Annotated in this window: 53 protein-coding genes (1 of these 53 cut by a window edge); 26 read left to right on the plus strand and 27 right to left on the minus strand. The window is 63.2% G+C overall.

Going from position 1 to position 55399, the window contains the following annotated elements; all coding sequences use genetic code 11:
• Nucleotides 1-152 precede the first annotated feature (152 nt).
• On the minus strand, nucleotides 153-485 hold the full coding sequence (locus PG897_RS17805; protein ID WP_005306245.1) for a cupin domain-containing protein: 333 nt from the start codon (nucleotides 483-485) through the stop codon (nucleotides 153-155).
• A 226-nt stretch (nucleotides 486-711) separates the two neighbouring features.
• Here PG897_RS17805 and PG897_RS17810 point away from each other — a divergent pair, with 226 nt between their 5' ends.
• The 5 genes from PG897_RS17810 (at nucleotide 712) to PG897_RS17830 (ending at nucleotide 5973) form a co-directional block, all read left to right on the plus strand.
• Entirely contained in the window at nucleotides 712-2070 is a 1359-nt protein-coding gene (locus PG897_RS17810; RefSeq protein WP_017785501.1) for an NCS2 family permease, read from the plus strand.
• Nucleotides 2071-2309: 239 nt separating this feature from the next.
• Nucleotides 2310-3380, plus strand: coding sequence for a dihydroxyacetone kinase subunit DhaK (gene dhaK, locus PG897_RS17815; RefSeq protein WP_201882871.1), 1071 nt, complete (start codon nucleotides 2310-2312; stop codon nucleotides 3378-3380).
• 9 nt (nucleotides 3381-3389) lie between these two features.
• A complete protein-coding gene (gene dhaL / locus PG897_RS17820) occupies nucleotides 3390-4019 on the plus strand; it encodes a dihydroxyacetone kinase subunit DhaL (RefSeq protein WP_005306235.1) in 630 nt (209 codons plus the stop codon).
• A gap of 2 nt (nucleotides 4020-4021) precedes the next feature.
• The gene (gene dhaM, locus PG897_RS17825; protein ID WP_201882872.1) at nucleotides 4022-4738 is read left to right on the plus strand and encodes a dihydroxyacetone kinase phosphoryl donor subunit DhaM; all 717 of its coding nucleotides are present in this window, start codon (nucleotides 4022-4024) and stop codon (nucleotides 4736-4738) included.
• Between the two features lie 152 nt (nucleotides 4739-4890).
• Entirely contained in the window at nucleotides 4891-5973 is a 1083-nt protein-coding gene (locus PG897_RS17830) for a glycerol dehydrogenase (RefSeq protein WP_201882873.1), read from the plus strand.
• An 89-nt stretch (nucleotides 5974-6062) separates the two neighbouring features.
• Here PG897_RS17830 and dhaR read toward each other — a convergent pair whose 3' ends face one another.
• The 4 genes from dhaR to PG897_RS17850 all read right to left on the minus strand — a co-directional run bounded on the left by dhaR (nucleotide 6063) and on the right by PG897_RS17850 (nucleotide 11591).
• Nucleotides 6063-7973: a dihydroxyacetone kinase operon transcriptional regulator DhaR gene (dhaR, locus tag PG897_RS17835; protein ID WP_201883917.1), complete on the minus strand. Its 1911-nt coding sequence runs from the start codon at nucleotides 7971-7973 to the stop codon at nucleotides 6063-6065.
• Between the two features lie 242 nt (nucleotides 7974-8215).
• Nucleotides 8216-8920 carry an SDR family oxidoreductase gene (locus PG897_RS17840; protein ID WP_095591589.1) on the minus strand — a complete coding sequence of 235 codons (705 nt, stop codon included), beginning with the start codon at nucleotides 8918-8920 and terminating at the stop codon, nucleotides 8216-8218.
• 197 nt (nucleotides 8921-9117) lie between these two features.
• On the minus strand, nucleotides 9118-10215 hold the full coding sequence (ydiK, locus tag PG897_RS17845) for an AI-2E family transporter YdiK (protein WP_017785510.1): 1098 nt from the start codon (nucleotides 10213-10215) through the stop codon (nucleotides 9118-9120).
• Complete coding sequence (locus PG897_RS17850) at nucleotides 10212-11591, minus strand: bifunctional NUDIX hydrolase/phosphatase PAP2 family protein (RefSeq protein WP_201882895.1); 1380 nt, start codon at nucleotides 11589-11591, stop codon at nucleotides 10212-10214. Before PG897_RS17850 ends, ydiK begins: the two co-directional genes overlap by 4 nt.
• Nucleotides 11592-11787: 196 nt before the next feature.
• Between PG897_RS17850 and PG897_RS17855 the strand changes: the two genes are divergently transcribed.
• A complete protein-coding gene (locus PG897_RS17855; RefSeq protein ID WP_005306207.1) occupies nucleotides 11788-12168 on the plus strand; it encodes a hypothetical protein in 381 nt (126 codons plus the stop codon).
• Between the two features lie 54 nt (nucleotides 12169-12222).
• On the opposite strand, the gene PG897_RS17860 is transcribed toward PG897_RS17855, so the two are convergent.
• Nucleotides 12223-12996, minus strand: a complete 774-nt coding sequence (locus tag PG897_RS17860; protein ID WP_005306204.1) for a substrate-binding periplasmic protein — start codon at nucleotides 12994-12996, stop codon at nucleotides 12223-12225.
• Nucleotides 12997-13128: 132 nt separating this feature from the next.
• Nucleotides 13129-14289 (minus strand): hypothetical protein, encoded by a 1161-nt coding sequence (locus tag PG897_RS17865; RefSeq protein ID WP_201882875.1) that lies wholly within the window; start codon nucleotides 14287-14289, stop codon nucleotides 13129-13131.
• 214 nt (nucleotides 14290-14503) lie between these two features.
• Here PG897_RS17865 and PG897_RS17870 point away from each other — a divergent pair, with 214 nt between their 5' ends.
• The 3 genes from PG897_RS17870 to PG897_RS17880 all read left to right on the plus strand — a co-directional run bounded on the left by PG897_RS17870 (nucleotide 14504) and on the right by PG897_RS17880 (nucleotide 16575).
• Nucleotides 14504-14830, plus strand: a complete 327-nt coding sequence (locus PG897_RS17870) for a YnjH family protein (protein ID WP_201882877.1) — start codon at nucleotides 14504-14506, stop codon at nucleotides 14828-14830.
• A 405-nt stretch (nucleotides 14831-15235) separates the two neighbouring features.
• A complete protein-coding gene (locus PG897_RS17875) occupies nucleotides 15236-15721 on the plus strand; it encodes a GNAT family N-acetyltransferase (protein ID WP_005306188.1) in 486 nt (161 codons plus the stop codon).
• On the plus strand, nucleotides 15718-16575 hold the full coding sequence (locus PG897_RS17880; protein WP_201882879.1) for an AraC family transcriptional regulator: 858 nt from the start codon (nucleotides 15718-15720) through the stop codon (nucleotides 16573-16575). The genes PG897_RS17875 and PG897_RS17880 overlap by 4 nt, the downstream gene beginning before the upstream one ends.
• Nucleotides 16576-16646: 71 nt before the next feature.
• On the opposite strand, the gene PG897_RS17885 is transcribed toward PG897_RS17880, so the two are convergent.
• Nucleotides 16647-17546 (minus strand): DMT family transporter, encoded by a 900-nt coding sequence (locus tag PG897_RS17885; protein ID WP_201882881.1) that lies wholly within the window; start codon nucleotides 17544-17546, stop codon nucleotides 16647-16649.
• A gap of 148 nt (nucleotides 17547-17694) precedes the next feature.
• Complete coding sequence (locus tag PG897_RS17890; protein WP_005306181.1) at nucleotides 17695-18135, minus strand: DUF2214 family protein; 441 nt, start codon at nucleotides 18133-18135, stop codon at nucleotides 17695-17697.
• 109 nt (nucleotides 18136-18244) lie between these two features.
• On the opposite strand from PG897_RS17890, the gene PG897_RS17895 reads away from it, so the two are divergent.
• Nucleotides 18245-19855: a sensor domain-containing diguanylate cyclase gene (locus tag PG897_RS17895; RefSeq protein ID WP_201882884.1), complete on the plus strand. Its 1611-nt coding sequence runs from the start codon at nucleotides 18245-18247 to the stop codon at nucleotides 19853-19855.
• 15 nt (nucleotides 19856-19870) lie between these two features.
• Here PG897_RS17895 and PG897_RS17900 read toward each other — a convergent pair whose 3' ends face one another.
• From PG897_RS17900 to PG897_RS17925, 6 genes are read right to left on the minus strand one after another with little or no spacing between them, the layout of a single operon-like run.
• Nucleotides 19871-20530, minus strand: coding sequence for an HAD family hydrolase (locus tag PG897_RS17900; RefSeq protein ID WP_201882886.1), 660 nt, complete (start codon nucleotides 20528-20530; stop codon nucleotides 19871-19873).
• A 39-nt stretch (nucleotides 20531-20569) separates the two neighbouring features.
• Nucleotides 20570-21577, minus strand: a complete 1008-nt coding sequence (locus tag PG897_RS17905) for an ABC transporter ATP-binding protein (RefSeq protein WP_201882887.1) — start codon at nucleotides 21575-21577, stop codon at nucleotides 20570-20572.
• Nucleotides 21578-21583: 6 nt separating this feature from the next.
• Nucleotides 21584-22360: an ABC transporter permease gene (locus PG897_RS17910; protein ID WP_005306167.1), complete on the minus strand. Its 777-nt coding sequence runs from the start codon at nucleotides 22358-22360 to the stop codon at nucleotides 21584-21586.
• On the minus strand, nucleotides 22353-23252 hold the full coding sequence (locus PG897_RS17915; protein WP_005306164.1) for an ABC transporter permease: 900 nt from the start codon (nucleotides 23250-23252) through the stop codon (nucleotides 22353-22355). Before PG897_RS17915 ends, PG897_RS17910 begins: the two co-directional genes overlap by 8 nt.
• On the minus strand, nucleotides 23252-24085 hold the full coding sequence (locus PG897_RS17920; RefSeq protein ID WP_017787902.1) for an alkaline phosphatase family protein: 834 nt from the start codon (nucleotides 24083-24085) through the stop codon (nucleotides 23252-23254). The genes PG897_RS17915 and PG897_RS17920 overlap by 1 nt, the downstream gene beginning before the upstream one ends.
• 10 nt (nucleotides 24086-24095) lie before the next feature.
• On the minus strand, nucleotides 24096-25142 hold the full coding sequence (locus PG897_RS17925) for an ABC transporter substrate-binding protein (protein ID WP_005306158.1): 1047 nt from the start codon (nucleotides 25140-25142) through the stop codon (nucleotides 24096-24098).
• Nucleotides 25143-25339: 197 nt separating this feature from the next.
• On the opposite strand from PG897_RS17925, the gene PG897_RS17930 reads away from it, so the two are divergent.
• Nucleotides 25340-26158 carry a UTRA domain-containing protein gene (locus PG897_RS17930; protein WP_201882888.1) on the plus strand — a complete coding sequence of 273 codons (819 nt, stop codon included), beginning with the start codon at nucleotides 25340-25342 and terminating at the stop codon, nucleotides 26156-26158.
• A 70-nt stretch (nucleotides 26159-26228) separates the two neighbouring features.
• Here the strand turns inward: PG897_RS17930 and PG897_RS17935 are convergent, their stop codons facing one another.
• Together PG897_RS17935 and PG897_RS17940 are read right to left on the minus strand one after the other, a co-directional pair.
• Nucleotides 26229-26993 (minus strand): helix-turn-helix domain-containing protein, encoded by a 765-nt coding sequence (locus tag PG897_RS17935; RefSeq protein WP_005306152.1) that lies wholly within the window; start codon nucleotides 26991-26993, stop codon nucleotides 26229-26231.
• Nucleotides 26994-27438: 445 nt separating this feature from the next.
• Nucleotides 27439-28353, minus strand: a complete 915-nt coding sequence (locus PG897_RS17940) for a LysR family transcriptional regulator (protein WP_010635876.1) — start codon at nucleotides 28351-28353, stop codon at nucleotides 27439-27441.
• A 257-nt stretch (nucleotides 28354-28610) separates the two neighbouring features.
• Here PG897_RS17940 and PG897_RS17945 point away from each other — a divergent pair, with 257 nt between their 5' ends.
• The 7 genes from PG897_RS17945 (at nucleotide 28611) to PG897_RS17975 (ending at nucleotide 40157) form a co-directional block, all read left to right on the plus strand.
• The gene (locus PG897_RS17945; RefSeq protein WP_011707661.1) at nucleotides 28611-28943 is read left to right on the plus strand and encodes a hypothetical protein; all 333 of its coding nucleotides are present in this window, start codon (nucleotides 28611-28613) and stop codon (nucleotides 28941-28943) included.
• 30 nt (nucleotides 28944-28973) lie between these two features.
• Entirely contained in the window at nucleotides 28974-29660 is a 687-nt protein-coding gene (locus PG897_RS17950; protein WP_042006079.1) for a pirin family protein, read from the plus strand.
• A 40-nt stretch (nucleotides 29661-29700) separates the two neighbouring features.
• Complete coding sequence (locus PG897_RS17955) at nucleotides 29701-30093, plus strand: DoxX family protein (RefSeq protein WP_024941255.1); 393 nt, start codon at nucleotides 29701-29703, stop codon at nucleotides 30091-30093.
• A gap of 224 nt (nucleotides 30094-30317) precedes the next feature.
• Nucleotides 30318-33662 carry an exodeoxyribonuclease V subunit gamma gene (recC, locus tag PG897_RS17960; protein WP_254196763.1) on the plus strand — a complete coding sequence of 1115 codons (3345 nt, stop codon included), beginning with the start codon at nucleotides 30318-30320 and terminating at the stop codon, nucleotides 33660-33662.
• Nucleotides 33662-37279, plus strand: coding sequence for an exodeoxyribonuclease V subunit beta (gene recB, locus PG897_RS17965; protein WP_201885378.1), 3618 nt, complete (start codon nucleotides 33662-33664; stop codon nucleotides 37277-37279). Before recC ends, recB begins: the two co-directional genes overlap by 1 nt.
• Nucleotides 37276-39315, plus strand: coding sequence for an exodeoxyribonuclease V subunit alpha (gene recD, locus PG897_RS17970; protein ID WP_201885377.1), 2040 nt, complete (start codon nucleotides 37276-37278; stop codon nucleotides 39313-39315). The genes recB and recD overlap by 4 nt, the downstream gene beginning before the upstream one ends.
• An 89-nt stretch (nucleotides 39316-39404) precedes the next feature.
• Complete coding sequence (locus PG897_RS17975; protein WP_201885376.1) at nucleotides 39405-40157, plus strand: hypothetical protein; 753 nt, start codon at nucleotides 39405-39407, stop codon at nucleotides 40155-40157.
• Nucleotides 40158-40533: 376 nt separating this feature from the next.
• On the opposite strand, the gene PG897_RS17980 is transcribed toward PG897_RS17975, so the two are convergent.
• Complete coding sequence (locus PG897_RS17980; RefSeq protein WP_201885375.1) at nucleotides 40534-41478, minus strand: LysR substrate-binding domain-containing protein; 945 nt, start codon at nucleotides 41476-41478, stop codon at nucleotides 40534-40536.
• A gap of 71 nt (nucleotides 41479-41549) precedes the next feature.
• On the opposite strand from PG897_RS17980, the gene PG897_RS17985 reads away from it, so the two are divergent.
• Nucleotides 41550-41726 (plus strand): hypothetical protein, encoded by a 177-nt coding sequence (locus PG897_RS17985; protein WP_201882965.1) that lies wholly within the window; start codon nucleotides 41550-41552, stop codon nucleotides 41724-41726.
• A 420-nt stretch (nucleotides 41727-42146) separates the two neighbouring features.
• Here PG897_RS17985 and PG897_RS17990 read toward each other — a convergent pair whose 3' ends face one another.
• On the minus strand, nucleotides 42147-42545 hold the full coding sequence (locus PG897_RS17990) for a VOC family protein (protein ID WP_201882964.1): 399 nt from the start codon (nucleotides 42543-42545) through the stop codon (nucleotides 42147-42149).
• A gap of 75 nt (nucleotides 42546-42620) precedes the next feature.
• Here PG897_RS17990 and PG897_RS17995 point away from each other — a divergent pair, with 75 nt between their 5' ends.
• From PG897_RS17995 to PG897_RS18005, 3 genes are all read left to right on the plus strand, one after another.
• Entirely contained in the window at nucleotides 42621-43544 is a 924-nt protein-coding gene (locus PG897_RS17995) for a helix-turn-helix transcriptional regulator (protein WP_201885374.1), read from the plus strand.
• A 188-nt stretch (nucleotides 43545-43732) separates the two neighbouring features.
• Nucleotides 43733-44734 (plus strand): sensor domain-containing diguanylate cyclase, encoded by a 1002-nt coding sequence (locus PG897_RS18000; protein ID WP_117405796.1) that lies wholly within the window; start codon nucleotides 43733-43735, stop codon nucleotides 44732-44734.
• 140 nt (nucleotides 44735-44874) lie between these two features.
• Nucleotides 44875-45294, plus strand: coding sequence for a hypothetical protein (locus PG897_RS18005; RefSeq protein ID WP_005306108.1), 420 nt, complete (start codon nucleotides 44875-44877; stop codon nucleotides 45292-45294).
• Nucleotides 45295-45351: 57 nt separating this feature from the next.
• Here the strand turns inward: PG897_RS18005 and PG897_RS18010 are convergent, their stop codons facing one another.
• From PG897_RS18010 to PG897_RS18020, 3 genes are all read right to left on the minus strand, one after another.
• Nucleotides 45352-45702 (minus strand): hypothetical protein, encoded by a 351-nt coding sequence (locus PG897_RS18010; RefSeq protein ID WP_201885373.1) that lies wholly within the window; start codon nucleotides 45700-45702, stop codon nucleotides 45352-45354.
• Between the two features lie 220 nt (nucleotides 45703-45922).
• Nucleotides 45923-46249: a hypothetical protein gene (locus PG897_RS18015; RefSeq protein WP_005306102.1), complete on the minus strand. Its 327-nt coding sequence runs from the start codon at nucleotides 46247-46249 to the stop codon at nucleotides 45923-45925.
• Between the two features lie 70 nt (nucleotides 46250-46319).
• Entirely contained in the window at nucleotides 46320-46493 is a 174-nt protein-coding gene (locus tag PG897_RS18020) for a hypothetical protein (protein WP_005306098.1), read from the minus strand.
• Nucleotides 46494-46672: 179 nt separating this feature from the next.
• On the opposite strand from PG897_RS18020, the gene PG897_RS18025 reads away from it, so the two are divergent.
• The 3 genes from PG897_RS18025 (at nucleotide 46673) to PG897_RS18035 (ending at nucleotide 50381) form a co-directional block, all read left to right on the plus strand.
• Nucleotides 46673-47395, plus strand: a complete 723-nt coding sequence (locus tag PG897_RS18025; protein ID WP_005306095.1) for a response regulator — start codon at nucleotides 46673-46675, stop codon at nucleotides 47393-47395.
• 10 nt (nucleotides 47396-47405) lie between these two features.
• The gene (locus PG897_RS18030; RefSeq protein WP_005306091.1) at nucleotides 47406-48791 is read left to right on the plus strand and encodes an ATP-binding protein; all 1386 of its coding nucleotides are present in this window, start codon (nucleotides 47406-47408) and stop codon (nucleotides 48789-48791) included.
• A 102-nt stretch (nucleotides 48792-48893) separates the two neighbouring features.
• Complete coding sequence (locus PG897_RS18035; protein WP_201885372.1) at nucleotides 48894-50381, plus strand: transporter substrate-binding domain-containing diguanylate cyclase; 1488 nt, start codon at nucleotides 48894-48896, stop codon at nucleotides 50379-50381.
• 34 nt (nucleotides 50382-50415) lie between these two features.
• Here PG897_RS18035 and PG897_RS18040 read toward each other — a convergent pair whose 3' ends face one another.
• The 4 genes from PG897_RS18040 to PG897_RS18055 form a co-directional block, all read right to left on the minus strand.
• Nucleotides 50416-52362: a ligand-gated channel protein gene (locus PG897_RS18040; RefSeq protein WP_043171869.1), complete on the minus strand. Its 1947-nt coding sequence runs from the start codon at nucleotides 52360-52362 to the stop codon at nucleotides 50416-50418.
• A 370-nt stretch (nucleotides 52363-52732) separates the two neighbouring features.
• Nucleotides 52733-52942, minus strand: a complete 210-nt coding sequence (gene cspE / locus PG897_RS18045) for a transcription antiterminator/RNA stability regulator CspE (protein WP_005306081.1) — start codon at nucleotides 52940-52942, stop codon at nucleotides 52733-52735.
• Between the two features lie 488 nt (nucleotides 52943-53430).
• Nucleotides 53431-53715, minus strand: a complete 285-nt coding sequence (locus PG897_RS18050) for a DUF3811 domain-containing protein (protein ID WP_043171872.1) — start codon at nucleotides 53713-53715, stop codon at nucleotides 53431-53433.
• A 95-nt stretch (nucleotides 53716-53810) separates the two neighbouring features.
• Complete coding sequence (locus PG897_RS18055) at nucleotides 53811-54689, minus strand: cation diffusion facilitator family transporter (RefSeq protein ID WP_010635891.1); 879 nt, start codon at nucleotides 54687-54689, stop codon at nucleotides 53811-53813.
• A 451-nt stretch (nucleotides 54690-55140) separates the two neighbouring features.
• Here PG897_RS18055 and PG897_RS18060 point away from each other — a divergent pair, with 451 nt between their 5' ends.
• Nucleotides 55141-55263 (plus strand): hypothetical protein, encoded by a 123-nt coding sequence (locus PG897_RS18060; RefSeq protein ID WP_005306071.1) that lies wholly within the window; start codon nucleotides 55141-55143, stop codon nucleotides 55261-55263.
• Between the two features lie 83 nt (nucleotides 55264-55346).
• On the opposite strand, the gene PG897_RS18065 is transcribed toward PG897_RS18060, so the two are convergent.
• Nucleotides 55347-55399, minus strand: the final stretch of a protein-coding gene (locus PG897_RS18065; protein WP_005306064.1) for a substrate-binding periplasmic protein. It continues 706 nt past the right edge of the window; the window shows 53 of its 759 coding nt (coding positions 707-759); the start codon falls outside the window, past its right edge; its stop codon occupies nucleotides 55347-55349.

The following is a 55399-nucleotide window of genomic DNA, read 5'->3' on the forward strand; positions in this document are numbered from 1 at the left end:
CGGTAGTTCAGTCGGTTAGAATACCGGCCTGTCACGCCGGGGGTCGCGGGTTCGAGTCCCGTCCGCTCCGCCACTAACAAGAAGCCCAGTCGAAAGACTGGGCTTTTTTTCGTCTCACTTTCCCCGGATCCCCTCTTTTCTCCTTACTTACTTCAGTAAAACACGCAGAGCCAAACGGTGGTCATGTCGGGATGGGTCCACTCGACCCTGTGCTTCTGGCGGGCAGGGATATTGATGTGATCTCCCGGCCCCAGCTGGACCAGCTGCTGTTGTTGGGTTTGCGGATCGATGAACAGCAGGCTGGCTTCACCCTGCACCACCAGGATCCACTCATGTTCATCCTGATCGTACCATTCGCCGGGGGCCGTCTGATGGCCGTGGGAGAGAATGCGCTCGATCCTCAGGTGATTGGTGCTGACCAGATCCTGAAAGAGTTCGGTGGGGAGTGGCGAGGGGATATCGTTCAGCAGATTGCGGGTGTGCATGGGTATCTCCCGTCTGGCGGCGTGAAGGGTTACCTGCAGTATAGGTGGGTCGTTTACGCTCGCAGGGGAAGAGGGGCAGCCTGAACCCGTCATATCTGTGCCCGAACGAGAACGTTCCCTGTGATTTTGATGAAAAAATCAGGGAAATCGCTGCAATCCGGATAAATTCTTGCTATTTTGCGCGCCATTCACGCAAACGATTTCCTTCACACTTTCAGGATTAGTTATGGCAAAGCAAGATATGGCCGCCCAATCAGGGAATGGCGGCTTTCTGGACTCTTATTTTTCCATTTCTGCGCGCGGCAGCAGCGTGCGTCAGGAGCTGGTCGCAGGGCTGACCACCTTCCTGGCGATGGTCTACAGCATCATAGTGGTGCCGAACATGTTGGGTGCTGCTGGCTTTGAGCAGGGGCCGGTGTTTGTGGCGACCTGTTTGATCGCCGCTTTCGGCTCCCTGCTGATGGGGCTGTGGGCCAAGCTGCCGATGGCCATCGGTTGCGCCATCTCCCTCACCGCCTTTACCGCCTTCAGCCTGGTGCTGGGGCAGGGGCTGAGCATTCCGGTGGCGCTGGGCGCCATCTTCCTGATGGGGGTGCTGTTCACCCTGATCAGTGTCACCGGCGTGCGCCAGTGGATCCTGGACAACCTCCCCTCCGGCATCGCCCACGGCACCGGCATCGGTATCGGCCTGTTCCTGCTGCTGATCGCCACCAACGGCGTCGGCATGGTGATCAAGAACGAAGGAGCCGGTCTGCCGGTACAACTGGGTGAAGTCACCGCCTTCCCGGTCATCATGACGGTGCTGGGTCTGGCCGCCATCTTTGGTCTGGAACGTCGCAAGGTGCCGGGCGGCATCCTGATGGTGATCATCGCCATCTCCATCCTCGGCCTCATCTTCGACCCGAAAGTGACCTGGCAGGGCTTTTTCGCCATGCCGAGCCTGACTGGCGAGAAGGGCTCTCTGGTTGGCAGCATGGATCTGTTGGGTGCCCTCAATCCGGTGGTGATCCCCACTGTGTTGGCGCTGGTGATGACAGCGGTGTTTGACGCCACCGGCACCATCCGTGCTGTGGCTGGTCAGGCGGGCCTCATCAACGAGCGTGGCCATATCATCAGTGGCGGCAAGGCATTGACTGCCGACTCCGTCAGCAGCATGGTGGCAGGCGTCGTCGGTGGTGCACCGGCTGCCGTTTACATCGAATCCGCAGCAGGCACTGCCGCCGGTGGCAAGACGGGTCTGACCGCCACCCTGGTCGGCGTGCTGTTCCTGCTGATGATCTTCCTCTCGCCGCTGAGCTATCTGGTACCGGCTTACGCCACCGCGCCTGCGCTGATGTACGTGGGCCTGCTGATGCTGGGCAACGTCACCAAGCTGGACTTCAACGACTCGGTCGATGCGCTCTCCGGCATGCTGTGCGCCGTCTTCATCGTGCTCACCTGCAACATAGTCACCGGCATCATGCTGGGCTTCGTGGCGCTGGTGATCGGTCGCCTGTTTGCCGCCGAGTGGAAGAAGCTCAACATCGGTACCGTCATCATCGCCGTGGCGCTGGTTGTCTTCTATGCCGGTGGTTGGGCCATCTAACCCGTCAGCTTATTGCGGTTGTAGCGAAGGGCCCCTGCGGGGCCTTTTTTGTTGGCTGTGAGACGGCTAACAGTTTTCCTCTTATTTGCTCCGCACCGTTTCAGATTGAAACGCCAACCCCTCTTCTGCTGTTTCAAATCCGAACCAAACCGCCCGTCATTTTTATCCTCTTTTCTGCCGTTAGACTTGCTCCATCAACCATTTGCCCACCCGAGCGGTGGCAAGCCAAGGAGTGAGCCATGAAGAAACTGATCAATGCCGTCGATGCCGTGGTCCGTGAACAGCTGATGGGGATGGCCGCCGCCCACCCCGAGCTCAAGGTGCGTATCGAGCCCCACTTCATCACCCGTGCCGATGCTCCCGTGATGGGCAAGGTGGCGCTGGTCTCCGGCGGTGGCAGCGGCCACGAGCCGATGCACGGTGGCCTGGTGGGCAAGGGGATGCTGGATGGTGCCTGCCCCGGCGAGATCTTCACCTCGCCCACGCCGGATCAGATGTACGAGTGTGGTCAGGCCGTCGACGGCGGCGCCGGCGTGCTGTTTCTGGTGAAGAACTACACCGGCGACGTGCTCAACTTCGAGACTGCGGTCGAACTGCTGCACGGTGACGGGGTCAAGGTGGGGTTCACCCTCATCGATGACGACGTGGCGGTGAAAGACAGTCTCTATACCGCCGGTCGCCGTGGCGTCGCCACCACAGTGCTGTGTGAAAAACTGGTAGGTGCCGCCGCCGAAGCGGGCTATGACCTGGCGCGCTGCGAGGCGCTGGCCCGCCGCATCAACAATCAGAGCCGCACCATTGGGGTGGCCATGCATGCCTGCACAGTGCCGGCCGCCGGCAAGCCCTCCTTCACCCTGGCGGACAACGAGGTGGAGTTCGGCGTCGGCATCCACGGCGAGCCGGGCATCGAGCGCCGCCCCTTCACCGACCTCAATGCCCTGGTGGACGACATGTTCAAGGAGCTGGTCGACAACAGCCCCTATGGCCGCACCCTGCGTCACTGGGACAGAGCCTCCGGCAGCTGGCAGGAGGAGCACACCTTCATCGAGCCGTTCAACAAGGGCGACCGGGTCATCGCGCTGGTCAACAGCCTGGGCGGTACCCCCATCTCCGAGCTCTACGGCGTCTATGGCCATCTTGCCGCCCTGTGCGAAGAGGCAGGCATCCATCTGGTGCGCAACCTGATCGGCCCCTACTGCACCTCCCTCGACATGACCGGCATCTCCATCACCTTGCTCAAGGTGGATGACGAGCTGATGACCTTGTGGGATGCCCCCGTTCACACCCCCGCCCTGCGTCGCGGCTGCTGAGGAATATTCATGTTAAGCAAGCATCAAATCGTCAACTGGCTGCTCGACTGCGAGCACATCTTCACCGAGCAGCGTGACTACCTCACGGCGCTGGATACCGATATCGGCGACGGTGATCACGGCCTCAACATGCAGCGCGGCTTCGCCAAGGTGGCCGAGAAGCTGCCGGCGGTGGCAGACAAAGACATCGGCCAGGTGCTGAAAACCACCGGCATGACCCTGCTCTCCTCGGTCGGCGGCGCCAGTGGCCCGCTCTATGGCACCTTCTTCATCCGGGCAGCGGCCAGCAGCGACGCCTGCCAGAGCCTGACCCTCGGTCAGCTCGGCAAGATGCTGAGCGACGGAGTGGAGGGGATCGTCTCGCGCGGCCGCGCCGAGCCGGGTGACAAGACCATGTGCGACGCCTGGTGGCCGGCCCTGGCGGCCCTGCAGCAGGCGGAGCAACAAGGCTTGCCGCTGCCCGAGGCGCTGGACAAGGCGGTTGCGGCCGCAGCCGCTGGCACCGAGGCCACCATCCAGATGCAGGCCCGCAAGGGGCGCGCCAGCTATCTTGGCGAGCGCAGCATCGGCCATCAGGATGCCGGGGCTACCTCGACCCTGCTGCTGCTGACCGCCCTGCGTGACAGAGCGAGGTTGTAAACATGATCGGAATCGTAGTTGTCTCTCACAGCGCCATGCTGGCGGCCGGCTTGAAAGCGCTGGCCGATCAGCTGGGCAGCCCGGCGAAGCTGTTGCTGGCGGCCGGGGTCGATGACCCCGACCACCCCATCGGCACCGACGCCATCGCCGTGATGAGTGCGATTGAAGAAGCGGATGACGGCAGCGGCGTGTTGGTGCTGATGGATCTCGGCAGCGCCCTGCTGAGCGCCGAGACCGCCCTCGAGTTGCTGCCCCCCGAGCTGAGTGCCCGGGTGCGGCTCTGCCCGGCCCCGCTGGTCGAGGGCACCCTGGCCGCCGTGGTGGCGGCCGGTTCTGGCCTGATGCTGGATGAGGTAGCCGCCGAGGCACTCGGCGCCCTTGGCCCGAAACAGGCGATGCTGCCGGGCAAGGCAGAGCCGCAGGCCGTTGAAGCCGCTCCTGCGCCCGACGGCGACTGGCTGCGCTGCGAGGTGGTGGTAGACAATGCCCACGGCCTGCACGTGCGCCCCGCCGCCCGCCTGGTGGCCGCCCTCAAGCCCTTTGCCGCCGAACTCAAGCTGCAGAAGGGGGAGAAAGAGGCCAACCCCCGCAGTCTGACCCGGCTCACCATGCTCGATGTGCGCCAGGGGGACACGCTCACCCTGCTGGCGCGCGGGGAGGATGCCGAGGCCTCCTTGGCCTGCTTCCAGCAACTGGCAGCGGATCGCTTCGGCGACTGACCTGCCGGCTTCAAGGCGCTGTGCTCGCTCGCCGAGCCTGCACAGCGCCACTGTCATGCAAATGAAAGACGAAGGAGTCCCCGGCACTGCCGCCCCTTCGCCTCCTTTAGTTTCAAAAGAAGTCTTACGAAATAAAGAGAGAGGGATAAAATATGGACCGCATCATCATCAGCCCCAGCAAATACGTGCAAGGCAACGGGGCCCTCGCCAACATCGGCAACTACGTCAAGGCGCTCGGCGCCAAGCCGCTGATCCTGGCCGACGCCTTCGTCACCAAGCTGGTTGGCGATACCGTGGCCACCAGCTTCCACGGGGCAGGCATCCAGCCCGAGTTCGACTGCTTCAACGGCGAATGCTCCCGCCCCGAGATTGACCGCCTGCTGGCCCGCTGCAAGCAGACGCCGTTTGACGTCATCATTGGCATCGGCGGCGGCAAGACGCTGGATACCGCCAAGTCGGTCGCCTTCTACCAGCAGGTGCCGGTGGTCATAGTGCCGACCATCGCCTCCACCGATGCCCCCACCAGCGCGCTGGCGGTCATCTACACCCCGGAAGGGCAGTTCAGCGAATACCTGATGATCCCGACCAACCCCAACATGGTCATCATGGATACCGGCGTGGTCGCCCGCGCCCCGGTGCGGCTGTTGGTCTCCGGCATGGGGGATGCGCTCTCCACCTACTTCGAGGCGCGCGCCAACAAGGTGTCCGGTTGCCAGACCATGGCCGGTGGCGCCTCCACCCTGGCGGCCCAGGCCATCGCCGAGCTCTGCTACAAGACCCTGTTGGCCGATGGCTACAAGGCCAAGCTGGCGGTGGAGCAGGGGCTCTGCACCAAGGCGGTGGAGAACATCATCGAGGCCAACACCTATCTGAGCGGTATCGGCTTCGAGAGCAGCGGTCTGGCCGCCGCCCACGCGGTTCACAACGGCCTGACCCAGCTTGCCGAGTGTCACCACCTCTATCATGGTGAGAAGGTGGCGTTCGGTACCCTGGTGCAGCTGGTGCTGGAGAACGCGCCAATGGTGGAGATCGAGACGGTGCTGGGTTTCTGCCGCTCCATCGGCCTGCCGACCAATCTGCATATGATGGGGGTCAAGGAGCTGGACATGGCGCGCCTGATGGAGGTGGCCAAGGCGTCCACTGCGGAAGGGGAGACCATCCACAACATGCCGTTCAAGGTCACCGCCGAGGACGTGCTGGCGGCCATCGTCACCGCCCACCAGCTGGGGCTGTAACGACCAGCCAGCTTGCCATAGAAAAGGCCCCGTATTTGCGGGGCCTTTTTCATGTTCAGCGAACCGATATGTAGTGGCTCGGGCCGGCGTCAGCCGTGGTAGTCGGCAGGATCGATCTCGAGCAGCTTGAGCCGCCGCCAGAGGGTGGTGCGGCTGATGCCAAGATGCTGGGCCATCTGGCTCACCTGTCCCTTGCAGGCGTGGGCGCAGCGCAAAATGGCCTGGCGCTCCAGCTCGGCCAGGGTGAGCAGCGGCTGCCCCACCACCTCGTCCGCCACCCGCTGATAGCCGTGGCGAATGGCGGCGGGCAGCGCCTCGGGCGGGATCGGCCCCTGACCGGCGTGAAGCAGGGCATGCTCGATGGCGCTGCGCAGCTCCCCCAGATTGCCGGGCCAGGGATAGGCGAGCAGGCAATCGAGGGCCGCCGGGCTGAACTGGCGCACCGGCTCGCGCCCCTGCGCAGCCAGCTGCTGGCTGATGAGGCCGGGCAGATCGGCGCTGCGCTCGCGCAGGCCTGGCAGCCACAGCTCGCACGCCTGCAGCGCATAGAGCAGCTGGCGGCCGAAGTGCCCCTCCTGCACCTTCTGCTCCAGCGGGGCGCTGCTGGTGGCGATGATCCGCACCTTGAGCGGCAGGATACGGGCCGAGTCGAAGCGCTGCAGGCGACCGGTCTTGAGCAGTTGCAGCAGCGCCGCCTGCATGGGGGCAGAGAGGCACTCCACCTGCTCCAGCACTAGCGTGCCGCCGTGGGCCAGTTCGAACTTGCCGGCCCGCTCCTGTCCCGCTTCGTCAGAGCCCATCAGCTCCAGCGCCATCCGCTCGCTCGGCAGCGCCTGGCAGTTGAGGGTGATGAGCGGCCCGGCGGCCCGTTCGCTGCCGAAGTGGATCGCCTCCGCCAGCTGGGCCTTGCCCACTTCCTCCTCGCCGCGCAGCAGGATCGGGCCCTGGCTTTGGGCAGCCTGCCGGGCGTAACGCAGCAGCTTGCGCATGGCGCTCGATTCGCCCACCAGCGCCGACAGCTCGGGTACCGTCTGGCGCAGCTGACTGATGGCCCGCAGCCGATCGACCGGGTGCAGCAGGGCGATAAAACTGACCCCATCCGGCCCGGGCAGCGGCTTGAGGCTCACCAGCGCATTGATGAACTCCCCCTCCTGCGCGCCGAGCCGCTCCAGCGTCACCTCCACATGGCTGAGCGGGGTCTGCCCCCTGATGGCCAGCTGCAACCGCTGGGGCAGCAGCAGGTGCTGCTCCAGCGGCTGGCCGAGGCAGAGCGCCGGATCGAGCCGCAGCCGATTGGCCGCCAGCGCGTTGAGGTAGCGCAGCCGGCCCTGGGGATCCCAGGCCAGTACGCCGTCATCCATGCCGTCCAGCAGGGCGTAGAGCTCGCTCAGGTGGTGCTGGGACTCCTGCATCAGGGTCTCCATCTGCAGCAGGTGGGCCAGCTCGCGCCCGGCGCTGACGGTGAGCGCCAGATCGCCGGCGCTCGCCTCCTCCACCTTGCAGGTCAGCGCCATGATGGCGACCTGACGGCCGTTGCTGTTGTAGACCGGGCTGGCGCAGCAGTGCCAGGGGTGCAGGGTCTGATTGAAGTGTTGGGGGCCGCTGACGCAGAGCGGCACTCCCTCCAGTGCGGCCAGGTTGATGGCATTGGTGCCAATGCGCCCTTCGCTGAAGAAGGCTCCTGGGCCAAACCCCAGCGCCGCCAGCTCACGCAGGGTGTCGGGGTGACCGGTCTGGGCCAGCAGGCAGCCGCTCTCGTCGGTGAGCAGCAGGGCACAGGGGCGCCCCTCCATGAATTCGTAGAGATCCTCGAGTGCCATCTCGCCGGTGGTGAGCAGGTCGCGCTTGCGCTGGCGCAGGCTCTGCAAGGTCTGGCCCTTGGCACTGTGGGGCGGATGCCAGAGGGTGGCGCTGGTCTGGTGAGCGCAGCGCAGCCAGGAGGCCTGCAGATAGTCAGGCCAGTCCCGGGCTGGCGGCATGGAGGCGGACAGGATGGTCACGACAAGATCCGGCAAAGAGACGAACGCCTATTTAACCACCCTTGCCGGCCCGATTCAGTGACCTGCCTCAGAGGGATGGCAACCCCGCCATCCCTCCGATCGGATTCGCCCCCGAATTTGGCGACAAGGTCGCCGCCGGTGGCGGCGGCATTCACTGCATCACCCTGCACCAGCCAGCCTGATACTCCCTTGCCATGAACTGACGGGGCGCTTTGGCGCCCCTGTTTTCCTCTCAGCAGTCCTCAGATCCCTGTCATGCCGATCTCGTCCAGCTGCACATGGGCGGGTTGACGCAGTGTGTAGAGTACGGCCTCGGCCAGATCCCAGACCTGCAACCAACCGGGTTTGCGCTCATCCGCACAGGCCGGTGGTGGCACCTGGACCAGGCCGGGACAGAGGGTGTGAACCCGAATGCCCTGATGCTGGACTTCTTCCCGCAGCGCCTTGGCAAACCCCAAGACGGCAAATTTGGCGGCGCAGTAGACGCTGGCCCTCGCATAGCCGTTTTTGGCGGCCTGGGAGGCGATGTTGATGATGGTGCCGTGGCGTCGAGACAGCATGTCCGGCAGGCAAGCCTGGGTCAGCAGGAAGCTGCCCTTGGCGCAGGTGTCCATCACTCTGTCCCACTCCGATTCCGGCAGATCCTGCACCAGATAATCGCTGCCGACCCCGCTGTTGTTGACCAGCAGATCGATGGGGCCGAGCAGTGCGCTGGCCCGGGCATGCTGGGCTCGAACCTGGGGAGCATCGCAGACATCCAGCACCAGAGGCAGGACTCTTACCCCGTATTGCGTCGAGAGGCGGGTAGCCTCTTGCTCCAGCAGGGCGTGGCGACGGGAGGCCAGCACCAGCTCCACCCCTTCCCGAGCCAGCGCCTCGGCGATGGCCAGCCCAATGCCGCTTGCGCCGCCGCTGATCAGGGCGCGGGTTGCTCTCAGTTCGTTCATCTGTTGTTCCTCCTGAATGGTGGCGCCATTGTGGTGGGCGGCAGCGAGAGGGAACAGGGGGAGAAAGGGGTTGGCTCGAACCTTGGTTCGGATTTGGCGGAAAACGTTCGAACTTTGGTTCTGTGCCGGCACAAGGCCTTGCTCTTTGGCTCTTGTCTGTAAAACAACAACGCCGCCCTCTCGGGCGGCGTTTGACCTTATGACAGTGCCTTGTCATGAGGTAGGGCGTCTACCTTGTCACCGGTAGGGTGGTCACCCTCCTTGATCCAGGCATCCAGCAGGGTGTAGCCCACTGCCAGCACCACGGGGCCGATAAAGAGGCCGATGATCCCCATCGCCAGCAAGCCGCCGATAACCCCCACCAGAATGAGGATCAGCGGCAGGTCGGCGCCGCGCTTGATCAGGAAGGGACGCAGGAAGTTGTCCATGGTGCCCGCCAGCAGCGACCAGACCAGCAGGAAGGTGCCCCAGGTGGTGTCGCCGCTCCAGTAGAGGTAGCCGACGCAGGCCAGCAGCACCGGGAAGGGGCCAATCTGGGCGACGATCAGCAGGAACATCACCACCACCAGGATCATGGTGTAGGGGATGCCGGCAATCAGCAGACCGATACCGGCCACCGAGGATTGCACCAGGGCGGTCACCACGACCCCCATGGCCACGGCGCGGATCGCCTGTGAAGCGAGCACGGTGGCATTGTCGCCGCGCTCGCCGGCCAGCCGGTGGGCGAAGCGACGAATGCCGGTCGCCACCACTTCACCGGAGTGGTAGAGCAGGCCGCAGATGCCGACGGTCAGCAGGAAGTGGACGAACAGCAGCCCCAGATTGCCCGCCTGGGAGGCGAGCCAGCGGGCGGTCTGGCCGAAGTAGGGGGCCAGCTTGGCGAACAGCACCTGACCACCGCTCGCCAGGATCTGCTGCCAGAAGTCATAGAGCTTGCCGCCCACCAGCGGCACCTGCTGCAGCCAGAGCAGCTCGGGGGGCGGGGAGTGGCTGATGGTGGTGCCCAGCTCGATCAGCATGGGCGCCTTCTCCGCCACGTTGGCCAGCGCCATGAAGAGCGGAATGACGAACATCAGCAGCAGCACCAGGGTCATGAAGAGGGCCGCCAGGGCGCGCTTGCCCCACAGCAGGCGCTGCACCATCAACATCAGCGGCCAGGTGGCGATGGTGATCATGGTGGCCCACACCAGCGCGGGCAGGAAGGGGCGTAGCACCATGAAGCAGGAGACGATGAGGAGGCTGATAAACAGCACTCCCAGGGTTATCTTGGCTAAATCCACTTTTTTCATATTCATAGCAATCCCTTGTCAGGGCCTGGGCCCTTGGGTAGCGGGTCATTATTCACGAGAGAGAGTATCCACCAGAGACCGGCGCTCAACCAGAGCCCCAGGCAACAATAAAGCAGCCACTGACCGAGCAGAATGAGCCAGGAGCTGGTCAGCCAGAGCGGCAGCGCCCACCACAATGCCCCCAGCGGCAGGCCACCGAGCAAGGCCAGCAAGGGGAGGCGCCAGCCGGCCGGCGCCGTGCGCGGCAGCGGCAACATCATGCCGAGGGTCAACCCCAGGCTGAAGGTGGCCAGGCCCGCCAGTGCCGAAGATTGGCTCCACCAGGCGGCCAGCGCGCAGGCGAGGGTCAGCCCGGCCCAGCCCCAACGACTGGCAGCCAGGCCGGCGAGGCGGGGATACAGGGCCAGCAGCAAGGCGCCAAGCAGCAAACCGGCCGCCACGTCCGACAGGAAGTGTACCCCGAGCCAGACCCGGGCCAGTCCGGTCAGGGTGGCCAGCAGCAGGGCCAGGGTGGCACTGCGCCAGGGGTTGGCGGGCCAGCAGGCTCTGAGCAACACGCCCCAGAACAGCAGCGCAGAGGCGGCGTGGCCGCTCGGCATGCCGAAGCCCTGGGCGCTGCCCTGTGCCAGGGCGGGGTCGAGATGGAAGGGTCTGGGCCAGCCAATCCCCTCCTTGGCCAGCTGCACCAGCAGGGTGAGGGTCAGCATGGCCAGCAGCAGTTGGCGCACCCGGGGCCAGCCCAGCCAGGGCAGCAGCAAGGGTAGCAGGGCAAGCTGAAAGGCGGCTGAACCGAACAGGTTGCTGACCTCGAGCCAGCGCACCTGGACACCGAGCCAGGTCTGCAGCTGGTGGATCAGCGGGACTTCCATGCGGTGCAGTGCATTGCCTTCACCACGAAAATTGGGCAGCCACAGCACGGGGCTGTCGGGCATGGCGGCCAGTTGGGGGGCCAGCCAGCTGAGCTGGGCCGGGAAGCGGCGTTGCTCATCCGGCAACCGGGCCGGCGCGATCAGCCTGGCATTGAGGATCTCGCCGCCCAGATTGGGGGCCTGCAGCAGAGAAACAAAGCCAGAGCCGGTCTGTGCACGGATGGGCTCCAGGGTCTGACAGGCAAACAACAGGGCGCGCTGCCATGGCCCCAGCTCGGCGACGACCCTGCCCCGCAGGCCGGTCTCTTCATACAGCTCCCGCAGCGCCGCCTGTTGCGGCGTCTCTCCTGCATCTATGTAGCCACCGGTCAGGCTGTAGCGGGAGGAAACCCTGTCTTGCACCAGCAACAGCTGCTGCTGGTGCTTGACCACGCAGACGGCCGCCGTCGGGGCGGCAAGGAGGGGCGGTGACGACAGCAGGAGGCAGAGCAGCAAAAAACAGTGGCGCAAAATGAAGGCCTGACCGATAGGGGGTGATGGGCACAAGCGTCACAGAAATCAGATAGTTGGGCAATGGTTTGTGGCCGGACGCCGGGGCCGGGCCGGCGTGGCAAGCGGGCGACCCGGCGCGCAAGGATTGCCGTGGGGTAAGGCAGTCCCTAGTATTGGCAGCTATGTTATTTCCATGCAGCAAACCTTGGGACCTTCCATGAAACAGTTTGGTTTTTTTCTGGGCATCGCCATCGGTGTCATCCTGATCCTGTTCGGCAGCATCGTCATCTTCCAGGCCCTGCCTGCCGCGCTGGACGTGCTGGAGATGCCGAGCCGCATCCCCTTCGTGCGTGAGGTGTACACCTGGCTGATGACCAGTGCCAGCGGCCTGACCGGTCAGCTGGAGCAGAACTTCCTGGAGGCGTTCCAGACAGTGCTCAAGCTGATCCTGCTCATCACCTTCATGTGGGTCTGCGTCAAGCTGGTCAACATGGGGGTCCTGATCATCCGGGCCGGGGTCGACCTCATCCGCACCGCCATCGAGCACAGCGAGGGCGCCCAGAACAAGAAGTCCGAGCACGACCATCACTTCCAGTGAGCGGCTCGCACCATGAAACAGGCCACCTTCGGGTGGCCTGTTTGTATCTGGTACTTACTCTATTCGCGGTAGGTGATCGGCCGGAGGTGGCTGCACCACATCCTGGTAGCGGGCGATGAGCTGCTTGAAGGCCTCCCCCTGTCTGACCTTGTCGAGCGCCTGCTGCAGACGGGCGACCTGCTGTTTGTCCGCCGCCGGGTTGAAGGCGAAGCAGTTGTCCTGATCCGCCAGGGTGGCGACGGTGACGAAAGTCTCGGGGGCAAAGCCCAGCTGCCTGGCCTGATGAAACAGCATCACCTCGTTGCCGGCCACCAGATCGGTGCGGGCCATGATGAGCTGGCGTACCACCTGATCCATGCGCTCCACCGACATCAGGTTGGCGGGGCTGATGCCCCGGTTGAGCAGCAGCTGCTCCCCCACGTCCGCCTGCATCACCCCGATCTGCAGCCTGGTCAGATCGGCCTTGCCGGTCACCTTGGGGGCATCCCGCTTGCGGCCCACCAGCGACACCCGCGAGTGGCTGATGGGGCAGACCCAGAGGAAGTGGGGATCCCGCGCCCGGGTGTGGGCCGTGGTGAACAGCACGGCATCCGGCTGCTGGGTCAGCAGGTACCAGGCCTTGGCCCAGGGCATGAAGTGGATGGGCTGCTCCGGCTCCCCCATCTCTTGCCACATCAGTCTCAACAGCTCCACCGCCAGGCCGGTGCTGTTGCCCTTCTCATCCTGGCCGTTGAACGGCATGTTCTGCTCGGAGTAATAGGTGAACGCCGAGGCGGGCAGGGCGGCCCCCAGACAGCAGCAGACAAACAGACCGAGCAGACGCGACATGGCAGCACTCCTTGCGAAAAGTCGTCTTCATCCAGTTTAGGGAGTTATGCCGAGAAGTTCATGATTTCCGCTGCCAGGGAGCGGGCGGGAGGGGAAAACAGCCAGGCCATCTTGCGATGGCCTGGGGAGGGGTTACTTGAGCAGAGCTTCCATCTCGGCTTCGGCGGCGGCGCGCGCGGCTTCGGCCTTGGCAGCCGCATCGGCGACCGCCTTGCCGGCGGTGGTGGCATCCGCGCTGCTGACCGCCTGTTTGGCTGGCTCGGTCACGGCCTTGGCGGCCTGTTGCTGCACGGTGGCCGTGGCGCTGCTGACCGCCTGCTTGGCAGGCTCTGCCACCGTCTTGGCGGCCTGCTGCTGCGCGGTGGCCGTGGCGCTGCTGACCGTCTGCTTGGCAGGTTCGGTGACTGTCTTGGCTGCCTGCTGTTGCACGGTGGTCGTGGCGCTGCTGACTGCCTGCTTGGCGGGTTCGGTCACTGTCTTGGCGGCCTGTTGCTGCACGGTGGCCGTGGCGCTGCTGACCGCCTGCTTGGCGGGCTCGGTCACTGTCTTGACAGCCTGTTGCTGCACGGTGGTCGTTGCGTTGCTGACCGCCTGCTTGGCAGGCTCGGTTACGGCCTTGGTGGCCTGCTGTTGTACGGTAGCAGTGGCACTGCTGGCTGCCTTGCCGGCTTGTTGCTGGGCCGAGGTAGCGGCGCCGTTCACGACCTGCTGGGTGGTGTCAGCCATGGTCTTGCTGGCGCCCTGCTGCAGGGAACCCAGCACGCTGCCGAAGAGCGAGCTGCCGGTGGCCGTGCCGCTCAGGCTGTTGGTGGCACCGGAGAGCGCACTGGCTGCCGGATTGCCCTGCGCCTGCCAGTTTTGCATCTCGCTGGGCCAGCTCGGAGTGCTGGCCGCCAGGTTTTCGCCAAAGACCTGGGGCGTGCCGTCGCCCTTGAGCAGCATCACGGACATCTGGTTGGTTTGCGAGTTCCAGACCATGCCTGCCTGTTTGGCCACCTCGGGCATGGGGGCATAGCGGGAGACCACGTAGAACAGTGGCCCCTCCTGCTGCAGCTCGTTGGCGGTCTTGAGCAGCTGCATGGTGCTGTCGTAGTTGGGGCCGAGGATGGCGGTCATCCGGTCCTTGATCAGGGGCTGTTCAAACAGGTTGGCCTGGTTGGGATCGAAGCCGACCAGGGGTTTGAGCAGGGCCCACATCAGCTGGCTGGTGGGGCTCATCATCAGCAGGGGGGCAACGCAGGCGGACAACATCAGGCTCAGGCAGGCCGCCTGGAGCAACGGCATGATACGCATTGGGATAATATCCAAATAACGATTTGATTAATAAGGTTATATTTGTCTGGGGCCGACAAATTCAACGGATTTTCCTGGCCCGGTTCTGAGACGGGCGGGCAGGCGCTGGCAGGCTACCATATTGGCTTGGGAATGCCAGAGAGGGCATCGCTTATTAATCAAGTTTGTGCGGCTGCCGGTCGCTTCCATTCTTCATCAAGCGAGGAGTGACATCATGAATTCAGGCAAGAGGGCAGGCAGCTGGCTGCTGCTGGCACTGCTGGGCGGTGCGACCGGTATCGGCGTGGCGGCAGAACCGAAGCGGACGGAAATGGGCAGCGAGCTGGTGTTGCCGCTGGGATCGCTGCCGGAGCGGGTCTGCTGGTATCAGGATCAGAAGTATTCGGCAGGGGCCCGGATCCGGCAGGGTGATGACTGGCTGGAGTGCGCTGCGCAAAACGAACAGGAGAGCAACGGGCCTCTGGTCTGGCGCGAGCCACAAAGGGCGTCGGATGCGGCTGGCAAGGCGACGCAGAGCGGCACCATCACCGTGGGCCAGTGAGGCTTTTCTTGATCCAGCTAAAGACATGGACGTGACCTCTATCGCATAATGCGGCTCTTTTCCTCTCTTGACTGGGACTTCAGAAATGGCTCGTCGCTCTTCCAACACTCAACGTCGTCGCAACAGCTGGTGGTACAAACGCCTGTTGGTACGGGAACGTGCAGAGCGCGAAGCGCGTTCCGTTCGAGATTGATACTGCAGTGAAACACGGAGCCTCTGGCTCCGTTTTTTATTGATCATGCGCCGTGATGATGCGGGGGCCCTTGGGCCCCCGTTTTGTTTGTCCGCCGCCCGGTGCAGCCCCATGACGATGGGACGCCGAATTGCCCGCGCAAATAACCGTGGCAGGGGGATGACCGGACCCTTCTGATACTGCATGATGAAGTTTTCGAGAAGGAGCCTCAGATGCAGATCACCATTCGTCACGCCGAACCGGCCGATGCCCCCGCCTTGCGGGATCTCTATGCCATGCCCAATGCCCAGGCGGGCACTCTGCAACTGCCCTATCCAACCCTGGGGGTCTGGCAGAAGCGACTGGAGAGCGGCAGTGTGGTGGCGCTGGTGGCTGAGGTCGATGGTCTGCTGGTGGGGAATATTTCACTCCATATCGAGCCCAACCCGAGGCGCAAACACGTGGCCTGTATCGGCATGGGGGTGCGGGATGACTGGGCGGGCAAGGGAGTGGGCTCTGCCCTGTTGGGGGCCGCGCTGGAGATGGCCGACAACTGGCTCAACCTGCGCCGCATCGAGCTGACCGTCTATGCCGACAATGCAGCGGCGCTGGCGCTCTATCGCAAGTTCGGCTTCATCGAGGAGGGGCTGGCCCGTGGTTTCGCCTTTCGCCAGGGTGAGTATGTGGACGCACTCTATATGGCGAGGATCCGGCCATGATCGACTACCGCCGCCGGCTCATCCCGGTGCTGCGGGCGCTGGAGCAGGATCCGGATCTCTCCATCGAGGCGCTGGCGGAGCGGGCCTGTCTCTCCCTCTACCATTTTCACCGGGTGTTCACCGCCGTGGCGGGGGAAGCCCCGGGCGAGATGTGCCGGCGCCTGCGCATGCAGCGTGCCGCCTGGCAGCTCTGCTACACAGATGCCAGCGTCACCGCCATCGCGCTGGGGGCTGGGCTCGGAAGCTCCCAGGCGTTCGCCAAGGCGTTTCGTCGTTACTATGGCTGTACCCCGGGGGAGTTTCGCCGCGACAAGGGCAAGAATGGACACCTGGAGAGCAAGGATGGACACGCATGGGATGGTCTGTCCCCTTATGCTGAAGGCCACTCATCAGCAAGGAGCAACACCATGAAAACCGTCGAGATGGATGCCCGTACCCTGGCCTATGTGCGGGTCACCGGTCCCTATGGCGAAGGCTATGACGCCGTCTGCGGCCGCCTGTACCAGTGGGCCGCCGCCCGCGGGCTGGAGGGCGGGGAGTGGATCTTCATCTACCACGACAACCCGGAGGTGACGCCGCCAGCCCAGTGCCGCACCGATATCGGCATCACTGTGCCGCCCCAGACCCGGGGCGAGGGGGAGGTGGAGACCCAGCTCATTCCGGCCGGGCGCTATGCCCAGTCCCGCTACCTCATCACCGATCGCAGCCAGTACGGGCCGCGCTGGCAGGAGCATGTGGGCGACATAGTGGCGGCCGGGCTGGAGTTCAGCAGCGGTCCCTGCTTCGAGCTCTACCACAGCGTGAGCAACGATCCCCTGCGCGATGACGTGAGCTTCTGCTCCAGCGTGCGCTAGACGTGCGGCAATAAAACGAGGCGCCTGTGGGCGCCTCGTTTTATTTGGTATGGAGGCTGACCGTTACCTCATCATGGCTGGCTGGGCACCTTGTTCCGCCGGGATTTCCACCACCAGCGCAGGCGGATCTGGGAGATCAGCATGCCTGCCAGCATCAGGGCGCAGCCGACGAAGGCGCGCTCGTCCAGGGTTTCCCCCAGCAGCAGGACGCCGCCGATGGCGGCAAACACCGTCTCCAGGCTGAGGATGATGGCGGCATGGGCCGGGTGGGCGCCGCGTTGGCCGACCACCTGCAAGGTGTAACCCACCCCCACCGACACCAGACCGGCGTAGAGCAGCGCCTGCCAGCCGGCCACGGCACCGGTCACCGAGGGGGTCTCGATGAAGAAGGCGGTGGCCAGACTGAGCAGGCCGCACACCACGAACTGCACCCCGGCGAGGCGAATGGGGGCGACCCGGCTCGAGTAGTGATCCAGCACCAGCAGGTGCACTGCCCAGAACAGGGCCCCCACCACCTGCAGCAGGTCGCCGTAGCCGATGGTGAAATCCTCGGTGACGCTGAGGTAGTAGAGTCCCGCCATGGCGATGAGGGCGCCAACCCAGGTGTTGGCCCCCGTCTTGTGGCGCAGGGCCAGGCCGATGACGGGCACCAGTATGATGTAGAGGCCGGTGATGAAGCCCGCCTTGGCGGCCGTGGTGTAGAGCAGCCCCACCTGTTGTAGCGATGCGGCGCTGAACAGCACGGTACCGGCGATGAGGCCGCCGGTCAGCAGCAGGCGGCGATCTCCGGCCTGCCCGCCCGGCTGGCGGGATTTGAGCCACCACAAGAGCGGCAGCAGGGAGAGGGCCCCCAGCAGAAAGCGCAGGCCGTTGAAGGTGTAAGGGCCCATGTGGTCCATCCCGAGCCGCTGGGCGACGAAGCCCAGCCCCCAGATGGCGGCGGCCATCAATAACATCATGTTCGAACGCATAGATTCATCCCTGAAAGACGGACGGGCAGGGCCGTGCCGCAAAGCTCCAGCCTCCAAGATAACCGTGAGCGGGGGGATTTGTCTTGCGCTGTCGGTGAGGTTGGCGGCGTGAGCGGTTATCCCGCTGCACAGCCGCGGCCCGGGGGACTTAGCCGTTGGCGATTCTGGCCAGCAGGGGAATGAGGGCGAGCAGCAAGAGGTTGCCGCGCAGGATCCAGATCACCCAGAACTGCTGCTGAATGGAGACCATGGGGGCGCGTCCCTGACGCAGGGAGCGGCGCCAGCGGTAGAAGAGGCGGCTGGGGTAGCCAAAGCTGATGGCCATCACGAAGAACAGCAGCAGCTTGGTGCGGTAGCCCGGATTGGCGAGCAGCACGGCCGGTTCGTCGGGGTGGGCGAGCACCTGCAGCACCCCGGTGATGAAGATGAGCAGCAGGGCCAGCGCCGCCAGACCGTCGGCCAGCAGCAGCTTGCGCACCTGCTCGATGGACATGCCGCGGCGGAACAGGAAATATTCGGAGGTGATCGCCCCGGTCAGGGTGATCACGGCGCAGTAGTGCAGCGCCATCAACAGGTCCGGGTTCAGCATCCGTGTCGATTACCTCTAATTGAGCAGATAAACAGCTTCCTTTTGGACGCCATCTCGCGCTGCTGATATTCTGACACTACGCGTGGTCTGGCAATAGCAGGAGTCAGGATTGGTTAAACGAGCGGTCGCCAAAAAAACCTGGTCCCTGGTAACCAGGATGCGTCTGGGCCTGCTTTTGCTGTTCATTCCGGTGCTGATGCTGGGTGGTATCTACTACCTGCACATGGAGCGGAGTCTGCAAAGCGAGCTGCAGCAACGCCTGCTCGCCACCAACCACCAGCTTCGTCACGTCTTCATCGAGCCCTATCTGCACGAGATGGAGCGCCAGTTCACCCTCATCTACGACAGGGTCAAGGTTGAGGACATCAGCGGCCCTCGCCTGCTCAACACCGAGACCTATCTGAAGGAGTGGCAGCTCTACAAGGGGATCATGGCCGATCTGGTCTACATCTATGTCGGCACCGCCGAGCGCCAGATGCTGATCTACCCCGATTGGCAGGCGGATGCCAACTTCGATCCCAGGGTGCGTCCCTGGTATCAGCTGGCCAGCCAGCACGTGGGCAAGATGGTCTGGACAGAGCCCTATTACGACTACACCAACGGCAACCTGGTGATCGCCCTGGCGCGGGCCCTGACCGACAGGGAGGGCAAGGTGCGCGGGGTCCTTGCGGTCGATGCCATCCTGGCCCCCTTCTCCGCCCAGCTGAATCGCCAGCTGGGTGAGGGCTACCAGATGATCGTCAACCAGTCCGGCAAGGTGCTGGCTCATCCTGATGCGGCCCAGCTGCTCAAGCCCATGACCCACCCCGAGTGGCTCGCTCGCTTCACGCAGGAGGATGGCATCTTCCTGGACAAGGACTCCCGCCAGTTCGTGGCCTACAGCAGGCTGCAGGAGCGCAACTGGGTGCTGATCAGCGTGCAGCCGGCGGCCAGCGTGATGGCGGTGGTGGACAGGGTCTCCCTCAACGTGCTGCTGATGGTGGCACTGGCCTGTGTGCTCTACCTGATGCTGGCACTGATCTGGTCCCGCTATTTTCGCCGCATGCTCGACGAGATCTCGAGCATGATCCGGGCCAGCCGGATGGAGCCTGACGGGGTACCCCAGGGGGGCATGCGCGAGCTCAGGCACGTCTATGCCGAGCTGGCCGAGGTGAGCAAGGATTATCACGAGGCGCGCCAGCAGGCCAACCTGGACAAGCTGACCGGCCTCTACAATCGCCGCTTCTTCGATGAACGTTTCAACCGACTGCTGCAGGATCAGCAGCCGTTCTGCCTGGCCATGGTGGATCTGGACGACTTCAAGCGGGTCAACGACACCTTCGGCCATCAGACCGGGGATGTGGTGCTCAAGCGGGTGAGCCAGCTCGGCCGGGCCCTGCTGGGGGATCACGGCTGGGTCTGCCGTTACGGTGGCGAGGAGCTGGTGGTGCTGCTGGTCAACCCGGACATCCACTTCTGCCAGATGCTGCTGGAGCAGTTCCGCAAGGGGGTGGAGTCACTGGACTGGCGCGAGCCGGGGCTCAGGATCACCTTGAGCGGCGGGCTGGTGGCCAGCCGGGTGGGGATGGATGGCAAGGCGCTGCTGGCGGCGGTCGATGCCGAGGTATATCGCGCCAAACGCGACGGCAAGAACTGCATCCATCTGGGCCGAGCAGAGGCGAAGGGGCAGGAGGAGACGCCCCCTGCCAACGATGCACTGCTGAGCAACGAAGAGGCCTGAGGGCCTCTTCTTCATTCAGGAGGCCAACTGCCACTCGAGGGTGGGCCAGGCCTGCTCGGTGGCGATCTGGCGCAGCCCCGGAGCGGGGTTGACCGCGTGGGGGTGGGTCACCGCCTGCAGCAGCGGCAGGTCGTTGTGGGAGTCGCTGTAGCCGTGGCTCTCCCGCCAGGGGTCGGCGCTTGCGGCAAACAGCTGGTTGATGCGGGCCACCTTGCCCTCGCGAAAACTGAGGGTGCCGCGGGTCTGGCCGGTCAGCATGCCGGCCTCTTCATCCAGCAGGATGGCCACGCAGTGATCCATCCCCAGCATCTGCGCCATGGGGGCCACCAGATGCTCACCGGAGGCGGAGATGAGCACCAGCTCGTCGCCCCGCTTGCGGTGCCACTCGATGCGCTCCACCCCCTCAGGGTAGATGCGCTCGCGCAGCACCTGCTCGGCAAAGCGGGCACAGAGCGGGTCGAGCCACTGGCGCGACTTGCCTGCCAGCGGCTGCAGGGTGAAGGCCATGTACTGGTGCATGTCCATCTTGCCCTGATGGTAGAGGGACATCATGGCCTGCTCCTCGGCGATCATGCCGGCTGGCGCCAGCTCCTCGGTCACCATGTACTCCAGCCAGAGGCTGGCGGAATCCCCCGCAATCAGGGTCTCGTCCAGATCAAACAGTGCCAGTGCCATGGGTGCTCCTCGCAGTGAAAATGGAAATGTAATGGGGCGTCATGCTACCTCACAGAGTTGATCCCGGGCCACCGCCAGGGTCACGGCACTGCCCACCGGCAGCAGATCCCGGGCCGAGCGGTTGAGGCAGTCCACCGTCAGCAGGCCCGCCGCGCAGCTCACCTGATAGCGGATCACGTTGCCGAGCAGCTGCTGCCCGCTGATAACCCCCGGCAGGTGCGGCTCGTCGCTGCGGGCGCCGGCCGGCAGCAGGGAGAGGGATTCAGGTCGCAGCGCCAGCTTGCCGCGGCAGTGCTGGCCGAACAGGACCTTGGCCTGTGCGCCATCGAGCAGGTTGTAGTTGCCGATAAAGCCCGCCACGAAGGCGTCGGCGGGGCGGGTGTAGATCTCCTCCGGTGTGCCGCTCTGGACGATGGATCCCTTGTTCATCAGGAAGATCCGGTCCGACATGGTGAGCGCCTCCTCCTGATCGTGGGTGACGAAGATGGTGGTGAGCTCGAGGCGCTGCTGGATCTCGCGGATCTGCTGGCGCAGGCTGCGGCGGATTCTGGCATCCAGCGCCGAGAGCGGTTCGTCCAGCAGCAGGATCCGCGGCTGCACTACCAGTGCCCGGGCCAAGGCCACCCGCTGGCGCTGGCCACCTGAGAGTTCGGCCGGATAGCGGCGCTCGAAGCCGGTCAGCTCCACCAGCGCCAGCGCCTCCTGCACGCTGGCGGCCAGATCCCGCCCCGGCTGGGGCTTCATCTTGAGGCCGAAGGCGACGTTGTCCCGCACCGTCATGTTGGGGAACAGCGCATAGCTCTGGAACACCATGCCGATGCCCCGCTTCTGGGGTTCCTGCCAGGTAATGTCCTCACCGGCCACCCGCACCTGACCGCCATCCACCGGGGTGAGCCCGGCCAGCGCCCGCAGCAGGGTGGACTTGCCGCAGCCGGAGGGACCGAGCAGGGTCACCAGCTCCCCCTTGCGGATGCCGAATTCGATCCCCTCGAACACCCGGGTGTCGCCGTAGGATTTGTGCAGTTGATTCACTTCTAGATGGAACATCTTGATTCACCTATGAAATCTGTTCGCCGCCCAGGTGAGCAGCAGGGTCAGCAGGAAGTAGCTCATCACCAGGGCGCTGGTGAAGTGGCCCGAGGTCGAACGCATGTTGTAGAGATAGACCTGCAGGGTCTCGTAACGGGTGCCCACCAGCATGTTGGCAAATACGAACTCGCCGAGCAGGAAGGAGAGCGACAGAAACAGCGCCGCCAGCAGCCCCTTGCGCAGGCAGGGGATCACCACCAGCAGGAAGGCGCGCCGGCTGCTCGCCCCCAGCAGGTGGGCGGCATCCATCAGATCCCTGAGCGGTACCCCTTGCAGGCTGTTGGCCAGCGCCCGGTACATGAAGGGGAGCACCACGGTGAACCAGGTACCGATCAGGATCCACGGCGTGCCGATAATGGGCAGGACGCCGTCGGCGTAGATCTGCAGCAGCCCTACCGAGGAGACCACGGGCGGCACCGCGAAGGGGAGCAGGATCAACAGGTTCATCCAGGGATCCAGCTTTGGGAAGTAGTAGGCCACCACCAGCACGGTGGGCACCAGCACCAGGGTTCCCAGCAGCAGAGTGGCGAAGCAGACCAGCAGGCTTCGGCCAAACGCCGCCAGAAAGCGCGGGTCGCCCCAGAGCTTGAGATACCAGTCGAGGGTGAAGCCGTCTGGCAGCAGGGTGGCCCCCCAGCGGGTGGAGATGGAGTAGAGAAAGGTGGCCAGCAGCGGCAACAGCAGGGTGGCCACCAGCGCCCCCAGCACCCAGCGCGGCCAGCCAGGTTTCAAATCATGCATGGGATTGCCCCTTGTTCACGTAGCTCTTTTTCAGCAGCCACTGGTTGGCAGCCGTCACCACCCCCAGCAGCACCATCAGGATCACCGCCAGCGCCGCCGCCATGTTCGGCTCGAGGAATATGTCGCCGGAGACCAGGCTCGCCACCCGGATGGTCACCAGGTTGAAGTTGCCGGTGGTGAGGGCATAGGCGGAGGCATAGGCCCCCACCGCGTTGGCAAACAGGATGATCAGGGTGCCGAGCAGCGCGGGAGTGAGCACCGGCAGCGCCACGTGCCAGACATATTGGCTCTTGCTCGCCCCCAGCAACGCGGCGGCCTGCGGCCACTCATCCTGCAACGCATCGAAGGCTGGGTAGAGCAGCAGCAGGGCGAGCGGGATCTGGAAGTAGGTGTAGATGAGGATGAGGCCGCTGCCGGAGTAGAGGTTGAAGCCGTCGATGAGGCCCCAGGATTTCAGCAGCAGGGTCACGGCGCCATTGATGCCGAGAATGATGATGAAGGCGAAGGCCAGCGGCACCCCGCTGAAGTTGCCGGTCATGGTGACGAAGGCCAGCAGCAGCCGTTTCACCCGCTCACCGCTGTGGCGCAGCGCCGCCGCCCCGAGGGTGCCGATGGCGAGCCCCGCCAGACTGGCGATGCCGGCGATGCGCAAGGAGTTGCCGAACGATTGCAGGTAGAAGGGGGAGCTCAGAATCTCCCGGTAGTAGTCGAGGCCCCAGCCATCCGGGGTCTGAAAACTGCCCACCAGCACCCACACCATGGGGGCGAGCTGGAACAGGATCATCAGGAGAACGAACGGCAGCAGCACCAGGGCGGGCAGCCAGTGGCGACGCAGCCGGCGCCGGGTGACGGTCGGTTGATCCGCGAGGATCTCGGTGGTGGCGGGCATCATCAGTGTACCTCCGGCAGGTTGCCGGCCTTGAGCAGCGGTGGGCAGCCCGGCTTGTCGTGGGAAACTCCCAGCAGGTCGGCCATCAGGGCGCAGAGCTGGGTCTGCTGCATGGCGGGACCGGCTGGCCACTGGGCCACGAACGCATCGCCAAACAGCCAGAGCGGCACCCGGCGCTCTTCGGTCAGGGTGCCGCCGTGGCTCAAGTCGTTGTTCATGCCGTGATCCGAGGTGATCACCACCTGATACCCCTCCGCCAGCCACTGGGGCAGCAGGTCGGCCAGCAGGCTGTCCATCCGGCGTGCCTGATTGCGGTACTGACGGGAGTCGAGGCCGAACTGGTGGCCCGCATCGTCCACCCCCATCGGGTGGATCAAGAGAAAATCGGGGTCGTACTGGCTGCGCAGCCACTCGCCATCCATCAGCAGGTGGCTGTCGGGGTAGCCGTCATCCCAGTAGAAACAGCCGTGCTGGATGGGCAGTCGCTCGTCATGGGTGAAGCGATCGCGGGCCGCTTGCCAGGGGCTCTGGTTGTAGAGCTCGCTTATCCAGTGGTAGGCCGCCGCCGCGGTGCGTTTGCCGCCCGCCCGGGCCAGATGGAAGATGGACTCCTGCCGGCTCAGACGGCTCACCCCGTTGTGGGTGATGCCGCTCTCCACCGGCGTCGTTCCGGTCAGGATGCACTCGTAGAGGGGCCGGGAGAGGGAGGGGAGGGCGCAGCTCAGGGTGGCCTGCAACCCCTGTCCCGCCTCCACCATGCCCGCGAGGTAGCCCATGCAATGGGCTACCTCGGCAGAGAGGCCATCCACAAGTACCACTATCACCTTGTGTTGCACTGGCCGCTCCTTACTGCATGTTGATCATGACGGTTTCCTGCCACTGGCGCGGCAGTGCCTTGGAGCTCTGCTCCCAGGCGGCGTGATCCTGGACCGGCTTGGCATTGGCGTACTGCTCGGCCGGCAGCAGCTTGGCCTTGACGTCATCCGGCAGGGTCACGTTGCTGCGGATGGGGCGGGCGTAGCCGCGCGCCAGGTTGATCTGGCCGGCGTCGGAGAGGATGTATTCCCGCGCCAGCTTGGCGGCGTTGGGGTTTTTGGCCCACTTGTTGATAATGGTGGTGTAGCCGGCGATGACGGAACCGTCGCTCGGGATCACCACATCAAACTTCTTGGGGTCGATCTGGTCGCGGTAGTTGAGCGCGTTGAAGTCCCACAGCACCCCCACTTCCACTTCGCCCTTCTCGATGTTGGCGATGGTGGGGTCGTTCAGCGACAGACGGCCCTGCTGGGCCAGCTTGCCGAACAGCTCCAGCGCAGGCTTGAGGTTCTTCTCGCTGCCGCCGGTGGCATAGGCCGCCGCCAGCACGCCGTTGTTGGCCTGGGAGGCGACACCCACGTCACCCAGGGTCACCTTGTAGTCGCCGCCCAGCAGGGATTGCCAGCTGGTGGGGGCCGCCTTGACCAGATCCTTGTTGATCAGGAAGGCGATGGTGCCGGTATAGGCCAGCATCCAGTGACCATCCGCATCCTTGGCCCAGTTCGGAATGTCGGCCCAGGTGGAGGGTTTGTAGGGCTGGGTGACTCCCTGCTTGACCGCCACCGGGCCGAAGGCGCCGCCCACGTCGCCGATGTCGGCGGTGGCGTTGCCCTTCTCGGCGGCGAACTTGGCGATCTCCTGGGCCGAGCTCATGTCGGTGTCCTGATGCTTGATGCCGTAGATGCTGCCGAGTTGCTGCCAGGTATCCTTCCAGTTGGCCCAGCTGTCCGGCATGCCGACGCTGCTGAGCTGGCCTTCACCGCGGGCGGCCTTTTCGAGATCCGCGATGTTCTCGGCGGCAAACAGTGGCTGACTGATGGCCACCAGGGCCAGTGCACTTGCGATCACGCTTTTCATCATTCCATCCCTCTGGACTAGGTCAGTTAAGGTTCGAGAGGGATGCTAGAGGGGAAATATGACGGTGGCGGGGCGCTTTGATGGCAGTTTGATGACAATCGCCCTGTCATGGCGCTGTCATCCTGCACGGTTACAACTCTCAATCCGAGTGAGGCTGGACTACTCCAGCGAGAGTTGAGTCAGCCACAGCAGCCAGGATGATCGACAGGAAGATGAGCGTGATCGAACCGAGATTGAGCGAGCGGGCAGTGGCCGATGGCCGCGCCTCCAAGTGTGAACAGATTTGCCAGACCCTGCGCCGCTATATCGGCAGCGGCCAGCTGGGGGCGGGGCAGCAGCTGCCCGCCGAGCGGGCCCTGAGCGAGCGCTTCGCCACCACCCGCATCACCATCAAGGAGGCGCTCTCCAGTCTCGAGGCGGATGGCCTCATCTACCGGGCTGAGCGGCGCGGCTGGTTCGTGGCACCGCCCCGCCTCACCTACGACCCCGCCATCCACACCCACTTTCACCAGTGGATCGGCGAGCAGCAGCGCACCGCCGAGACCCGGGTGCTGGCCCACGGCGGCGAGCTGGCCAGCAGCGAGCTGTGCCGCTGGATGGGGCTGGAGCCTTTCACCCCGATCTATGAAATCCGCCGCCTGCGCCTCATCGACGGCCGCCCCGTGCTGCACGTCAGCCACCACCTGCTGGCCAGCCGGTTTCCCGATATCGCCAGCGCGCCACTGGCCAGCTCCCTCACCGAGCTCTATCGGGAGCGATATGGCATAGGCCAGGGTGGGGCGAGCCTCGAGATCACCCCCTCGGCGGCGCGCGGCGCCATCGCCCGCTCCCTCAATCTGGCGGAGGGGAGCGCCGTGCTGCGGCTGGTGCGGGTCAACTACGACGAGCGGGGAGCGCTGGTGGATTGCGACATCGAGCACTGGCGGCCGGATGCCATCCGCATTCACCTCGATACGCGAGCATTGCAGCCCCTCGCAGGCAAGCTGCCGCAAACCCGGCTCGTGGATCAGGGGTGATCCGGCGTGTCCTGGCGGGCCATGCCTGTGAGGAAAGGAGGGGGAGCGGATCCCGCGGGATCCGCCGGGATCAGTTGTCGATATTGGGGATCAGATCGTCAAAGCTCTGATAGCCGCAGTCGGCCAGCTGCAGCGACATGGTGTAGGTCTTGCTGCCCTCCCGCTGGCCGATGGCGGGGCGGTTGAGCTTGAGCTCCTGGTGCCAGTACTCCTTCATCCGCTCGATCAGCGCCATCGCCTCGCTCTCGTCCAGATGGAGCTGACACAGCGCCATGTAGTTGTTGGGCCTGTGCATGTTCTCCACCAGATAGTCCCCCAGCACCGACATGGCCTGGCGCGCCTGCTGGCGGGCGAAGCGGCTGTGCTGCTCGAAGCTGATCCGCTCGCTGATGAGGAAGTGGTAACTGTTGTCGATGCCGAGCTGCAGGATGCCGAGCTTCTCCAGCTTGCGCAGGTAGAGGTAGCAGGAGGCATCGGTCAGGCCGTACTCACGCTTGAGATCGATTAACGTCTTGTCGCGCCAGAAGATGTTGGCGAGAAAGGCGTAGAGACCGGGCTCCCTGTGGAACGCCTCGTCCTGCTCCTGGGTGAAGACGGCGCGCCGGCTCTGGGCGTCCTGGGTGCGGTCCAGCAGCTCCTCGAATGAGAGCCCCACCAAGTGGCACACCTCCAGCAGGGTGTCGAACGGCAGGGAGGGCTTGTTCATCATCCGTTTGACGGTGGCGATGGAGACCCCCATGGCTTCTGCCAGGGTCTGATAGCGGATCCCCTTGTCGGTCAGGGTCTTCTTCAGGGTGTCGAGAATATTGTTGGCCAGGGTCTGGCTGTAGGTCATGCAACTATTCCTTTATCTGCATTTTTATGTTGTGTCAGAAATTGAGTTCTTTTGTCGTTGTGGGCTCAGATATTGACACTTTAAAAAACCAGAGGAAACAAACCCGACCTAATCGATTGAAATGGCCAGACCAGTCGCGCTCGAAGGTTGCAGATAGTGATACTCTGCGGTGCATATCCTTCAACCGTTCAACATTTTGCTGGTGGCGCATAAAACATCGCGCATAATTCAAAACGAATCGGATTCAAGACCTTCCTGGTTGAGAAATCGATTGTTTGCTTCCAATTTAAGGGTTTTTTAAACCGCAAGGTTTTTTATTCTTTCCTGGCATTGAGCGGAACTCGCAAGAGGGCCGCTTTTTTCTTTTCCTAGAATCTGAGCCCGCCGTCAAGACAGGGGCTCAGTTTCGGCACTTCCTGCGCCGCCGCCCTCGCGCGGCAGACATTTATTCCCCCTTGCAGGGAAACAGCTTGGGTATCTCCCGGATCAGCCAGCTCTTGGCCTTGCCCATGGTGTCGCGCCGCCAGGCCAGCACCACCTGGATCTGGTGGCGATACTCGGGGCCGATCACCTTGAGCCGTCCGGCCCGGATGTCCTCTTCAATCCAGCTCAGCGGCATGGTGCCGACCCCGATCCCCGCCAGCAGGGCGTCGCGCTTCTCGCCCATGGTGCTGACGGTCAGCCGCGGCTGCTTGTCGAGCAGACGATAGGTGAGTACCGGCTTGCGCAGCGCCGTGTCGGCCACCGCGATGGCCCGGTAGCGGCGCAGGGTATCGTCTGCCAGGGGCTCGGGCTCCTGGTGCAGGGGGTGATCCGGGTGGGCGACGTAGAGCATCACCTCCTCCTGCAGCGGCTGGTGCTTGATGCCGGTCATCATGATGTCGGGATTGAGGGAGGAGATGAGCAGGTCGGCCCGGCCATCCTCCAGACACTCCCAACTGCCCGCCAGCACTTCGGCCCGCAGCCGCAGTCGGGTATCGGTCAGCTCGGCCAGCCGCTCCACCAGCGGGTAGAGCGCCTGCAGCGGCACCAGCGCATCGACGGCGATGGTGATGTCGGTCTCCCAGCCGCGGGCCAGCGCCCGGGTCTCGCCCACCAGATGCTCGGCCGCCTCCAGCAGAATCCGGCCGCGCTCCAGCAGCATGCGGCCGGCCGGGGTGAACTTGGTTCTGTGGCCGCTGCGGTCGAACAGCATGGCGTCCAGCTCGTCTTCCAGCTTCTGTACCGTGTAGCTCAGCGCCGAGGGCACCTTGCCCAGTTCGTCGGCTGCCGCCGCGAAGCTGCCGCGGCGGTCGATGGCATCCAGCACCCGGATGGCTTCCAGGGTCAGCGCCCGTTCCTTGTTCAGTTCCTTGGCCATAAATTGCCTTCAATTTTTTTGAACATGTTTGCCAGTTTATCTCGCTAACAAGTTAGGCCAAGTGTCTTTAATATTCAATCAACGCTTAGGCAGGAGCGCCAAGCAGCCAAATATACGGGTAGTTCCAGACTGTGACCCCCTCAATCAGGGCGTCTGACTTCGGTGAAAGAACAACACACTATTTGAATGACCTCTTGCATGGATGCATTGATTCTGGCCACAGCGGCCTTGGCAATGACATAAAACCAAGAGAGTGAATGAACATGAAAAACGTAATCAAGATGCTGGCCGTTGCAGGCCTGATGACCGCAGGTTTTGCTCAGGCTTCCGTCCCGGCTGACCTCAACGCCGCCCCGGGCGTGCTGTTTGTAAACTGGCACGCCACCGCCGCGGTGGAAGGCAAGGGCAACCCCATGCTGGAAGTGCGTGACGAGTCTGGCGACCTGGTTGCCTCCGTCCACGCCAACCTGATGGGCAGCCAGCAGGTCCAGATCCCGAGCCGCACCCAGGGCAACCTGACCGTGAGCCTGGGTGAGCAGAGCAGCGACTACCGCATTCCGTTCGGCATCGGTAGCGGCAAACAGCGTTAATCAACCGTATCGGTACGTGAGGAGCACACCATGATGAAATTGAGAGCCGCAGAAGCGCGCGGCAAGGCCAACTTCGGCTGGCTGGATGCGCGCCACAGCTTTTCCTTCGGGCACTACTACGACCCGGACTGGATGGGGCATTCAGTGCTGCGGGTCATCAATCAGGATCTGGTGGCGCCGGGTGGCGGTTTCGCGACCCACCCTCACGCCAACATGGAAATTCTGACCTGCGTGCTGCAAGGCACCATAGAGCACAAGGACAGCCTCGGCCATGCCGAGCAGATCCCGGCGGGGGATTTCCAGCTGATGAGTGCGGGGTCCGGCATCCGGCACAGCGAGTACAACCCCTCGCAGACCGAGCCGCTCTCCCTGCTGCAAATCTGGATCGAGCCGAACGAACACGGCACGACACCCGGTTATCAGCAGAAGAAGATTGAAGCCAATCCGGGCATGACGCTGGTGGCGTCACCGGATGGCGAAGCAGGATCCTTCAGGATCCGCCAGCAGGCCCGCGTCTGGCGGTTGCAGCTTGAACCGGGTGAGAGCCTCACCTGGGAGCTGGCCGGCCGACACGGTTACCTGCAGATGATTTCAGGGGAGCTTGCCGCCAACGGTCTGGCTGCCCGACCCGGCGACGGGGTACTCAGTCGTGATGAGCCCAAATGGGATCTGGTGGCCGCGAGTGCCAGCCAAGCCCTGTTATTTGACCTACCCTGAAGCAGTCAGCGGTGATGTGACGCAAAACGAGGATATTGAAATGGACAAGATGAAAGATTTGGCACTGCTGGTGGGTCGCGTACTGCTGGCTCTGATGTTTGTGATTGCGGGCTGGGGCAAGATCGGCGGTTACGCCGGTACCCAGGGGTATATGGAAGCCATGGGCGTGCCCGGTTTCATCCTGCCGCTGGTGATCCTGCTGGAGCTGGGCGGTGGCCTCGCCATCATGCTGGGCCTGTTTACCCGCAGCCTCTCCGTGCTGATGGCCGGTTTCACCCTGATGGCCGCCTTTATTTTCCACTATCAGCCTGCCGACCAGATGCAGATGCTGATGTTCATGAAGAACGTCTCCGTGGCCGGTGGTTTCCTGGCCCTGGCGGCGGCCGGTGCAGGGGCCTTCAGCCTGGATGCTCGCCTCGGCAAGAACTGGTAAACCCCGCAGGCTCGAGTTTTCCAACGCCTTTTGGCCGGTGCAGTTGCACCGGCTTTTTTATGCCCGCCACATTTGCCTGCGGCAGATGGGCGATGTGATCGGCGACAACAAGCGCCTTTTGCATCTTATCCCCCGATCCCCGACAATCCCGATACCTGTGACGTGACGGGGATCCTTGAGGTTTTCCCGCGCTGACCCCTCTTTTGCACTGGCGGGAATTGCCCATGTTTACCCTCTACCACTCCAATCAGCTGGATCTGCTCAAAGAGTTGCTGGTGAGCCGCATCCGGCAGATCCCCCTCGCTCACCCCTTCGAGCGCGAGCAGATCCTGGTGCAGAGCCCGGGCATGGCCCAGTGGCTCAAGCTGGAGCTGGCCAAGGCCTTCGGCATTGCCGCCAATATCGACTTTCCGCTGCCCGCCAGCTTTATCTGGGAGATGTTCACCCGGGTGCTGGCGGACGTGCCGCGCCAGAGTCCCTACAACAAGGGTTCCATGAGCTGGCAGCTGATGACCATCTTGCCCGCCCTGCTCGATCGCCCCGTTTTTGCGCCGCTGGCCGCCTATCTGGGCGGGGATGACGCGGATCCCGTGCAGGATCCCGAGCAGGTGCGGCTGTGGCAGCTCTGCCAGAAGGTGGCAGATCTGTTCGACCAGTATCTGGTCTATCGGCCGGACTGGATCGCCCGCTGGGAACAGGGGGAAGGGTTTAGCCAGGAGCTGGCCGGGGTGAGCGGTCAGGATTGGCAGCCGGAGCTCTGGCGCGAGCTGGTGGCCCGCACCCTGGCGCTGGGCCCAAGCGGCTACCACCGCGCCAACCTCTACGAGGAGTTTATCCACGAGCTGGAGCGCACCCCGGAGCTGCCGGGCACGCTGCCCCGGCGGGTCTTCGTGTTCGGTATCTCGGCGCTGCCGCCGCGCTACGTGGAGGCGCTGCTGGCCCTCGGCAGCCGGGATGAGGTGGAGGTGCATCTGTTCGTCACCAACCCTTGCCGCTACTACTGGGGTGACCTGCTCGATCGCAAGACCCTGGCGCGCCTCGAAAACAAGCTCAAACCCGGCACCGATCTCGACACCCTGCAGGGCCCCGCCAACCCGCTGCTCGCCTCCATGGGCAAGCTGGGGCGCGACTACCTGCACCAGCTGATGGAGCTGGAGGTGCCGCAGATCGAGGCCTTCGTCGATATCGACGACACCAGCTTGCTGCGCGCCATCCAGCAGGATGTGCTGGAGCTGGCCGAACGGGGCGCCGGTCAGTTCGATCTCGACAGCAGCCACCACAAAAGCCCCATCAGCCCGGCGGATGGATCCCTGCAGATCCACGCCTGTCACGGCCCGATGCGCGAGCTCGAGGTGCTGCACGACCGCCTGCTGGCGCTGTTCGAGCAAGATCCCACCCTCACCCCGAAAGACGTGGTGGTGATGATGCCGGATGTGAACAGCTACGGCCCCTACATCCAGGCGGTGTTCGGGGCGAGAGGCCAGATCCCCTTCGCGGTGTCCGATCGGGCGGCCAGTCAGGAGAGCCCGCTGCTGCAGAGCTTCCTCGCCCTGCTGAGACTCCCCAACGCCCGGCTGGGGGCCGGCGAGCTGCTCGCCATCCTCGAGGTGCCCGCCGTGCTGCGCCGCTTCGATCTCGATGACGACGAGTTCAACCAGCTGCGACGCTGGGTGCAAGAGACCGGCATCCGCTGGGGGCTGGATGACGGCTACCCGGAGCGCTTCGATCTGCCGCGCCTCTCTGGCAACAGCTGGCTGTTCGGCCTGCGCCGCATGCTGCTCGGCTTTGCCATGGGGGATGGCGAACCGGTGGCGGGGATCCTGCCCTACGCCGATATCGAGGGGCAGCAGGGGCTGGCCCTCGGCAAGCTCGCCTGGTTCGTCGACTCCCTGGCGGAATTTCTGCCCCGCCTGCAACAGGCGCAGTCGCTGCCCGAGTGGATCGCCTGCCTCAACGAACTGCTGGAGCGCTTCTATCAGGCGGACGAGGATGAAGAGCGCCAGCTGCAGCTTATTCGCAGCCAGCTGGCGGACTGGCTCGCCCAGCTTGGCGAGGCCCGCTTCGAGCAGCCCATCAGTGCCGATTTGCTGCAGGATTACCTCGGCAGCGTGCTGGGGGAGTCCCGCTCCAGCCAGCGCTTCCTCGCCGGTCAGGTCAACTTCTGCACCCTGATGCCGATGCGCTCCATCCCCTTCCGGCAGGTCTGCCTGCTCGGCATGAACGACGGCGTCTACCCGCGCACCCTGCCCCCCATGGGGTTCGACCTGATGGCGGTGGCCGGCCGGCGCGGGGATCGCTCGCGCCGCGACGACGACCGCTACCTCTTCCTAGAGGCGCTGCTGAGCGCCCAGCAGGGGCTCTACATCAGCTATCAGGGTTTCAGTGCCCAGGACAACAGCGAGAAGGTGCCTTCCGTGCTGCTGGCCGAACTCATCGACTATGTGCGCCAGGGCTTCGTGCTGGCGGGGGATGAGGGCCTCGACGACGAGACCTCCGGCAGGCGGCTGCTCGAACACCTGATCGTCGAACACCCGCTCACCCCCTACAGCCGTAGCTACTTCTATCCAGAGGCAGGCTCTGGCCTCTTCACCTATGCCGCCGACTGGCTGCCGGCCCTGAGCCCGCAGCGCGGGGCCGCCAACTTCCAGAGCGGCGAGCTGCCGTTGCCGCCAGATTGGAACAAAGGGGGGGGCAAGGAGCAGGGACTGGAGCTGGCGGAGCTGCTGCGCTTCTATCGCCAGCCCGCCAAATATTTCCTCAATCGCCGCCTCAAGGTGTGGTTCGAGCTGGACGAGGCCGAGATCGAGGACAGCGAACCGTTCGAGCTGGACGGCCTGCAGCACTACCAGCTCAAGGCGCTGCTGCTCGATGCCCATCTGGCACAGGGGGAGAGCGAGGAGCGCCGCCAGCGCCTGCAGCTCTCCGGCCTGCTGCCCCAGGGCTGGTTCGGCAGCCTGCTGCTGGACGATCTGGATACCGAGATGGGCAAGCTGGCGGCGCGCCTGCGCCCCTGGGTGGCGGCCAGTGAGGCGGACAAACAGGCGGTGGAGATCGATATCTCCCTGACCCAGGGCCAGTTGCAGGGGTGGATCGACACCCAGAAGGGGCGCTTGCTGGTGGTCAAACCCGGCAGCTTCAACGGCAAGGATCTGCTGCTGGGCTGGATCCAGCACCTTTGCCTCTCCCTGAGTGATGCCCCCGGCGACACCCTGCTGTTCGACGCCAAGCAGAGCCTGCGCCTGCCCAGGCTTGCGGCTGACGAGGCGCGGCCAAAACTGGCGGCCCTGGTGGCGCTCTGGATGCAGGGGATGAAGCGGCCGCTGCCGTTTTTCCCCAGCACCGCTTGGGAGTGGATCAAGGGGATCGAGAAGGATCCGGAGAAACCGGAGGCCGCCGACAAGGCGGCCCTCGCCCGCTTCAACGGCGGCTACATGGTGACGGGGGAGGGGCAGGACGTCTACGTCGCCCGCTGCTTCCCGGAACTCGATGACGAGGTGCTGGCCCAGCTGCAGGCGCTGGCCCGCGAACACCTGACCCCGCTGATCAAGGCGCTGGAGGAGTTGCAATAATGGCCAATCCGCTCAATACCCTGCGTTTTCCCCTCTATGGCGAGCGGCTGATCGAGGCCTCTGCCGGCACCGGCAAGACCTACACCATCGCCGGCCTCTATCTGCGCCTCTTGCTGGGCCACGGCCCGCTCATTGAAGAAGGGGAAGACGCCGGTCAGCCCAGCGCCCACGAGCGGCCCCTGTCGGTGACCGAGATCCTGGTGGTGACCTTTACCGAGGCGGCCACCGCCGAGCTGCGCGGGCGGATCCGCGGTCGCATCCACGAGGCGCGCCTCGCCTTTATGCGCGGGCAAAGCGGCGATGCCCTGCTGGCCCAGCTGCTGGAGGAGGTGGAGGATCACGAGCTGGCGGCCCGTCGCCTGCTGGCCGCCGAACGGCAGATGGACGAGGCGGCCGTCTTCACCATCCACGGCTTCTGCCAGCGGATGCTGAAACAGAACGCCTTCGAGTCGGGCGCCCTCTTCGAAACCGAATTTCTCACCGATGACAGCCAGCTCAGGCTGCAGGCGGTGAGCGACTACTGGCGCGCCGAGTTCTATCCGGTGGATAAAACCCTGGCCAGCGCGGTGCGCGCGCTCTGGCCAAGCCCGGCGGCCCTGCTGCGGGAGATGAACGGCTGGCTCGACAACAGTGAGCTGGAGATACGCCCGCCGGCGGGGGACGAGACCCTGGCTGCCCGCCATCAGGCTGCCATGGCCCGCATTGAGGCGGTGAAGAGCGAGTGGCTTGCTCAGCAGGACGAGATCCGCCGCCAAACAGAGGGGCAAATCAAGCTCTATACCGGCAAAAATTATGAAGGCTGGTTAGCCAAAATTGGCGACTGGGCACAGGACCCGAGCAGTGGTTATACCCTGCCAAAGGATCTCGAGCGCTTTGGCCAGACAACGTTGGAAGCCAAGCTCAGCAAGGGTAAGGCGGTGCCCACCCTGCCGCTGTTCAGCGAGATCGACTCGCTGCTGGCGAGCCGTCCCGGCATCCGTGACCTTATCCTGCAGCGGGCCGCCGTGGTGGTGCGCAGCCGGATGCAGGCTAGCAAGCGGCAGGCCCATCAGCTCTCGTTCGACGATCTGCTCAAAGACCTCGACGGGGCGCTGGGCTCCAGCTTGGGTGAGCGGCTCTGCGAGCGCATTCGCGCCACCTACCGGGTCGCCATGATCGATGAGTTCCAGGATACCGACCCCCAGCAGTACCGTATCTTCCACCGGCTTTACGGCGGCCATAAAGACACGGCTCTGCTGATGATCGGTGACCCCAAGCAGGCCATCTACGGTTTTCGCGGCGCCGACATCTTCACCTACATTCAGGCGCGGCGAAATGTAAGCGCCCACTACACCCTGGGGCGCAACTGGCGCTCCAGCGGCGCCCTGGTGGCGGCGGTCAACGGCCTGTTCGAGCGGGCCAAGGATCCCTTTATCTACGAGGCGGATATTCCCTTCCTGCCGGTGGAGGCGCAGGGCAAGAGCAAGGCGCTACTGCTGGAGGGCGAAACCGCCCCCGTGCTGCACTGCTGGCAGCTCACCGGCCAGCCCACCTTCAACCGGGGGGATTACCAGAGCAAGATGGCCCGCGCCACGGCGGCGGAGATCCACCGCCTACTGACCCTGGCCCGGGAGGGCAAGGCGCTGATCGGCAGCGAGCCGGTGAAAGCCGGGGATATCGCCGTGCTGGTGCGCACTGGCGCCGAGGGCAAGCTGGTGCAGCAGGAGCTGGCACGCCTCGCCATCGCCTCGGTTTATCTGTCGAATCGCGAGAGCGTGCTGGAGCAGGTGGAGGCGCGGGAGATCCTGCTCATTCTGCACGCCTGCCAGAACCCGAGTGAGGAGAGGAGCCTGCGGGCGGCGCTTGCCACCGGCCTGTTCGATCTCGACGCCAAGGCCCTCGACGAGCTTGCCAGTGACGAGCGGGCCTGGGAGAGCGCGGTGCAGGAGTTTATGGAGTACCGCAAGGTCTGGCACAAGCGCGGCGTGCTGGCCATGCTGCGGGCCCTGCTGCACAGGCGCAATCTCGCCGCATCGCTTTTGGCGAGCCCCTACGGGGAGCGGCGGCTGACCAACTTCCTCCATCTGGGGGAGCTCTTGCAGCAGGTGAGCAGCGAGCTGGACGGCGAATACGCCCTGCTGCGCTGGCTGGGGGAGGCGGTAAACCGCCAGAGCGGCCAGGATGCGGAGCAGATACTTCGCCTGGAGTCCGAGCGCAAGCTGGTGCAGATCGTCACCATCCACAAATCCAAGGGGCTGGAGTACCCGCTGGTGTTCCTCCCCTTTATCTGCAGCCACCGCAGCGCCGACACCCCGCTCTATCACGAGGCCGATGAGGCGGGCAATCGCACCATCCTCGATCTCACCGGCGCCGAGGATTCCCTGGCAGAGGCCGACAAGGAGCGCCTCGCCGAGGATCTGCGGCTGCTCTACGTGGCGCTGACTCGGGGCGTCTACGCCACCTGGCTGGGGCTGGCGCCGGTGCGCTCCGGTAACGGCAAGTCGGAGAAGACCGACCTGCACCAGACCGCCATCGGCTACCTGCTGCAAAAGGGCGAAGAGGGGGACGCCGCAACCCTGGCCACCGCCCTCAGTGCGCTTGCTGAAGATCTGCCCGGGGTGGCCGTCGGTGAGCCCTCGCTCACCCGCCCGGCCCCGCTGCCGGCAGAAGAGGAGCAACTGGGTGAGCCCCGGGTGCGCCGCTTTGGCGGCACCCTTGAGCGGGACTGGTGGATCAGCTCCTACTCTGGGCTGGCAGCCCAGGGCCACGGTCACAGCAAGGGGGTGCTCGCCAATCCCGGCTTCGATGACGAGGTGGTCACCGAGGCGGCGGCGCTGGCTGCCGAAGAGCCAGTGCAGGCGCCCCAGCCCTCCATCTTCACCTTCCCGAAGGGGGCGCGCCCCGGCACCTTGCTGCATAGCCTGTTCGAGACCATCGACTTTCAAAGTGCCGCAGGCGAGCCGCTGGCACAGCATATCGCCACCCTGCTGGCGCAGGATGGCTTCGACGAAAGCTGGGCCCAAGTGCTGCAACAGCAGGTGGAGGCGGTGCTGGATACGCCGCTTGAAACCGCGTTACTTGCAGAGAGTGGCGAACCGTTACGGCTGCGGGATCTGGTCCCCGAGCGCAAGCAGGTGGAGCTGGAGTTCTTCCTGCCCATGGGGCGGGTGACGGCACCTGCGCTGACCGCGCTTTGCCAGCAGCACGACCCCCTGTCGCGGGGCAACAAGCCGCTCAGCTTCGCCACCGTGCAGGGGATGCTCAAGGGCTTTATCGACCTGGTGTTCGAGTGGCAGGGGCGCTGGTATCTGCTCGACTACAAATCCAACCACCTCGGCATGAGCCCGGCCGACTACAGCCGGCCGGCGCTGGAGCAGGCCATGGTGGAGCATCGCTACGACCTGCAATACCAGCTCTACTCCCTGGCGCTGCATCGGCTGCTCGCCCTGCGTCTGCCGGGCTACGACTTCGACCAGCACTTTGGCGGCGTCTTCTATCTGTTCCTGCGCGGCATGCCGCAGGGGGGGATCTTCCATACTCGCCCCAGCCGTGAGCTGGTGTTGGGGCTGGATCGGCTGTTTAGCGAGGGGGCGGCGTCCGCCTCTGCACAAGAATGGGATAACGGGGTAGAAGCATGAAGAGCGCAATCATGATCGAACGGCTCAAGGCCCTGGCGCTGGCGGGGCGCATCCGCCAGCTGGATCTGCAATTTGCCAAGCTGGTGGCCGATCTGGGCGGCGGCCCCGAGCTGGTGCTGGGGGCGGCGCTCGCCTGCTTCGAGCTGGGGCGTGGCCACGTCTGTCTGCCGCTGGAGATGTTATCTGCCGGATCCTTGCGCCCGTTCGGGCTGGATCCGGATCAGGGCCGGGATCTGCTGGCCGATCTGGCGGATCCGGCGAGCTGGCCCGCCCTGTTTGCGGCAAGCCCGCTGGTTGGCGGCGAGCAAGATGAAGGGGAAGCCCCGCGCTGGCCGCTGCGGCTCTGGCACGGCCGTCTCTACCTCACCCGCTACCACGATCACGAGCAAGGGGTGGCCCGCCATCTGCGAGCCTTGAGTGAGCGCGCCGAATGGCCGGAGATTGCCCCGGCCCTGTCGCGCCTCTTTGCCCGCGACTACGGCCTGGTGTTCGCAGCCCTGCTCAAGGCCCGCCTCGCCCCCGACTTCTCGGCACGCCACTTTATCGAGAAGTACCTGGATCTGGTGTTCCCGAACGAAGTGGAGTGGCCTGCCATCGAGGCGCTGCTGGCCAGTGCTCAGGCCGCAAACGACCTGAACAAGCTGGATGCGCTGGTGCCCGAGGCGCTCTGCTGTAACGGCCAGAAGCTGGCGGCGGCCACGGCGGCGGCACGCCCCTTTGCGGTGATCTCCGGCGGTCCCGGCACCGGCAAGACCACCACGGTCGCCAAGCTCTTGGCCATTCTGGTGGAGACCGGTCTGCAAGCGGGCAAGGCCCCGGCGATCCGGCTGGTGGCCCCCACCGGCAAGGCGGCGGCGCGTCTGACCGAGAGTATCGGCTCTGCCCTGCAGGCGCTGGACTTGCCCCCTGAGTGGGTGGAGGCCATTCCCACCGAGGCGGGCACCCTGCACCGGCTGCTCGGGGTCATTCCGGGGCGCAGCCAGTTCCGCCACCACAAAGGCAACCCGCTGCACCTCGACTTGCTGGTGGTGGATGAGGCCTCCATGGTCGATCTGCCCATGATGGCACGCCTGCTCGATGCGCTGCCAAGCCATGCCCGTCTCATTCTGCTCGGCGACAAGGATCAGCTCGCCTCGGTGGAGGCGGGGGCCGTGCTCGGCGACATCTGCAGCTTTATCGAACAGGGCATCAGCCCGGCCCAGGCGGATTGGCTCTCCCGCCAGACCGGCTACCGGCTGCAGGGTAAGCCTGCTGGGGCAAGCGTGCGCGACAGCCTCTGTTTGCTCTCCAAGAGCTGGCGCTTCGATCAGCACTCCGGCATAGGCCAGCTGGCGCGCGCCTGCAATGGCGGCGATGCGGCGGCGGTGGAGGCGGTCTGGGGCATGGGATTTGGCGATATCAGCCTGCACCCCTGGGCGGGGGAGGCCTACGACGAGTTGATTGCCCAGGGGGTGGCCGGTTATGGCAGCTACCTCAAGGCGGCCCGTGCGGGGGAGGCACCCGCCGCCGTGTTCAAGGCATTCAACGGCTTCCAGATCCTCTGTGCCCTGCGCGATGGCCCGTTCGGGGTCGAGGGGCTTAACGAGCGCCTCGAACTGGCCCTGTCACGGGCCGGGCTGATTGCCCGCGATGGCGACTGGTATGCGGGCCGCCCCGTGATGGTGGTGCGCAACGACCACGGGGTCGGCCTCTACAACGGCGATATGGGGCTCTGCCTGCCCGATGAAAGTGGGCGACTCAAGGTCTGGTTCGAGCAGCCGGACGGCACCCTGCGGGCCCTCTTGCCCAGCCGGCTGCCGCCCCACGAAACCGTCTACGCCATGACCATCCACAAATCCCAGGGCTCGGAGTTTGCCCATACAGTGCTGGTACTACCGGACAACCCCAGCCCGCTGTTGACCCGCGAGCTGGTCTATACCGGCATCACCCGCGCCAAGGCGCGCCTCGATCTCTACGGCGATCGCGCCCTGTTGGCACAGGCGGTGCGGAAAAAGACCGAGCGTTATTCGGGATTGGCGGAGAGATTGGGGGAGTGATTGATTGGATGGCGGTAAAGGGATTTACCGCCATGGGAAAAGAAATTTGCTGCATATTGTCATGAATCGATTCTGATTAGAGGTGATTGATGAAGGATTTACTTAAGTCATTGAAAGATAATGCAACATCTAGACTAAACAATCCTATTATCGGCGCGTTCGTCTTGTCTTGGATGTTTTTGAATATAAATGGAGTGGCTAGGTTTATATTGGAAAGTAACCAAGGGAAGCTTGACATTATAAAGAACAAAAGCTGGGGGGTTACAGATGATCTGTTAATCCCATTTCTAGTATCTGTCGGATATTTGGTAATACTTCCAGTTTTAAATACGATCTACAGCTTTATACATGATAATTGCATTGATAAAATTAGAGATGAAAATAGCAATAGAGCGCAGAAAGACGCCTTTGTTAGAAGAAAGGAGACCGTGTGTGCAAAAATTGAGTCAACTGATAAATATGTTGTTAAGTTAAAAGAAAAAGAATTAGAGTTATGGGCAGGTCAAAAATTAGAGCTCATTCGTGAAATAATAAATCTTAAGGATAAGTATGCGAAATTGCTTTCTGATTTCGAACTTAAATCGAAAGAGTTTCGCGCTGATAATAATAAGTTAAGTCTTTCTGTTGCACAACTGGAACATACCAATCAACGATTGTCAGCGCAAGATTCAGAACAAAGAGATTATATTGGGAGAGTTGTTGCCAATCTAGACAAGGCATTGAATTCACTGGAAAATAAAATTGTAAGCGATAAAAGATTTGATGAGATAGAAAAAATTAGAAATGAAATATCCGATGTTAGAAATAAATTTTATTTATGGGATGGTGATATTCCATTCTGATTTTTTCATGGCTTGTAGCTTCTCTCGTATGTTGGGATTCGCAGGCTCAGCACCAACCTACCGATTATGTAGGTTGTGGCTGAGCGTAGCGAAGCCCAACGTTTACCGTGTAATCTCTTTTTCCGGTCCCTCATCCCCAACCCTTCTCCTCCTTTTTTAATAAACGGGAGAAGGGAGGTTGGGCATCTTTTTATATCTTTCGCACCACGGGATTATCCGGCATTTGTAGGTTCGATTAGCGAAGCGTAATCGGAAAATCGCGTAACCGGATGGTCGCGTAACCTGATGAGCATCTAATTGGAGGCTCCTTTAGCCGGGATTTCGACAGACCAGATATTCGAGTGTCGAATATCCACACCCCCCAACCGCCTCTGGCTTATGGTTCGGCCTGCATATCCGGCTGGCAGCCGGGGCCCTGGGCGACCTCCTCCTTGAGCCAGTCGGTAAAGCAGCGGATCCGGGTCAGTCTGGGAGAGTCGGGATCCCAGACCAGGTGGTAGTCGTTGTCGGGGTTGTAGCTCTTGGTGAAGAGGCGGGTCAGCAGGCCGCTGGCGATCAGATCCCCCGCCAGCACGTTGCGGCTCAGGGCGACCCCCTTGCCGGAGAGCACCATGTCGATCGCCAGGCTGTTGTTGTTGACCTCGAAGCGCTTGATCCGGCTCAGGTCGAGCCGATAGCCCGACTCCTGCAGCCACTTTTCCCACGAGACTCCGGCGTAGTCGGGCCCGGAGACGATGACGGTATCGTAGAGATCCTCGATACGCTGCAGCCGCTCGGCCAGGGCCGGCGAGCAGACCGGAAAGACGCACTCCCGGATCAGCAGGCAGGAGCTCAGCTCGGGGTTGACCCGGTTGCAGTAGCGGATCGCCAGATCCATGCCACCCCGGCCTATGGGTTGCACCTGGGGATTGGCGTTGAGGCGCACTTCGACCTCGGGGTGGCGTTCGACGAAGCGCCAGAGCCTCGGCATCAGCCAGCGGCTGGCGAAGGAGGGGATGACGGTGACGTTCAGCACCCCTGCCAGCGGTTCACACTCGAGGGCGGCCATGCCCTGCTCGAATGCCGCCATGCCCTGGCTGACCCAGGGGAGCAGGCGTGCACCCCGCTCGGTCAGGCGCATGTTGCGCCCCTCGCGGACAAACAGCTTGACCCCCAGACTCTGCTCCAGTCCCCGGATCTGCTGGCTGACCGCCGCCTGGGTGATGAACAGCTCCTCGGCGGCGCGGGAATAGCTGCCGTGGCGGGCCGCCGCCTCGAAGGTGTGCAGGGCACCGATCTGGGCGATGTATAACTTGCGCTTATGTGTCTGGTTAGCTTTCATCGTTGGCCTTCCTGGCCCGGATTAATAACACTCGACGTCCAATCAAACGGCGAAATCAAGGCGAGGTTATCATGGAAACGGCAGGAAGCAATCTGATCGAAGCGATCATGAAAATATTGACCAGAAGGGCCGACAAGGCCCGCACATTCAAGCAGGAGAATATGCCAGACTGGTTGCGACACGATATGGGGCTACACGATGATGACAATCAAAAGCAGCACCATGCCAGAGACAGGATTAAATATTGAGACGCTGTTTTTGGTACCGCGTGCCAAATTAATATTTATTTTTCTGAATATGATATTGAGTGGCGCTGGTGTCACCCTGTCTGAGATATGTATGGCGCCTCAGGTGATATGATCTGGCGATTGGTAGTCCCGTATATATTTCTTCACGAGACCCGCATCAATCTGTTGCGAAGGTGGTGGCTGAACGAAGCCCAACGTTTACTGTTAAATCTCTTTTGCCTTCCCCTCATCCCCGACCCTTCTCCCGCAAGGGGAGAAGGGAGCAAATACGCTGTCCGATTACGCTTCGCTAATCGAACCTACTTGGTTGGCTATTTTTGCCATCAACCGAATCAACATGGCTGGCGATCATATCTTCGATGCTGCTTTACCCCCCCCTCTCCCGTTGGGAGAGGGCAGGGTGAGGGGAGCATTCAGGGATTAAAGGGTCAACTCCAACCGGTTGCCTTCCGGGTCGAGGAAGGTACTCTCGTAATAGCCGTCGCCGGTCCAGCGGGGGCCGTCCAGGTGTTTCACCTCGGCGCCCTTGAGCAGCTTGAGGCGGGCGGTCATCTTGTCCACCGCCTCCACGCTGCCGAGGGAGAAGGCGAGGTGGGCCAGCCCCTGCAGCGGGTGCGGCAGACTGAGATCCGCCGGAAATAGTATGGGGGTGTGCATCAGCTCCAGGCTGGCGCCCCCCTCGAAGCGCACGAAGTAGGAGCTGAATTGTTTGGCTTGATTGTGGTAGCGCTCATTGGCCTGCCCGCCAAACAGGGTGCAGTAGAATGTTGTGAGCGCCTCCAGATCCTGCGCCCAGATGGCGACGTGATGGATATGCATGGCTGATCTCCTGTGACTTGATGCCCTTAATGCTATGCTGGGGCCTGCCCCTTCGACATGGCTGAGTCCGTCCTGATGATGTCTGAAACTGCCAACACCGAGCTTATCGATGTCTCCCCCGACTGCCGCGAGCAGATCTGCTGTGACAGCCTGCTGCCGGCCCTCGCGCAGGAGCAGGTGTGGCTGGCGGGCTATTCCCGCCTCAAGACCCGCTACCGCATCGCGCGCCGCTTTGCCGATATGCACTGCTTCTTGCTGACCTTGGGGGGCGAGGGGGAGGTGCAGGTGGGCGATCGCATGGCGCGGCTGCAGGTCGGGGAGTGGGCGCTGCTCCCTGCTGGGGAGCCGCTCTGCTACCAGCTTAGTGAGCAGTTGAGAGAGCAGCTTAGTGAACAGCCGAGCGAGCCGTTGAGCCAGCAGCCGAGTGAGTGGGAGCTGGTGTGGCTGCTGCTGCACAAGGACTCCCCCTGGGATGCCTTCGCCAGCCAATCCCGGCTGGGTTGCACCTCTCAGCAGGCCACCCTGCTGCGCACCGTCGAGAACCTCTATGCGGAGCAGGAGCGCCATCAGGACCCGCTGCTCAGCGCCCTGCTGGTGGAGCAGCTCGGCTTCTATCTGCGCCGTCTGTTGCAGAAGGGGGAGGGGCAGCGGCGCGGCGAGCGGCTGGCGCTGCGCCTCGAGCTGCTGCTCAAGGAGGCGCTGGCCGAGCCCTGGGACATAGCGCGCATGGCTGGCGCCCTGCATCTCTCCGAACGTCAACTCTACCGGCTCTGCCAGCAGCACTTCGCGCTGGCACCCATGGCGCTGCTGCAACGGCTGCGCTTGCAGCGGGCGGCGCTGTTGCTGGCCAGCCGGGCCGATTCGGTAAAGCTGCTGGCCGAGCAGTGTGGCTTTCGCAACGAGTACCACTTCTCCACCGCCTTCAAACGCCAGCACGGCCTGGCGCCCAGCCACTATCGCCACCGGCATCATCCCGCCTTTAAAACCGGAAAAGGCTAGTGTATTGAGTCACACTGGTTGCTACTGTTGTTCAGACGAACCTGATTGCGGCCGATAACCGGAGACGGGCCATGAGCCGGCTGGCCGCGACAGAGTTGGGTTTCATGGGAGTCGTCTCCCCATAGTCGTTTTTCTTCAATCAGATTGCATTTCCCGCAGTTGGGGGTGAGAGGGCAAGGATGGTCTCTATGCTGCAAGACAGTGACACGATCAGGATCTCGGACGTCAGCGAAGCCGTGGTGCACGGCATCCTGGCGGTGGTGAGCGACGGCATCTGGGACTGGAACGCCAACACCGGGTTCGTCTATCGCAATCCCGGCTGGTACCGGATGCTGGGCTACGAGCCCCACACCCTCGGCAACACTGTCTTCACCTGGGAGAGTGTGATCCATCCCGACGACATGGAGCAGGTGATGGCCTGCTTCGACGCCTACCTGAGCGGCGCCGCCCCCGACTACCGGGTCGAGTACCGCTGCCGCAGCCGCAGCGGCGACTACATCTGGATCGAGGATTGCGGCCGCATCATAGCCCGCAACCCGGACGGGTCAGTGGCCCGGATGATCGGCGCCCACCGCAACATCCACGCCCAGAAACTGCTGCTGGAGCAGCTGGAGCGGCGCAACCACACCCTGGAGCAGCAGATCGCCTTGCGCACCGCCGAGCTGGTGCGGCTCAACGAGGCGCTGCAGCAGAAGGCGGAGGAGAATCGCCAGCTGGCGGAGACCGACGCCCTGACCGGTGCCGCCAGTCGCTACCGGCTGGAGCGCACCATTCGGCAGGAGTGCGAGCGGGCCAAGCGTTTTCAGCAACCCTTCTCCGTCATCGCCATGGACGTGGACGACTTCAAGCAGATCAACGACAGCCACGGCCACCAGGCGGGGGATCAGACCCTGATCAGCATAGTGGCGCTGGTGCGCAGCCACATTCGCGAAATAGACCTGATTGCCCGCTGGGGCGGGGACGAGTTCATGGTGGTGCTGCCCAATACCGGCCTGGCCGATGGCTGGCGGGTGGCCGACAAGCTGCGGCAGTTGCTGATGGCGACGCCGGTGTGCGAGCACTTCCCCATCACCATGAGCTTCGGGCTGGCCGAGTACCGGCCGGACGAGAGCATGGGTCAGCTGATGGTCAGAATGGATCGGGCCCTCTATCAGGCCAAGCAGACGGGCAAAAACCAGATCTGCCAGTAGCCGGCCGCCCCGCCAGGCCGCCGGCTGCCGAATGGTGCTAATCCTCCCCCCCGAATGCGTCTTGACCGCAGCCTCATCTTGACTCCGTACGGGTACGCTGGTCTGATGCGCGCTCTTTAATCCCCGTGAGACATGAAACGATGAAAAAGAGCATCCTGGTTGCCCTGACTGCACTGCCCCTGATGGCCAACGCCGGCCTGATGGACTCCCTGACCGACACAGTGACCAGCAGCGTAACCAGCACTGCCAAAGAGATGGCCGGCACCGCCATGGACAGCGCCTCCAACGAGGCGATCAAGAAGGCGCTGGACATCAAGGAAGGCGGCTCCAACAAGCAGGCCATCAAAGAGAAGCTGGGCGCACCGGCCAGCACCAAGACCGAAGCCGGTCTGGAAGTGTGGACCTATGATCTGGGCGCCCTGAACAAGGTCTCCCCCATGCTGGCTGAGACCTCCAAGAGCCTGTTCAAGGAGTCCGAAGTGGCCCAGAAAACCGTGCTCATCAAGTTTGAAGGCGAAACCGTCAAGACCCTGAACCTGGCCGACAAGACCAAGGCCTGAGTCTGAACGACGTGCATGAAAAAAGGGGCCCGCGGGCCCCTTTTTGCTGCTTTCGAATTACTGGTGCGCTTCGGCGAACTGCTTCATCGCTTCGGCGTGCTTGGTCATGCCGTCGGCACGCAGATTGAGGTTTTTCACGAACTCGGCCTTCTTGGCCGGATCTTCGAGCTTGTCGTAACGCTGCTGCAGGTTCGCCTGGATTTGCTCCGGGGTCATGTTCTGCATGCGGGCCATCTTGTCGTGGCGGCCGCCATGGTGCTTGCCGCCCATCATGCCGCTGCCGTCCATCGGGCAGTCGGTCATCATGCCGGGCTGGGCAGTGCTGACGGCTTCGCTGGCGGCATAGGCGCCAAGCGGCAGGCCAAGGATCAGGGTGGCGGTCAGCAGAGTCTTGGTCAGTTTTTTCATGGTCTATCTCCTTGCGGATTGAGTTCGGGGTCGGCTTGCTCGCCTTGACCCTGATTACACACCAGACAGGTGTCTGAACTTTGCCAGTTGAAGCCTATTTTGTAGCAGAGTGTGACACCATGACCCTGTACCGGGCATTGACCGGGCCCATGCTGGGCGGGCAATAAAAATACCCCGTCAGCGTTGGTCGCTGGCGGGGTATTTTTCCGGATGGGCGGGCTTAGCGCTGGCGACCGCTACCGACGCTGTAGGGCATCCGATAGCTGCTGCTCTCACCATCCAGGCTGAGGGTCAGGTCACCCTGGGCCCGCATCGGCAGGCGTACCTGCTGCATGCCGTTCAGCCGGGCGGGGACCCGCTTGATCAGATCGCCGGCGGCATTGTGGACCTCCAGGGTCGGATGGGCATCGCCGCTGCTGGCGGTGTCGTGCCAGTTGACGAACAGCAGGCCGGGGGCAACGCTGACGTCGGCCGGCAGGGCGGCCTGGGCCAGCCCGGTGTGGGCCAGTCCGGCCAGCATGAACAGGGCCATGGTCTTGTTGATCATGAGTCGATTCTCCTTGATGAGATGCCGCAGGGGCGGCGGGAAGGTCAGGGTGCGCACCGGAGGGGGCGCATCATGACGAAGGGGGCTCGGTCGCCTGGTCGGCGGGCACGCCGGTATCGTCTGCTGCCGCGTCGACGGCGCCGGCTTGCACCGGGTCGGTCTGGCCGGATGTGCGCCTTGCCTGTCTGGCAAGGGCTTCGCTGGCGGCAAAGGCCAGCAGCAAGGGGGTGGTGAGGGCCAGCATGGCCTGTCTGCTCCTGCAACCGATGGGGTGGTCACAGTAAACAGCCGGTCTGTGTCTCAACTTTGCCGAGCGGCCGCTTTTTTGTAGCAGAGTGTGGCATCTTGCTGATCTGGCACACTTTGACACAAACCGCCCGGCGGATTTTCGTATACTCGTGCCAGCTCTAACAGGAGGTCCCCATGAATCAAAACAGCACCCACATTCTGGTGGTCGACGATCACAGCGAGATCCGCGATCTGCTGAAGCGCTTTCTGGAACAGCACGGCCTGCGGGTCAGCTGTGCCCGCGATGGCAAGGAGATGAAGCGGTTGCTGGAGGAGCGGGAGTTCGATCTGCTGGTGCTGGATCTGATGATGCCGGGGGAGGATGGCCTGACCCTCTGCCGCGAGCTGCGGGCCAAGTCCAGCCTGCCCATCATCATGCTTACCGCCATGGGGGAGGAGACCGATCGCATCATAGGGCTGGAGATGGGGGCCGATGACTACCTCGCCAAGCCGTTCAATCCGCGCGAGCTGCTGGCCCGCATCAAAGCGGTGATGCGCCGCACCCAGGTCGAGCCGCAGCCGGTGGCCGAGGCCTTGACCCGGGATCTGCGCTTCGATCGCTGGCTGCTCGACATCAACCGGCGCGAGCTGGTGGATGAGGAAGGGGTGGGGCTGAGCCTCTCCACCGCCGAATTCGACTTGCTGCGGGTCTTTCTGGAGCGCCCGCAGCGGGTGCTGAGCCGGGATCAGCTGCTGGATCTGGCCCGTGGCCGCGAGGCGGTGGCGTTCGACCGTGCCATCGACACCTTGGTGAGCCGGCTGCGGCGCAAGCTGGAGCGGGATCCCAAGAATCCGGAGCTTATCAAGACCATCTGGGGCGGCGGTTACCTGTTCGCCGCCGATGTGACTCAGGTATAAGGCGGTGGGGATGTTAAGACGCGGCTGGTCGAAGCTGTGGCCCAAGGGGCTGACCGGCCAGATCATCCTGGTGGCGCTGGCCGGGCTGGTGCTGATCCAGCTGCTCAGCATCCAGATCTATCGCACGGATCGGGAGGAGGCGCTCGGCTACGTCAACAGCCGCAACGCCATGCAGCGCATCGTCTCGGTGGTGCGGCTGCTGGCCCTCTCGCCCCCCTCCCTCTATGACGAGATCCTCAAGGCGAGCCGCAGCGAGACCCTGCTGCTGCGCATCGCCGACGAGCCGCTGCAGCCGGACAACCGCAGTCCCCGCTTCGAGCAGCTGGTGCGCTCCCGGTTGGGTTACCCCTCGACCCTGATGGTGGAGATCAGCGCCGAGCTCAAGCAGGATGCCCAGCGCAGCCGGGCCTGGCAGCACCACAACCGGATGATGAAGGACCGCAAGGGGGTGCCGCCACCGCAGGACATGCGGCTGTATGGCTCCATCCAGCTGCCGCGCGGCGGCTGGCTGCAGTTCAGCTCGCTGGTGGACAAGGAGTCGGCCAGCTGGTCCTGGCAGACCACCTTCAACCTGATGCTGGTGGCGAGCCTGGTGATCGGCATGATGATCTGGCTGTTCCGTCGTGCCACCCGGCCGCTCAAGCAGCTGGCCGCCAACGCGGACCGGCTCGGCCGCGGCGAGGACATAGAGCCGCTGCGGGAAGAGGGGCCGACCGAGGTGCGCGAGTCCATCCAGGCCTTCAACCGCATGCACACCCGGCTCGATCGCTTCGTGCAGGACCGTACCCGCATGCTGGCGGCCATCTCCCACGATCTGCGTACCCCCATCACCAGCCTGCGGCTGCGCACCGAATTCCTGGACGAGGGAGAGGACAAGGAGCGGATCCAGCAGACCCTGCAACAGATGGAGCAGATGCTGGCGGCCACCCTCAGCTTCGCCCGGGAGGAGGGGCAGCAGGAGGCGACCCGGGAGCTGGACCTGGTCAGCCTGCTGGAGAGCCTGTGCGACGACTATGCCGACACAGGTCAGCCGGTTACCTGCCTGGCAGAGGGCAAGCAGGTCTACGCCTGCCGCGCCAACACCCTGCGCCGGGTGCTGCAAAACCTCATCGGCAACGCCATCAAGTACGCCGGCAGTGCTGAGGTGTCGCTGGAACGCACCGACAGCGAGCTGGTGATCCGGGTCTGCGATCAGGGGCCCGGCATCGATCCGGCCCGGCTGGAGGATGTGTTCAAGCCGTTCGTGCGTCTCGACGAGGCCCGCAACACCGAATCCGGCAGCGTGGGGCTGGGGCTCTCCATCGCCCGCACCCTGGTGCACCAGCACGGGGGCGAGCTGACCCTGCACAACCGGGAGCAGGGCGGGCTGGAGGCTCGCATCAGCCTGCCGCTGTGAGGGGCGAACGAGTCGATGGAAAGGGCGCCAGCGGGCGCCCTGTTCGTCTTTGGTCTTGCACTGGTCCGGCCGGCATCACGCTCGTTTCATACTCGCTCATGCTTGTTCTCCTATGCTGAAGATGGTGATAATCGATGGCCGCGCAGACGGCCAAACAGCAGGGTCGGTACAGGGATGGCAGGTGAGTCGGGAGTCAGGTGGCGAGTCGGATACGGGTGGTTGCTGCTGCTCTGTGCGCTGGTATTGCCGGCATGGGCGAACACAGCGCCCAAACCGCTCATCGTGGCCAACTCCAAGGCCTGGCAGCCCTTCTCCTATCTCAATGAAGCGGGTCAGCCCGATGGCCTGTTGATCGATCTGTGGCGCGAGTATGGCCGCGTCACCGGTCGCCCCATCCAGTTCAAGCTGGTGGACTGGCAGAGCTCGCTGGATCTGGTTCGCAACGGCCAGGCCGATGTCCATGGTGGCCTGCTCTGGTCGCCGGAGCGCAATATGGTCTACGACTATGGCCAGGCCCTCTCCCACCTCGACGCCCAGCTCTTCTTCGCCAACTCCCTGCGCGGTTCGGACGTGAACTACTACCTGCTGCACGAGAGCGTTGGGGTGGTGGCGGGAGGGTTCGAGGAGTACTACGCCCGCAAGAACTTCCCGCGCACCCGGCTGCGCACCTTCGATGACAACGACGCCATGCTGCGGGCTGCCTTGAACGGCGAACTGGAAGCCTTCATCGCTGACCTGCAGGTGGCCAACTTCTACATCTACACCGCGGCGGATCCCACCCGCTTCATCCCGGTGCGCCACCTCTACAGCGATGACGTCCGCTTTGCCGTCGCCAAGGGCAATCAGGCGCTGCTGCAGGAGCTGGAGCAGGGTTTCGCCCGCATCGGCGAGGCGGATCGGGAGCGGATCATCCGCAAGTGGATGCATATCGAGACCGTCTACCCGGCTCATCTCTGGCCCTGGCTGCTGGCCGTCGGCGGCCTGGTGCTGATGGCCTACATCATCCAGCTGCGGCGGGCGGTGGCGAGCCGTACCGCCGAGCTTATCCAGGCCAACGCCAGGCTGGAGCGCCTCGCCAGCACCGACTCCATGACCGGCATCCTCAATCGGCGCGCCTTCTTGCCGCTGCTGGAGCAACGACTGGCCAGCGGCGAGCCGTGTGCCCTGCTGCTGTTCGATCTCGATCGCTTCAAGGGGATCAACGATCACTTCGGGCACGGGGTCGGCGACGAGGTACTGTCGGCCATGGTGGAGCGCGTGCAGCGGGTGTTGCCCGCCAGCGCCCTGTTCGCCCGCATCGGCGGCGAGGAGTTCTGCATCAGTCTGCTGGTGGTCGACATGGCAACGCTGCAGCAGTGGGCCGAGCGGATCGGGCGGGAGGTCAATGGCCGCAAGCTGTCGACCAGCGCCGGGGAGCTTGGCATCTCCATCAGCACGGGGGCGGTGTGGGTGCCGGCCGAGGTGAGGGCAGAGGGCCGACGAGTGCTGCTGCAGGCGGATCAGCTGATGTATGGCGCCAAGTCGCTGGGGCGCAACACCTGGCAGGCGGCAAGCTATGTGAAAGAGGGGGCAGACGAGGCGGGGCAATAAAGAACCGCCGCCCAGGGTGGGCGGCGGTGAGTCATCAGAAGTTGTAGGTCATGCCCAGGGTGTAGCGGCGACCATCCAGCACTGTGCCGAAGCTGCTGTAGTCCACCGTCTTGTCGAACAGGTTGTAGACGCCTGCGGTGACGTTCAGATGTTCGTTGGCCTTGTAGACCAGACCCGTGTCGAAGAAGGTGTAGGAAGGGGTGCCGTCGGCCATTCTGACCCGGCTCAGGTAGTCCGAGGTCTTGCTGCGGAAGTTGACCCGTGACCAGAGGCTGACGTCATCGGTACTCTTCCAGTCGACCGTGGTGTTGAACATGTGGCGCGGCATCTGGTTAAGCGCCTTGCCCTCGTTCGGACCGCTCTTCTGCTCGGACTGGGTGAAGGTGTAGCTGGAGGCCAGCGACCACTTTTCGTTGATGGCCCAGTTGGCCGTGCCTTCCACCCCGCGCATGTTCGCCTTGTCGACGTTGATGCGGTCGCTGATGAAGTCATAGGTGTGACCGTTCAGGGTGCAGGAGGGGTCATTCTTGCTGGTGCAGCGGCGGATCTCGGAGATCTTGTCCTCGAAGTCGGTATTGAACAGGGTCAGCCCTGTGCTCAGCCCCTCCTGACCATCCCACAGCAGGGCGATCTCCTGGCTCACACTGGTTTCCGGTTTGAGCTGCGGGTTGCCGACCAGCATGCCGTCCTGGGTGCCGCCGCCGGTGGCCTGGCCCCAGTTGGCGGCCGACATGCGCAGATCCGGTGAGCGGTAGCCGGTGGAGACGCCACCCTTCAGGGTCCAGAATTCGGCCGGGTGCCAGACCCCGTACAGACGTGGGCTCCAGTGGGTGCCGTAGTTCTGGTCACGGTCCATCCGCACGCCGCCGGTGAGGGCGAAGCTGTCGGTCAGCGACCACTCGTCTTCCACGAACAGGGCCCAGCTCCAGCGGGTCAGCTGATTGGCACGGTTGGCCACGTTGAGCTGGTTGCCCTCATCCTGCAGATCCTCGTGACGGTATTGACCGCCCACGCTCAGGTAGTGAGCCCCCAGTTCGAACTGGGTATGGGTGTCGGCGATGGTGTTGATGAGCTTCATCTGACGGCCGGGGTTGGTGTTCTCTTCCCGCTGTAGGTAGCTGGTGGAAGAGCCGAAGTCATAACGGCCGTCGTGGGTGATGGCGTAGTTGGTGCGCCCGTAGGTGTTCAGGCTGGGCTTGGCCTTGGCTGCCAGAGAGTCGCCCGGTGTGCGGTTGCGATCCTGCAGACCGCGGCTGGCCTCGAAGTCAAAGCGGTTGTGCTCGTCCGGCGTCAGGCTGAACACCACAGTGCCGCTGCGCATCTCCTGTTCGGCGAACCCGTTCTGGAACTGATCCTCGCCGCGGTGGGAGAGCAGACCGTTCACTCGCACCCCCAGCAGACCATCCACCAGGGCGCCAGCGGTGTAGGCGTTGCTCTGGAAGATGTTGCCGGAGTCCTTGTTCTCCTGGAAGGTGGAGTCGGCCTGCACCGAACCTTGCCAGGCCGTCATGCTGGCGGTCTTGCGGGTGATGATGTTGATGACCCCGCCCATGGCGTCAGAGCCGTAACGGGAGGACATGGGGCCGCGCACCACCTCGATCCGCTCGATGGCCTGCAGTGGCGGCAGCCAGCCCTGCTCGATGCCGGGACCGTCGCTGTTGGGACGGGTGCCGCGACTGTCGACCCGCTTGCCGTCGACCAGCATCAGTGTGTACTTGGAGCTCATGCCGCGAATGCTGATGTCACTGCTGCTGCCGCCGCCGGTGATCACCACCCCCGGCACGTCCTTCAGGGCGTCGGTCACGTCACGGTAGGCGCGTTTCTCCAGTTGCTCGCGCGTCACCACCGAGATGGAGGCGGCGGTGTTCTCGATCTTCTGCTGGAAGCCGGAGGCGGTCACCACCATGACCTCCTGTTCGGCGGCATGGGCGTTGGCGGCGAGGACGGCGAGAATGAGCGTGGTCAGCTTGTTGCGGTGCATTGTTATCATGTTGGCCTGAACTCTTTTTTAGTAAGAAGATGCATTCATCCTTTGGGTGAATCGATGGGGGGTCTCGCCGCATCCCGCGTGAAACCCGGACCAGGCAGGTTCAATCGAATAGTGATCCCGGCGGTCGGCAGGCATTGTAGTGATCACTGATGGCTGTGTAAATGATAATTAATCTCATTAATATTGTGCGGTTATCCTCTCGCCAGCAGAGAAGCGGAGGTATGCAAGGATGGGTGCAGGGCGGGGATGACGGGCAGGGTGAATTTGAGGCAACAAAAAACCCGCCGAAGCGGGTTTTTTCAATTCTTGCAGTGGATCCGTTCAGCCGGCAGAAGCGGGGTGAAGGTATCCCTGACTTGAATTACAGGGCAACTACGTTGGCAGCAGCCGGGCCTTTCTGGCCTTGCTCGATGGTGAACTCAACGCGCTGACCTTCTTCCAGGGTTTTGAAACCGTTGGACTGGATAGCGGAGAAGTGTACGAACACGTCTTTGCTGCCGTCAACCGGGGAGATGAAGCCAAAACCTTTTTCGGAGTTGAAGAATTTTACGGTACCAGTCACTTTGGACATAATAATTACTCTCAAATTTAGTGTTTGAAATGCCATCAGATGGCAAGTTTTGATTTTTCGTCAGCAATACGTAGGGGAAGCACTAAAGAAGGAGAATTATTCGTCAAGCATCATCGAAATAACACTTGCACTAATCACTGCTTTACTAAAATGACTGCCTAACATAATCAGGACTGAACTGCCGAACTATCGCTGTCGATTAGAACACGCACGCTTTGTTAAAGCAAACTTTATCTCTCAGTTGGTACCCTGTGCCGGATGACTGGATTTTCAGGACGATTTTACCTTTTATATCAATAGCATGAATATCCATTTCAGGTGCTTTTCGGGTTGTGGTGAATCCCTTTGTGCGCAGAAAAAATGAGATAAAGGGTCATGCGAGTCGACAGATAATGTCACGTCAAGGGTCAGAACCTTCCCCTTCCATCATGAAAAAGCCAGCCCGTCGACAGGGCGTGGGCTGGCTGCATTCTGTTGAAACGGCATGATCAAGGCTTCTTTCGAAAGCGATTGCTGACGGAGTCAACCCAGCTGAATGTCTCGGGCAGTGCCTGATTGGCGGCCCGTTCCTTGGCCTTGTCCCTTGCGAGCTGTGCCGCCGCTTTCGCGGCCGCCGCCCGGTCGGCGACCACCTTGAGCCGGCCTTCCTCGCGTATGCGATTGCGCTCGGCATTGGTCAATGGGTGGTCCGCGTTGGCCTGTGCTTTTTGCAGCAGCAGGGTGATCCCGGCCTTTTCGGCGTCGGTGAGATCCTTCATTTCCAGCTTTTTCACGGCGTGTACCTGATGACGGGGAGGGAACACCCTACCACGTCACCTGGCTGTTTATTGTGCTGTCGATGGCATTCCCGATGATTTCCCCGGTTGGACTAGGCGTGACCGGTTGGTTCGACATGGATCAGCACGATGGCGTGGGGCAGATGGCGCTGGATCCCCTGCTCTATGCGGTCACAGATAGCGTGGGAGTGCTCGATGCTCATCTCCTTGGGCAGTGTCAGGTGGAAGTCGATATGGCGACGACGCCCCGCCTGACGGCTGCGCAGGTCGTGGAAGCCGCCGTGCTCAGGGCAACACTCCTCGATCACTTGGGTGGTGATGGCCAGCTCCTCCTCGCTCATGCTGTGATCCAGCAGGGGCTGGAAGGCCTGGTTGAGCATGGCGATGGCTTCTCTGAGGATGAAGAGCGCGACCCCGATGGCGACGAGGGGATCCAGCAGATAGAGGTTGTAGCCCAGCGCAGAGGCGATCCAGATGCCGAGCAGACCGGCAGCCACCCCGAGCGAGGTCAGCACATCCGCCTTCAGATGCAGGGCATCGGCGGCCAGCGCCACCGACTCTTCCTCCTTGGCGACCCGGTAGAGATAGGCGGAGACGCCGCTGTTGACCAGCGCCGACAACAGCATGACCAGCACGCCGAGTCCGACGCCTTCGATGGGAGTGGGGGTGATCAGCTTGCCGACGGCCTCGAAGATGATCCAGCCGGCGGCCAGCAGGATCAGCAGCGCTTCGATCACGCCGGAGACATTCTCTATCTTGTCGTGGCCATAGGGGTGGCGCGGGTCGGGTGGAATATCCGACTTGCGCACGGCCACCAGCGCGATCAGGGCGGCCACCAGATCCATGGCCGAGTGGATGGCTTCGGAGATGATGCTGACGGAACCGCTCAGTATGCCGGCAATTATCTTCATGACAATCAGGCTGATATTGGAGCAAACCGAGACCAAGGCGGCTCTGGTTTTTCTGGTCATGGGATATCCCTATTCTCGATGAAATAGTTTGAAAATAAGGCCTGATAATATCAGCTTGCGTTAATAATGACTTCTTGAGGTTGTAACTTTTTGTTTCCGGCGATAGTGAGAATGCTTATCCAAATTAACACTGCTCGTTTAAATAATAGTTATTTTGGTTTTTGGTGATTTATTTCAGGTGGTCACCAAATAATATTGATAATCGCTACTTTATAAGGCTTCCAGTGTTTTTACGGCCGTTCCTTCCCCGCCCAGGAGTGCCTGACGGGGGTCATCGGCCCCGGTTTGGCGCGGCGTGACGGATGAGGGTGGATTCTTGCGCAAGATTGGGGGTATGCTGGATTGAGTGCGATCCTGGGATCGTCACTGAAAGCGTACTGTAGTCTACGATTCGGATGGCATGCTGGAACTTGGGTTCCAACTGTCTGGGTAACATTTTTGGAGTTTGATGATGAGTAACAAAGAACATCACAACGGCAAAGATGCCAAGAAAAAACCGCAGATGTCACTGAAAGAGAAGCGCGAAGCCAAACGTCAGAAAGCAGAACTGAAAAACGGCAGCGCGATGAAGTAACGCTCCCCATGCTGTAGTTCCTTTGGAGCCAGTAACAAAAAGCCAGCCTGTTTCGGGCTGGCTTTTATGTTTTTGGCGTGGGCTCAGGGGGTGGCGCCGTAGCTGGCAAATATCCGTTCGTAGCGGCCATCGGCCC

Origin of the sequence: Aeromonas sp. QDB20, from assembly GCF_027707805.1 — a bacterium.
In the GTDB taxonomy this organism is placed as follows: Bacteria; Pseudomonadota; Gammaproteobacteria; order Enterobacterales; family Aeromonadaceae; genus Aeromonas; species Aeromonas dhakensis.

What these genes read in the sequence shown, in the direction of transcription:
- PG897_RS17805 (WP_005306245.1), bottom strand. Translation starts at nt 485, where the DNA reads ATGCACACCCGCAATCTGCTGAACGATATCCCCTCGCCACTCCCCACC.
- PG897_RS17810 (WP_017785501.1), top strand. Translation starts at nt 712, where the DNA reads ATGGCAAAGCAAGATATGGCCGCCCAATCAGGGAATGGCGGCTTTCTG.
- dhaK (WP_201882871.1), top strand. Translation starts at nt 2,310, where the DNA reads ATGAAGAAACTGATCAATGCCGTCGATGCCGTGGTCCGTGAACAGCTG.
- dhaL (WP_005306235.1), top strand. Translation starts at nt 3,390, where the DNA reads ATGTTAAGCAAGCATCAAATCGTCAACTGGCTGCTCGACTGCGAGCAC.
- dhaM (WP_201882872.1), top strand. Translation starts at nt 4,022, where the DNA reads ATGATCGGAATCGTAGTTGTCTCTCACAGCGCCATGCTGGCGGCCGGC.
- PG897_RS17830 (WP_201882873.1), top strand. Translation starts at nt 4,891, where the DNA reads ATGGACCGCATCATCATCAGCCCCAGCAAATACGTGCAAGGCAACGGG.
- PG897_RS17840 (WP_095591589.1), bottom strand. Translation starts at nt 8,920, where the DNA reads ATGAACGAACTGAGAGCAACCCGCGCCCTGATCAGCGGCGGCGCAAGC.
- ydiK (WP_017785510.1), bottom strand. Translation starts at nt 10,215, where the DNA reads ATGAATATGAAAAAAGTGGATTTAGCCAAGATAACCCTGGGAGTGCTG.
- PG897_RS17855 (WP_005306207.1), top strand. Translation starts at nt 11,788, where the DNA reads ATGAAACAGTTTGGTTTTTTTCTGGGCATCGCCATCGGTGTCATCCTG.
- PG897_RS17860 (WP_005306204.1), bottom strand. Translation starts at nt 12,996, where the DNA reads ATGTCGCGTCTGCTCGGTCTGTTTGTCTGCTGCTGTCTGGGGGCCGCC.
- PG897_RS17865 (WP_201882875.1), bottom strand. Translation starts at nt 14,289, where the DNA reads ATGCGTATCATGCCGTTGCTCCAGGCGGCCTGCCTGAGCCTGATGTTG.
- PG897_RS17870 (WP_201882877.1), top strand. Translation starts at nt 14,504, where the DNA reads ATGAATTCAGGCAAGAGGGCAGGCAGCTGGCTGCTGCTGGCACTGCTG.
- PG897_RS17875 (WP_005306188.1), top strand. Translation starts at nt 15,236, where the DNA reads ATGCAGATCACCATTCGTCACGCCGAACCGGCCGATGCCCCCGCCTTG.
- PG897_RS17880 (WP_201882879.1), top strand. Translation starts at nt 15,718, where the DNA reads ATGATCGACTACCGCCGCCGGCTCATCCCGGTGCTGCGGGCGCTGGAG.
- PG897_RS17885 (WP_201882881.1), bottom strand. Translation starts at nt 17,546, where the DNA reads ATGCGTTCGAACATGATGTTATTGATGGCCGCCGCCATCTGGGGGCTG.
- PG897_RS17890 (WP_005306181.1), bottom strand. Translation starts at nt 18,135, where the DNA reads ATGCTGAACCCGGACCTGTTGATGGCGCTGCACTACTGCGCCGTGATC.
- PG897_RS17900 (WP_201882886.1), bottom strand. Translation starts at nt 20,530, where the DNA reads ATGGCACTGGCACTGTTTGATCTGGACGAGACCCTGATTGCGGGGGAT.
- PG897_RS17905 (WP_201882887.1), bottom strand. Translation starts at nt 21,577, where the DNA reads ATGTTCCATCTAGAAGTGAATCAACTGCACAAATCCTACGGCGACACC.
- PG897_RS17910 (WP_005306167.1), bottom strand. Translation starts at nt 22,360, where the DNA reads ATGCATGATTTGAAACCTGGCTGGCCGCGCTGGGTGCTGGGGGCGCTG.
- PG897_RS17915 (WP_005306164.1), bottom strand. Translation starts at nt 23,252, where the DNA reads ATGATGCCCGCCACCACCGAGATCCTCGCGGATCAACCGACCGTCACC.
- PG897_RS17925 (WP_005306158.1), bottom strand. Translation starts at nt 25,142, where the DNA reads ATGAAAAGCGTGATCGCAAGTGCACTGGCCCTGGTGGCCATCAGTCAG.
- PG897_RS17930 (WP_201882888.1), top strand. Translation starts at nt 25,340, where the DNA reads ATGATCGACAGGAAGATGAGCGTGATCGAACCGAGATTGAGCGAGCGG.
- PG897_RS17935 (WP_005306152.1), bottom strand. Translation starts at nt 26,993, where the DNA reads ATGACCTACAGCCAGACCCTGGCCAACAATATTCTCGACACCCTGAAG.
- PG897_RS17940 (WP_010635876.1), bottom strand. Translation starts at nt 28,353, where the DNA reads ATGGCCAAGGAACTGAACAAGGAACGGGCGCTGACCCTGGAAGCCATC.
- PG897_RS17945 (WP_011707661.1), top strand. Translation starts at nt 28,611, where the DNA reads ATGAACATGAAAAACGTAATCAAGATGCTGGCCGTTGCAGGCCTGATG.
- PG897_RS17950 (WP_042006079.1), top strand. Translation starts at nt 28,974, where the DNA reads ATGATGAAATTGAGAGCCGCAGAAGCGCGCGGCAAGGCCAACTTCGGC.
- PG897_RS17955 (WP_024941255.1), top strand. Translation starts at nt 29,701, where the DNA reads ATGGACAAGATGAAAGATTTGGCACTGCTGGTGGGTCGCGTACTGCTG.
- recC (WP_254196763.1), top strand. Translation starts at nt 30,318, where the DNA reads ATGTTTACCCTCTACCACTCCAATCAGCTGGATCTGCTCAAAGAGTTG.
- recB (WP_201885378.1), top strand. Translation starts at nt 33,662, where the DNA reads ATGGCCAATCCGCTCAATACCCTGCGTTTTCCCCTCTATGGCGAGCGG.
- recD (WP_201885377.1), top strand. Translation starts at nt 37,276, where the DNA reads ATGAAGAGCGCAATCATGATCGAACGGCTCAAGGCCCTGGCGCTGGCG.
- PG897_RS17975 (WP_201885376.1), top strand. Translation starts at nt 39,405, where the DNA reads ATGAAGGATTTACTTAAGTCATTGAAAGATAATGCAACATCTAGACTA.
- PG897_RS17980 (WP_201885375.1), bottom strand. Translation starts at nt 41,478, where the DNA reads ATGAAAGCTAACCAGACACATAAGCGCAAGTTATACATCGCCCAGATC.
- PG897_RS17985 (WP_201882965.1), top strand. Translation starts at nt 41,550, where the DNA reads ATGGAAACGGCAGGAAGCAATCTGATCGAAGCGATCATGAAAATATTG.
- PG897_RS17990 (WP_201882964.1), bottom strand. Translation starts at nt 42,545, where the DNA reads ATGCATATCCATCACGTCGCCATCTGGGCGCAGGATCTGGAGGCGCTC.
- PG897_RS17995 (WP_201885374.1), top strand. Translation starts at nt 42,621, where the DNA reads ATGATGTCTGAAACTGCCAACACCGAGCTTATCGATGTCTCCCCCGAC.
- PG897_RS18000 (WP_117405796.1), top strand. Translation starts at nt 43,733, where the DNA reads ATGCTGCAAGACAGTGACACGATCAGGATCTCGGACGTCAGCGAAGCC.
- PG897_RS18005 (WP_005306108.1), top strand. Translation starts at nt 44,875, where the DNA reads ATGAAAAAGAGCATCCTGGTTGCCCTGACTGCACTGCCCCTGATGGCC.
- PG897_RS18010 (WP_201885373.1), bottom strand. Translation starts at nt 45,702, where the DNA reads ATGAAAAAACTGACCAAGACTCTGCTGACCGCCACCCTGATCCTTGGC.
- PG897_RS18015 (WP_005306102.1), bottom strand. Translation starts at nt 46,249, where the DNA reads ATGATCAACAAGACCATGGCCCTGTTCATGCTGGCCGGACTGGCCCAC.
- PG897_RS18020 (WP_005306098.1), bottom strand. Translation starts at nt 46,493, where the DNA reads ATGCTGGCCCTCACCACCCCCTTGCTGCTGGCCTTTGCCGCCAGCGAA.
- PG897_RS18025 (WP_005306095.1), top strand. Translation starts at nt 46,673, where the DNA reads ATGAATCAAAACAGCACCCACATTCTGGTGGTCGACGATCACAGCGAG.
- PG897_RS18030 (WP_005306091.1), top strand. Translation starts at nt 47,406, where the DNA reads ATGTTAAGACGCGGCTGGTCGAAGCTGTGGCCCAAGGGGCTGACCGGC.
- PG897_RS18040 (WP_043171869.1), bottom strand. Translation starts at nt 52,362, where the DNA reads ATGCACCGCAACAAGCTGACCACGCTCATTCTCGCCGTCCTCGCCGCC.
- cspE (WP_005306081.1), bottom strand. Translation starts at nt 52,942, where the DNA reads ATGTCCAAAGTGACTGGTACCGTAAAATTCTTCAACTCCGAAAAAGGT.
- PG897_RS18055 (WP_010635891.1), bottom strand. Translation starts at nt 54,689, where the DNA reads ATGACCAGAAAAACCAGAGCCGCCTTGGTCTCGGTTTGCTCCAATATC.
- PG897_RS18060 (WP_005306071.1), top strand. Translation starts at nt 55,141, where the DNA reads ATGAGTAACAAAGAACATCACAACGGCAAAGATGCCAAGAAAAAACCG.